This window comes from Brevibacterium sp. ACRRH, assembly GCF_022346365.1.
GTDB classification, from domain to species: domain Bacteria; phylum Actinomycetota; class Actinomycetes; order Actinomycetales; family Brevibacteriaceae; genus Brevibacterium; species Brevibacterium paucivorans.
In genome coordinates, this window is record NZ_JAKRMN010000002.1 from 173,015 (window position 1) to 229,903 (window position 56,889).

Genomic DNA, 56,889 nt, shown 5'->3' on the forward strand with positions numbered 1-56,889 from the left:
ACCAAAGAACGCATTTCCGGAACCCGGATCAGCCACGCGGCCAGCATGAACACCGCCAACATGACGCAACCGATGACAGCGCACACAATGAACGCGCGTCCACGCCCAGCCCACATGGTGTCTGGGAGGAACCACATCATAGCGAACCCAACCGCGCCACTGACCACACCAGCGAGTCCAAATCGAATATGCGCAAATAGGGTAGGTGCAATCGGAAGTGACGGTAGACGTTTGCGTAAGCACCACACGGCCAGAGCCAGGGCGAAAATGTATCCCACGGACATGGACGCACCAATTCCAGCGACGATGTACTGCTTGGGGAGGAAAGCCGATGCGATCACTCCAGCCGATTGGACAATCATCTGGGGGACCTGAATCCAAAACGGTGTCCGAGCATCTTCATACGCATAGAAAACACGTTGCGTGAGGTACATCCCGCTAAACGGAATGAGCCCAATAATCATGGCGATGACAATGAGCCCCACCGCTTGTGCCTGCGTCTGGTTTGCACCGGCCATGACCATGGACATGGGGGCCGCCAGCACAATAAACGCCACGGTGAAGAACGTGTTGACAAACCCTACAACCCGTACACCCTGGGTATACGTATCAACCAGCTTCTCGTCGTTGTGGTCAGCTGCCGACTGCGACAAATCAGTAAACAGGGCGGTAGAAAGTGATACCGCGACCAGCGAGTGCGGAAGCATGAAAGTAATGTAAGCCGCCGTGTACGCCGCCAAGGAGGGGGTCACCTCGGTGCCGGTGGACGACGCGGTAGACGCAACCTGCGAGGTCACAATGAAGCCCAACTGACCCACCAGCACGGCGGCGAACGTCCATCCGGCTACCTTGCCAGCGGTACCCAAACCCACACCTCGGAACCCGAAAGTAGGAGTGTACTTAAAGCCGATCCTCTTCAACGGCCAAATGAGAATGAGCGCCTGGGCCACAACGCCCAGGGTTCCGGTTCCGGCAATCACCCAAATTTTGGTGGCATCCCACGTCCCCACCGCGTGTTGCCCCATGTCGCCGGGGCCAAACAAGAAAATGAACAATCCCAGGCCCGCAATGGACACCACGTTGTTAAGAACGGGAGCCCACATGTACGGCCCAAAGTTCTCCTTTGCGTTGAGCACTTGACCCAACATGGTGTACAGACCAAAGAAGAAGATCTTGGGCAGAGAAATGTAGGCAAAGGCGACCGCCAGTGCGATCTTGTCGGCATCCCACGTGGGGCTGGCGTATATGCGCACAAGAAGAGGCGCCGCCAGAGTAGCGATCGCGGTGAAACCGGCCAGAAGCAGAATCGACAGGGTGAGCAGGCGATTAATGTAGTCGGCCCCACCGTCAGCCTGCTTCGACGCGCGGACAATCTGCGGCACCAAAACCGCGTTGAGAATACCGCCAGCCAGCAACATGTACAGGTTGTTGGGCACCTTGTTGGCGACGTCGAAAGCGTCAGCGGCACCACCAATTGCCAACCCGATCGCGGCGGTGAGGAGAACAGTCTTCACCAGACCCAGAACGCGCGAAACCAGCGTACCCGCGGTCATGAGCGCTGAGGATTTCGCAAGCGATGACATCGATGCCACGGACTGCCCTTTCGACTGTCAGAAAAACGTGAGTAAAAACTACAGCTACTGTTCGGCGCGGGCCAGAGCAGCCTCGAGCTGACTCTTTGGAATCTTGGGGCGACCGCGACGCACAGAGAAGAACAATGCAACCACAAAAACGACCGACAGCGAAATACCAATGGCCGCTATACCGATGTTTTCCCAGTCAACTCGCACCTGGACTTGCAGGGGAGACGAGTCACGCACGGTGTAGCCGTCGGTCGCGACGATATGGATCGTGGTGTTGAGGTTTGCGTTTGCGATTCCCGTGACAGGCACTTCGACACGAGCTCGTTGCCCGGACGGAATGTCAACCAGGGGAGAGTCACCCACCTTCAGCTGCGGGGACGCGGAACTGATGCGCACACGCAACCGGGCTGAGTGTCGGGTGGTGTTGTGAATCGTGACGGGGATAGTGGTCTTCTCGCCCGTGACCAAAAGGACGTTCGACCCGCGTTCAATGCTGAGCCCCGACATGATGGAGTCTGCCGACTTCGTGAAGTTCTTGGCACACGTCTTCACACTGGGTTGGGTTCGCCACGACACGGAGGCACACGTCAGTGCCGACCGGTTGAACTCCTGTCGCACGTCTTCGCGTTCCGTGAACAATGACGAGAATTCACTCAAGTGTGCCCCCGGTTCCTTGAGGTCGTTGAGTGCGGTGCTGATGTTGGGCGGCACGTTGCCGTCTTCGAGTGGAAGGCGGGTGCCGGGTTCAGCTTTCAGGGTGTCGTCAAATGACTGTGGCTTGACCCACGGCAGGGACGACAGCGTGCGAACCTGGTCGGTCCACGTTTTCTGGGCGCCACCTCGGGGGAGTGCTACAACCAGAGACCGCTGGTCAAACGGGCGCTCATTGGTGACGAGTGCGCTTTTGGCTGTGAGTTCAGCGACGCGGGTGGCTCGGGTGGAATCGGGGGTGACAAAACTTTCGCCCAAGCTCGCCGAGGTGGCAACGGTTGTCATGTCCGGCTTGCGTTCTCGTGGAACGGGTGTGAGTGGGACGGTTGCGCTGTCGCGTTTCCAGAGGTGTTGGACGGCGTTGACGGATCCACCGTCGCGGGTGGGGAGCTGAGCGTCGCTGAGCATGACGTTGGTGACGCCGTCGTTGGCGAACTGGGCCAGACCTTGCATGCTGGCGCTCCCCGTCCCGGCCCAGGCCCAGGAGTCGAGGGCGTTGGGGAAGTGGTCTTTCACGACGGAGCGTGAGCGCAGGGCTTCCTTTTGGTAGTTGTCTAAGCCCTGTTGTTGCAGGCCAACCAGATCGGCGTCGGCCCAGGGGAGGGCTATGACCTGTGAAGATTCGGCTTCTTTCTTCAGCTCGTCCCACCAGGTAGAGATGCTACTGGGCGGTTCTTCCGGGTCCTGTGGTTCCGCGGTTTGTTCCGGTTGTTCGACCTGTGGCGGGTTGAGGACCCGGTCGACCGATTCGATCACCCTGGGGTCGATCGCCAGCGTGGTGTCTGGGTAGGCACGGGCGGTGTCGAGTGCGGTTTTGAGTGGTCCGCTTTCTGTGGCCCCGGCGAGTTCGTCTTGGCTGATGAGCCCGTCCTCGCTGTACCCGGTCATGGTGATGGGCACCAGCATGTTGATGCGCGTGGGGTCGATTTTGGGGTGGGGGTACCACGTCGTGAATGTGGTCCGAGGTTTCGCAACTGTGTCGTCTTCGCTGTCGCCGTTCAAGGTGACTGCCAGCCCGCGAACGCCCCACGAGGTCAAGGGGCTCCCTTTTCGCAGTCCCATTTCGGTTGGTTTGAGTTCGAAGGTGAACGAGGTGGTGGTGCCCGCCCGCAGTTCTTTGGGGAGTTTTTGGGCGGTGGCGATTTGGCGGGTCCCGGTGATCTTTCCTTCTTGCCACGTACGTGCCGAGTCCACGCTTGGGAGTGAGTTGCGGGTCATACGCAAGCTCAGCCGGGGGTCCTTGATGTTGGCTTTCGCTTCGATCTTGCCGGCAAGTTTAAAGGTGCCGTTTTCGTCCATCCAGGGGGTGACATCGGTGATGTGGATGGTCGCCGAGGTGGTTGCTGCCTCTTCGCTGCTAGTGGGCTTTGGGGTGGGGGTGTTGGGTTGCGCTATGGCCCCGGTGGAAGGCGTGACGATGAGCAGTAAGGCTAGAAGCAGTGAGCCTAGCGTGGTCAGGATTTTCATGACAGGTCGAAACGCGGAAGAACGTGGCGGGCTGCGATGACGATGCGTCGTTCGTTAGCGAATGACAAGCGTTGGGGCAGTTCGTCGAATGGCACCCATGCGGCGGCAACAGCTTCTTGGTCGGGGTCGTTTTCAATGGTGAGTTCGCCACCGATTGCGCGGAGCAGAAAATGGTGGACGACCTTGTGTACACGGAAACCTGCCGCGGAAAACCAGTAGTCCACACTGCCTAAGGGCGCTAAAACTTTTCCCACGATTCCGGTCTCTTCTGCGACTTCGCGCATTGCTGCTTGGGCGGGTGTTTCTTCACCCTCCAAGTGTCCCTTAGGTAGGCACCATTCAAGGCGACCGGCACGGTTAATTCGCGCAATAACTGCGACTTCAAGCGCTGGAGAGTTGAGGTTGACCACGATTCCACCAGCGGAGGTTTCCTCCACTGTGCGTGAAAGGGCCGGGAAACGGCCCGGTCGTGGACGTGGTCTGCTCATGCTTCCACCCTACGTTGCTAGTTTGAAGATTCCCTAGGCGTGTAATCTTTCATGGGACGCAGGAAGAAAGGAACCTCGTGTTTGCTGCGGAAGCGCATGTCCGGCTCATGGATGTACTGGACTCACTCGATCCAATTGTGGGCGAGCTTGGTAACCGTTTTGACCAGGCAGGTTTTGAGCTTGCTTTAGTGGGTGGTTCGGTACGCGATGCGTTGCTGGGGCGGGAGATCCCAGATTTAGATTTCACCACTGACGCCCGGCCCGATGACATTGAGAAGATCATTGCACCGTGGGCCGATACCTACTGGGACATTGGCCGGAAGTTCGGCACGATTGGCATGATGAAGCGGGGTTATCAGGTAGAGATCACCACGTATCGTGCCGATTCTTACGACCCGCAATCCCGTAAACCCACAGTGGCATTTGGCGACAATCTGGACGACGATTTGGTGCGCAGGGATTTCACGATCGGCGCCATGGCGGTGCGCCTGCCGAGCCGCACATTCGTGGACCCGTACAACGGACTGAGCGCGCTAGAGAGTCGCACAATCACTACCCCTGGGAGTGCTACGACCAGTTTTACTGATGACCCGTTGCGCATGATGCGGGCGGCGCGGTTTGTGTCACAGTTGGGTTTTTCATTGGCGCCCGAGGTGCGTGCGGCTATGTCCGATATGGCAGACCGCATTGCGATCGTTTCAGCTGAACGCGTGCGCGATGAGTTGACCAAACTCATTGTGGGTGCTGAACCGTGGGCTGGAATCGACGCCCTTGTGAATACAGGTTTGGCTGACCATATTCTTCCCGAGGTGTCTGGATTGCGTTTGGAGCGTGATGAACACCACCGCCACAAGGATGTGTATCAGCACAGCCTCACGGTGTTACGTCAAGCGGTTCAGCTTGAAACAGAGTACGCAAAGCGTGCGATGCAAAACGCTGAAGGTGACGTGGGTGAGTCGGTAGCTGAGCAGGCTCAAGACACTGCGAAGAAAGCCACCGTGGATCCGGAGTTCACGGCTCCTGACTTCATTGTTCGCTTTGCAGCGCTCATGCACGATGTGGGGAAGCCTGCAACCCGGAAGTTTGCACCTGGGGGAGCGGTGACGTTCTACCATCACGATGTGGTGGGCGCTAAGCTCACACGCTCCCGCATGAAGGCCCTGAACTTCGATAAGGAAACCACCACCAAGGTGGCTCGCCTGGTTGAACTTCACTTGCGGTTCTACGGTTATGGCGACGCCGGCTGGACCGACTCAGCCGTACGACGTTACGTCACCGATGCGGGTGACCTACTTACTCGGTTACACATTCTTACCCGGTCGGATGTCACGACGCGCAACCGTCGCAAGGCTGAACGTTTGGCCTTCGCTTATGACGATCTTGAGCGTCGAATCGAAGCGCTCGCACAGAAGGAAGCGATTGGTGCGATTCGCCCAGATCTCAACGGTCAGCAAATCATGGAGATCCTGGGGATCACTCCGGGGCCAGTCGTTGGTCGTGCATATAAGCACATGCTCGAGATTCGGATGGAACACGGGCCACTGTCGTATGACGAAGCTCGGGTTCAGCTTCTCAACTGGTGGGAAACTGTAAAACCGGATTCAAAGGCGGAGCGGAAACCGTAAGGTATATTGTGCGTTAGAGCACATTCGTCATAGGAGAGCCGGATGAACCCACAAACAGAGCAGTTTCGTGAGGCACGTGACCTGCTGATCAACCTTCGTGAAGACTACGACGCCGCGTGTGAACAGTTCAGCTGGCCACGCTTTGAGAACTTCAACTTTGCTCTGGACTGGTTTGACCAGATTGCGCAAGGCAACGACAACCCTGCTCTGTGGATCGTGGAAGAAGACGGGGCAGAAGGAAAGTGGAGCTACCAAGAACTTTCTGAACGATCCAACAAACTGGCGAACTACCTGCGCAGCTGCGGGGTTAAGCGTGGCGACCACATCATGGTCATGCTCACTAACCAGGTGGAACTGTGGGAAACCATGCTCGCAGGCATCAAACTGGGTGCGGTCATCATGCCCACCACCACACAGCTGGGACCTATTGACCTGTCAGACCGCGCAGAACGCGGAGAGGCTCAGTTCGTCGTTGCCAACGAACAGGACTGCGCCAAGTTCGACGACGTCGAACACCCACTCGTACGCATTGTGGTAGGAGCCGAACCTGCACGCGAAGGTGACTTCGCATACGCGAACTATGTGGACGCGCCAACCCAGTTCGACCCCCAAGGTCAGAGCAAAGCCGACGATCTGATGTTGCTGTACTTCACCTCGGGAACCACATCGAAAGCCAAGATGGTGGCACACACCCACGTGTCCTACCCGGTGGGGCACCTTTCCACCATGTACTGGATGGGACTGGAACCCGGCGATGTTCACCTCAACGTGGCCTCTCCCGGATGGGCCAAGCACGCGTGGAGCAACATTTTCACCCCATGGATCGCGGAAGCGTGTGTATTCCTCTACAACTACTCGCGCTTTGACGCCTCCAAGCTCATGAGCGTCATGGAGCGGGTGGGAGTGACCTCGTTCTGTGCGCCTCCCACCGTATGGCGCATGCTCATCCAGGCCGATCTGCGCGAACTGAAGACCCCGCCCACCAAGGCCTTGGGTGCCGGTGAACCGCTCAACCCGGAAGTTATCCAGCGCGTTCAAGACCACTGGAACGTCACTATTCGCGACGGTTTCGGTCAGACGGAAACGACTCTGCAGATCGGTAACTCCCCAGGTCAGCACATGAAACCCGGATCCATGGGACGCCAGTTGCCTGGCTTCAATGTGGTTCTGCGTGACCCTGCCACAGGCGAACTGGGCGACGAAGGTGAAATCTGCTTGACCCTCGACCCTCGCCCAGTGGGCCTCACGCAGGGTTACTGGAACAACGAAGCCAAGACCGCTGAGGCGTTTGCTGACGGTGTCTACCACACCGGTGACGTCGCAGCCAGGGACGCCGACGGCTACATTACCTACGTGGGCCGCGCAGATGACGTGTTCAAGGCGTCGGACTACCGCCTGTCACCGTTCGAACTCGAAAGCGTTCTCATTGAACACGAATACGTGGTCGAAGCGGCGGTTGTTCCTTCGCCTGACCCAGTTCGACTCGCTGTGCCTAAGGCGTATGTGGTTTTGGCACCCGGAATTGAACCTGGTCCAGAAACGGCAAAGGAAATCCTGCGCTTCTGCCGCGCGGAACTGGCGCCATACAAGCGCATCCGCCGCATCGAGTTCACAGAACTCCCCAAGACCATTTCTGGAAAGATCCGTCGTGTTGAACTGCGCACACGCGAACAGCAGTTGCACCCAGACTTCGGTGACCCCACCGTGACGGGACAGGAATACGCGGACACCGACTTCCCTGAACTCAAGGGCTAGCTCGCTTTTCAATGTAAGGTGACACACACCTCGGCCGGGGTCACTTAATCACCAAACGGTCCACTCACATGCGACAATGTGAGTGGACCGCTTGTGTTTTACCGGGTCCCAGATATGCTCCAAGGCTTATACATACTTAAACCAAGTAAACTCTCAACTTTGAATGCCAGAGTAGTGGGGCTAAACGCAATGACCGTTGTGGTGAAGGGAGACGCGTGGGGACGCGGACGCGAAAAGATCAAACCAAGAGCCTACTGAACTACCCACGTGCAGGGCACACGGGATTCGCTAAGTGGATCCCGTCAGTGCGCTTGGTGGGACTAGGTATTTTGACCGGGTTTGTTCTGATCATTGGCCTTTTCACCGTTGGTTATTTGAGCACGTCAATTCCTGAGCCCAACGCCGCGGCTGCAGGGCAGACGTCGACCGTGTACTACGACGACGGTAAAACCGTGATCGGTACCTTCAAAGTTGAAGACCGGAAGAGCGTAGACATTCAGGACATTTCACCCACCATGCAACAGGCCGCGATTGCCGCAGAAGATCAGTCGTTTTATGAAAACCGCGGTATCAGTGTCAAGGGTCTGTCTCGTGCCGCCGTGGGTGTCATCACCGACAACTACGCCGGTGGTGGTTCCACAATCACACAGCAGTACGTCAAGAACTACTACTTGACCAACGAGAAAACGCTTACGCGTAAGCTCAAAGAAATGTTCATCGCGATCAAGATCGACCAAGAGAAGTCAAAAGACCAGATCATGGCCGATTACCTCAACACCATCTTCCTGGGACGTAAGTCCTACGGAATTGAAGTCGCGGCACACAACTACTTTGACACCTCGGCGAAAGAACTCACGGTAGAACAGTCAGCCTTGCTGGCGGCGATGATCCAGCAGCCCAGCCTGGCTGACCCATCCGAAAATCCGGAACGGTACGAAAACCGTTTCCGGTACGTGCTGAACAACATGGCTGAAAACGGCTACATCACCAAGGAAGACGCGAAGAACGCGCAAATGCCCGAGGTGAAAAAGCCACGGTCTGACAATGAACTTTTGGGGCAGGCTGGCTACATGATGGACGCCGTTCGGTCCGAACTGAAGAACCAGGGGATGACCGACGACCAAATTGACCGTGGTGGAATGAAGATCACGTCCACGTTCAACCGCGACCGGATGCGTGACGCTCAGGACGCGATCGACACGCTACCCAAGATGAAAAAGGGTATGCACGCAGGTTTGACGTCGATTGACCCTGCAACTGGTGAGGTCAAAGCCTTTTACGGTGGGCCCAAGTACTTTGAGCGGATGCAGAACAACTCCACGCAGGACACCGCACAGGCGGGGTCCACGTTTAAGCCGTTTGCGCTGGTAGCGGGGTTGGAAGCTGGCTACCGCCTAAATGACTCGTTCCGCGGATCGCCCGTCACCTTCCCCAACAACGGTCACCCGTGGACGCCAGAGAACTACGGTGGTGCGTCCTATGGTTCGGTGACGTTGCTCAAGGCGACACAGAGCTCCATCAACACGGCGTACGCGCAGCTCAACATCAATGTTGGACCGGATAAGACCCGCGATGTCGCTGTTCGTGCGGGCTTGCCCAAAGACAAGTACGGGCTCGAAGACAACGCCTCGAACGTGCTGGGTACTGCGAGCCCAACGACCCTGCTGATGGCTTCGGCTTACTCAACCTTCGCAGCTGAAGGTGTCTACCGGTCACCTCACTTTGTGCGCGAAGCCGTCGATTCGAGCGGTGAATCGCTGTATAAACCCGACACCAAGGGTGAACGCAAGTTCGAACAAGACATCATGGCTGAAACCACGTACGCCTTGTCGCAGGTGGTTCAGAGTGGGTCGGGATCGTACGCGCAAAACCTGGGACGCCCAGCGGCCGGTAAGACGGGTACGTCCTCGGATGCGTATTCCGCATGGTTCGTGGGGTACACCCCAGAACTGGCGACTGCCGTGTCGCTGTTCCGTGAAGACGAAAAAGGACGTCCGCAGAAGATCGGTTCCTACGGTGGACGCGGTGAAGTGACAGGTGGGTCGTTCCCCATCCAAGTGTGGACGCGTTACATGAGCGACGCTTTGGAGGGGCAGCCCAAGAGCAAGTTCCCTAAGCGACCTGATCTGCCTGACAAGGATCGACCAAAGAACAAGTCTGGTGTGTCTAAGTCTTCGTCTAATAGCGGTTCGTCTGGATCCTCTGGTTCTTCCAACAAGAAGCGTTACAGCAAGAAAGACAAGAAGGACGACGAGGGCAAGAAGGACGAGGAAAAGAAGTCTGAAGAAGACCAGAAGGAATCAGACGATTCGGATGACTCCGGCGATTCCGGAGACTCGGGTGACAAGGGTAAGGACTCGGGTAGCGAGTCGGGCGACTTTGGTGGGTCCGAAGATAGCGGTTCCGAAAAGAAGAAGTCGGGTGGAGACAAGTCGAGTGGCGAAAAAGGTAACACTCCGCCTAAGAAAAAGGAACCTAAGAAGTCAAAATCCAAGAGTAGCTCCAGTAGTAAATCGAAGTCCTCGAAATCTTCAACTTCCTCGGAGTAGAAGTAACGAGTGAAGGCGACATCCATGTACTCACCTGCTGAACTTGCGGGCATACCGCGAGGAAAATTCGTAGGTCCGGCGGACCGCCGCTACTCGATCACGAATGCGGTTACGTTGCTGGCGTTGTTGTTCCTCAACGTAATTGCGGGTGTTTTTAAACAGGCACCGTGCTTTGGCAACGGATACGAACTTCCCGGTGCGGTGTTTCGAGTGTGTCAGTCGCCGTTGGCTACAGCCCTGGGCGCACCCGGCATCCCCAACACGGATGCCACTAAACAGTTGATCGCAACAAGTGTGTTCACCGATTACTTTGTGCGCGCGTTTGGATCAGACGGTGGTGCCACTATAGCGATGATGCTGGTCGTGGGGGTGAACGCAGTGGCGTGGATTGTCACGGGGTGTTTGTTGTTTCGGGTTTTTGCGGTTGTGGGGCGCCAATGGCTGGTGTTCGTTTTTGCCTCGCCGATGATTGCGCTGACGCTTGGCCAGTCATTCGACCCAGTGGGAATTACGTTCATTGTTGGTGCGTGGTTTCTTTTGTTGGAGCGGCGCGGTGAGTCTCCTGTGAATGGGGCTCCTGTGATGGCTGGGATCGCTGTTGTGGTGGCGATCCTCGTGCAACCGTTCGCTTTGTTTGTGGGGGCCGCACTTGTCTCGTGGCTTTTGTGGGCTGGGCGAAAGAGCGATGCGATGAGCCTCGCTGGCGTGGCGACCATTCTTTTGGGTCTTTTGGTGATGCTCGACGCCGCACTCACCGAGCGGATTCGGCAGGCTTTTTCGACTGCTGTCACGTGGGGTTCGGTGGGCTCTTTGGTGGGCTCACGGATTGATCACAGCGTGCTTGTGGTGCTGTCGCTTGTGGCGTGGGTAGTTGCCGTGGCGCTGACGGTGGTGTTGTTGCGGAAGGACCGTGCGGGGCGGCCGTCGTTTGCGTTGCTCGTCAGTGTGTTGGTGGGGTGGGCGCTATTGTTGCTTCCGTCGTCGCCAACCAGTTTGGCGCTGTGGGCCCTGCCGTTCTTTGCGTTGATTGTCCCGCAGGTGTGGGCGCACCTGGCGTGGAATCTGGCCGAGGTGGCCCTCCTCATTGCGGTGAACCTCAACGTTGCGTTCCATATGGAAAAGGCCACGGGTCTGAGTGACGCGTGGTTGGCGTTTTTGACTATCGTGCGGCTAGGGCTCGTGGGGCTCATGGTGTCGTACGTGTGCAGTGAACGTGGGGACCGCGTTCGCATTTTCGTGGACTCCGAGCCCGCGACCTCTGTGAAGCCGAAAGTAGGCTCCTAGGTGACCACCACCTCGGCGGTTGCCCTATATTCACTAGCCAACTAGAATTGTCAGGTCTGTGTGCTCTTGGCAATTGAGAGCCCGCATACACGCATTTACCCTCCTGCCATGGACCGACCATGGCCGTAAAGACCAAAGGAGGTGGGTTACACGTGCGTAAATATGAGCTGATGCTCATTCTGGACTCGGAACTCGACGAGCGTTCCGTAGAATCCACTGTTGAAAAGCTGCTCCACGTCATCCCCGCAGAAGGCGGAACCGTGGACAACGTAGACATCTGGGGACGTCGTCGCTTCGCGTACGAAATCCAGAAGAAGTCGGAAGGCTACTACGTGGTTATCGACTTCACTGCAACCCCAGACACCACGAAGGAACTTGACCGCCAGCTTGGCATCAACGAAACCGTGGTACGTACCAAGATTGTTCGCCCGGACGCTAAGTAAAACTAGCTCGCACACATCCGCTTAATCTCACTATCGTTTGATAAAACGAGCGTAGATTAAACGAAAACGTCTTCTCAAAGGAGTGCCCATGGCTGGCGACACCGTCATCACCGTTGTAGGAAACCTGACCGCTGACCCTGAACTGCGATTCACCCCCAACGGTGCGGCAGTAGCCAACTTCACCGTGGCATCAACTCCACGCACCTTTGACCGCGCCTCGGGCGAGTTCAAAGACGGGGAAACCCTCTTCTTGCGCTGCTCAGTGTGGCGCGAATTCGCCGAAAACGTGGCTGGGTCACTGTCCCGCGGCACCCGCGTGGTGGTACAAGGACGACTCAAGTCGCGCACATTCGACACGAAAGAGGGAGACCGACGCACCGTCTTCGAACTCGACGTCGACGAAATGGGTCCGAGCCTTCGATACGCAACCGCGAACGTGTCACGCAACGAACGTAGCGGTGGATACGGAGGCGGAAACCAGGGCGGACCCGGTGGCGCAGGCGGTCAAGGTAACCAGGGTGGCTCTGGCTGGAACAACTCCGGCGGGGCCGGTGGCTATGACGGCCAGAGGCAGTCCGGCGGAGGCTGGAACAACTCAGCAAGTGGCGGCGGAAACCAGGACAACGACCCGTGGCAGTCATCACGGCCACAGGGCAACCAAGGCGGATGGGGCAACCCCACGAACGAAGAACCACCGTTCTAACAAACTTTTCAACAGGAGATAAAAATGGCAAAGCCGGAAATCCGGAAGCCGATCAAGAAGAAGGCAAACCCGCTCAAGCCGGGCGAAGCTGCTTCGATCGACTACAAAGACACAGCAACTCTGCGCAAGTTCATTTCTGACCGCGGAAAGATCCGTGCGCGTCGCGTCACTGGTGTATCCGTCCAGGAACAGCGCCTGATCGCCAAGGCAGTTAAGAACGCTCGCGAAATGGCACTTCTGCCCTACACGAGCTCAAACCGCTGAGGTAGAAGGGAAGAACATTGCCTACTCGTAAAGTCATTCTTAACCAGGAAGTTGATGGACTGGGTGCAGCTGGTGACGTCGTCGACGTCAAGGCTGGTTACGCACGCAACCTGCTGATTCCTCGCGGCTGGGCTTCACCATGGACCGCAGGCGCAGAAAAGCAGGTTGAAACACTGCGTAAAGCGCGTCAAGCCCGTCAGATCGCTGACCGCGAAGCCGCTGTGGAACTCAAGAACAAGCTCGAGTCCACTGTTGCGCGCATCGAAATGAAGGCCGGAAAGGGCGGACGCCTCTTTGGTGCCGTCACCCCCGTCCTCGTTGCAGACGCACTCAAAGAATCCACCGGTCACGAATTTGACCGCCGTCAGGTAGCCTTGACCGGCCACGTCAAGACCTCCGGATCCTACGTTGCAACCGTGCGCGTACACGACGAAATCACCGCGAACGCAAAGTTCGACGTGATCGGTAAGGCCTAACGAGCCAACCTACCCACATACGGGAAACGCTTCGGGCGCCACAGCAGTTGCTGTGGCGCCCGAAGCGTTTCCAAAGTCGGCTGCCACCTCGGCGACACTTCAATGACGGCCGGGTGACACCTCGGCGAATTACAGCCCCAAAAATTCCTTCACCTTGGCCACCACTGAGTCGAAACTGTGCAACGACGTCACTCGAATCACCGTCCACCCCAACAGGCCTAGTTGGTAGTACCGTTCAGTGTCCTGCAGGACCTGGTGAGTGAGCTCAAAGTGGTGGCGACCTTCGTATTCGATCGCGAGTTTTGCAAACGAGAAGGCTAAGTCCGGGTGGACGAACCGGCCAAACTTTTCGATCCACACCGGGGGCGCCACCTCCGGCTCCGGTACGCCAGCCCGCACCAATGCCAGCCGTAGCCGAGTTTCCTGTGGTGACGCGACCCTTTCGCGCGCCAACGCACACGCCTGTTTGAGCGTGGACAAGGAGGGGCCTCGGGGGAGAGAGTTGATGAGCGTTTGAAGTTCAGCACGCGTCATTTCAGCTGGCCTGCGCCATGGACCCAGGACTGCATCAAGAACCGCAACCATGTTTTCCACAGGCTCCTGCCGTGCAATGATGCTGAGAATCCCGCCGAGGTCGTGAACCCGCAGGCCTGCTTTCTCCACTGACGCTGTGTTGGAGACGCGGAAAGTATTGACGCCAGGACGTTTGATGACGCCTGCGTGTTGAGGTACCGCGATATCGAGCTGTGGCCGAGGTTGAACCGGGAGCCCACGCAAATATGCGGCGCTATTCCCTGTGACCATCGCATATGGAATACCGGCCGTTACGGTTCTGAGCTGGGTAAATAGCGTCCACCAAAGTGGGTCTTGGGCAGCCCACTGCGGAACGGTGACGGTTTGTGTGTGCCGTTTAGACGTGTAAACGCCACGCAATTTGTGCCCGTGCAGGGTCACTGGTTTGAGGTCTGACTGTTTCAAGCCAAGTGTTTGGGCGTCAGAGAGCTTCAGGGGAAGCGCAAGTTCGCGTTGCCTGCTGGTGTGGTGTTCCATGCACTGAAGCTAGCGCTATCCGGGGCTGGTTACTAGGGGTTGCATTCGTTCTGTGGATAACTCGTTTAGCTACAGTCCAAATTCTCGACTGTAGCTAAACGGCCGGATTTTTGGTGTTTTTAGGGGAAAACCCGTGAATTTGGGTGTCTTTAGCTACAGTCGAGTTCAGATCAGGCCCTGGACTGTAGCTAAACGCATAGAATCCCCACCCACTTCAACCCCAGACGCACCCCATGCCCGCACCAAACCCACCCCAAGGACTAGAGTTGGGGGAGTGGACGCGGAACACATGAACCAGAACACCCCACCGTCGCTGGCTACTCCGCCGGGGGAGACACCCGAAGACGAACAAGCCAGACGCGCGGCGCTATCCCGCATGCGCGCGGTCGCAACGGGGCTGCTCATCTTGGCAGCCTTAATCTTCATCACCGTTCACCTGTTCACTGACCAGACCGGTGTGTGGGGGTTCGTGTCCAGGGCGTCTGAAGCGGCGATGATCGGTGGCTTGGCCGACTGGTTCGCCGTCACCGCGCTGTTCAGGCACCCCCTTGGTGTTCCCATCCCGCACACCGCGATCATCCCGCGTAAGAAGGACGTGCTGGGTGAGTCCATGTCGACGTTTGTGGCCATGAACTTCTTGCGCGCAGAAACCGTTGCCCCCAAGATCCGTTCAGCGCAGGTGACGAAGCGTGTGGGCGCGTGGTTGTCGGTCAAACGCAACCAGGACATTGTGGTGGAGCGGGCCGGCCAGGGCATTAACTACGTGCTGGCAAGGGTCCATGATTCTGCAATCGCGTCGCTCACCCGCAACCTTCTGGTGCCTAAACTCATCGCTACGCACAAGTCGCCTGTGGTGGGGCGGCTGCTGACCGAGATCGTGCGGGACGGCGCGCACCACCGGCTGGTGGATTTGGTGGTGTACGAAGCCCACGTGTGGCTGGAGCGTAACCCGCAGGTCATTGAACAGATTGTGGGCGATCGCTCCCCGGAGTGGATGCCCAAGTTCGTCAACCGTACGGTCGCCTCCCGCCTTCAGACCGAGGTGTTGGGCTGGGTTGCTGACGTTCGTGACGACCGCTACCACCAGGCACGGCAGGCCCTGGATCGGTGGTTGCTTGAGTTGTCGCGTGACCTGGGTGAGGATACGTCAATCGCCCAGCGCGCCGAGGTCGTTTTTGATGATCTGTTAGCTCAGGATGGCGTGGTTGAGTCTGTGTTGGACATCTGGACGTCTCTCAAGCGTTTGCTGTACGCGGCTGTTGAAGACAGCGATGGTGAAGTGAAGATTCGCGTTCGCCAGCTACTTGCTGAAACCGCAGACCGCATGCAGAACGACACTGAGTTTGCCACCATGCTGGACCAAAAGCTAGCGACCACGGCTGGGGATCTCACGGAGTCGTTCGGTCCTGAGCTCGCGTCAGTGATTTCGGACACGATCGCAAGCTGGGACGCTAAGGATGCTGCAAACAAGATCGAGCTCTACGTGGGTAAGGACTTGCAGTACATCCGCATTAACGGAACCGTTGTGGGGGCGTTGGTGGGTCTGCTCATTCACGCGATTACGGTGCTGGTGCCCGGGCTGTAAGGCGACGCCCCACCCAACCCATAAAATCCCCAGCGCAGGATTCCCGGATCCAGCCATGGAGGTTTTCCCCACCTCATCCTGACGGTCATCTTCGTAGTGGTGTTCTGGGTCTCGTACAACGATAGAAGCATGAATACTTCATCGGTTATCACTGCTTCTGAACTCGGAAAATCCTACGGTAATACTCACGCTTTGCGCGGTGTCAGTCTGGACGTTCGCGAAGGTGAATCACTTGCCATCATGGGGCCGTCTGGTTCCGGTAAAACTACGTTGCTTCACGCCCTGGCCGGCATGATCTCGACTGACCATGGTCGCGTCCAGTTGGGTGCGACTGCCCACACACAACAGACCGACATCACCGCTCTCAACGAATCTGGTCGCACCCGTTTGCGTCGCGAGGTGTTTGGGTTTGTGTTCCAGCAGGGTCTGTTGTTGCCCGAACTCACTGCAGTCGAAAACGTGGCCATGGCCGCCATGCTCAAAGGCGCCCCGCGTCCGCAAGCCATGGCAATGGCCGGTGACTGGCTCAACCGCCTGGGTCTTGCGGAACACAGTTCCAAACTGATCGGTCAGCTCTCCGGCGGGCAGGCGCAACGTGTTGCGATTGCTCGCGCTCAGGTCACTGATCCTGCTCTGGTTTTCGCGGATGAACCTACCGGTGCGCTGGACTCGCAAACCGGCGCCGAGGTCTTGCATACTCTCCTTTCTACGACCACCGGCCGTGGCCGCACCTTGATTATGGTGACGCACGACGAAAATGTTGCTGCCACGTGTACGCGAACCGTGCGCCTACGCGACGGACAGATTGTCTCGGACACCGCCCCACCCACCGGCGCAGCTGTCTCTCACAGCGGGCCAGCTGCCACCTCGGCGCAGGTGCCCCATCAACCACAGAACCACCCGGCCCCTACCACCTTTTACTCGGCTCACCAGAGCTTTTAACCAGGGGCGGCCATGAAATTGCAGAACTCCTACGCAGAGCCCGACTACCAGTACGGAGACCACGTGTACTCGCAGACAACTTCAGTGACGCAACCGGCCCCCGGGCAGCAGGCAGGCCCAGCTGGGGCTACCCGGGAACCGGCCCACGCACCAACACCCCCGGCCCACGCCCAGGCAAACTCGCCAAACCAACCAACCCCAACCCGCAACTCACCTTTCGCGCTCACAGCCCGAGTCCTCCCGGCCCTGTTCTCACTCCGCAGGTTCACACACACCCCAACGGTGTTGATGATGCTGGCGTTTGCGGCGACCTCGGCGTTGTTGCTGACAGTGGCCGCTGGAACTTTCGCGATTTTTGCGTGGGACACCTCCGACGAAGTTGTCTTAAGCTACCGCATGTTGGCCGCGTTGGCCACGACACTGCTGGTGGTGCCGGCGTTCACTCTGGGTCAGTCGGCAGCGACCTTGGCCACGCGCAGGCAGGACGAGCAGCTGTCAACGCTGGCGCTTCTAGGTGCCCCGAGGTCGACCATCGTGGCCGCGGCTCTCACCGAACCGTTGGTGGCAGCGGCTGTGGGAGCGTTGGCCGGAGTTGTGGGCTACTTTGCGCTCGCCCTTCCGGTCAGCCTGGTGCAGTTGCGTGGCGAACCATTGGGGTACGGCAATATGATCTTGCCGTGGTGGATGATCCTGGCAACCGTTGTGGCTCTGGTTGGCGTGAGCACTGTGGCTGCCCTGATGGGACTGCGAAAAGTGGTTGTCTCACCGCTGGGTGTGCGCACTAAGGCGCTGTCGTCGTCGTTCCCGTGGGGTCGAATTGTTGCCTGTTTTGTGCTCCTGGTGTGTGTTGCAGTTGGAATGGCTTTGTCGCAGATGGCGAGCGGTATGGCCATCGTGTTGACCGGGTTCTTTGGCATGGTTCTTACTGGTCTGCTAGTGGTCGACGTTCTGGGCGTCCTGGTGGTTCGCCTGGTGGCACGTATCCGCCGAGGTAGTAAGAAGGTCCACGTGATGGTCGCCTCGCGTTTGGTCAGTGCGAAGCCTAAGTCATACTGGCGGCGGGTTTCCGGTCTAGCTTTAACCTCGTTCATCGCCACGTTCTGCGGAACTGGGGTTGCGTTGACGCAGGCAGTTAAAACCTCTGACGGTGTCGAACTGTCCCCTGAAGACATCCTGTTGACGACAGATACATTTACGGGGATTCTTCTCACCTTAGGAATCTCGTTCGTGTTCATCACGGTGTCTGCGGTGATCAATCAGGCGGCCGATATTTATGACCGTGCAAGCACGTTCCAGGAACTCAACGCGGCTGGAATGGATGACGGAACCATCCGGAAAATTTCGGTGGCATCGGTGATGTTGCCGGTTGTGTGGATAAGTGCGATCTCCGCTGGCCTGGGTTTGCTCTTGGTACTTCCATTTGCTGGGGCAGCAGTAGTTTTGTCGCCACTTTCGTTCCTCACAATCATCAGCATGGTGCTTGTTGGAGCTCTTGTGGTACGCGCCGGCTTGGCCATTACGAACCCACTTATTGCGAAAGTTATTGCCCGTTCCTGACCTTCCCGCGGTCGGCTACGATGAGTAGGCAATCGGGAGAAAGGTGAGGGCGTGGGTTCGCAACAAGGTAACGAATGGTCCGGAGATAACTGGCAACGAGCTGAGTCGGGTGTACGCACTCCGCCTCAAGATTTGGATGCTGAAACCAGTGTTTTGGGCTCCATGATGTTGTCCAAGGACGCTATCGCTGACGTGGTTGAACACCTGCGTGGCGAAGATTTCTACAAGCCGGCCCACGAAACGATCTACGACGTGATCCTGGACCTGTACGCGTCTGGTGAACCAGCTGACGCGGTCACCGTATCGAACGCTTTGTCGAAGTCCGGTGACCTAGCTCGGATCGGAGGGGCAGCGTACCTTCACACACTGATCCAGTCGGTTCCCACCTCGGCGAACGCCATTTTCTACGCCGAGATTGTGCGGGAACTTGCCCTTCTACGCCGCTTGGTGACAGCGGGAACCCGAATCGTACAGATGGGCTACGACGCACAGGGCGACACCGACGACCTCATCAACCGCGCACAGTCCGAGGTCTACCAGGTCACCGAACGGCGAACCACGGAGGACTACGTGCGTCTGTCGGAAGCACTGCAGCCCACGATCGAAGAGATTGAGCGCTCTGGTTCGCACGACGGCGACACCGCTGGGGTGCCCACCGGATTTTATGAGTTCGACGAACTGACCAACGGTCTGCACCCCGGCCAGATGATCGTGATCGCTGCGCGTCCTGGTGTGGGTAAATCCACCTTGGCTTTGGACTTTGCGCGGTCGGCAGCGATTCACCACGAACAGACCACGGTGGTTTTCTCACTGGAAATGGGACGGATTGAGCTGACAACGCGTTTGTTGTCGGCGGAATCCGGTATCCCCTTGCAGAAGTTGCGCCAGGGGAAACTGGACGACGAACGCGACTGGACCACACTGGCCAACACCATGGGCAAGATCAACGACGCACCGTTGTTCATTGATGATTCGCCCAACATGGCGCTGACTGAGATTCGTGCAAAGTGCCGTCGCCTCAAGCAACAGCACGATTTGAAGATGGTCGTCATTGACTACTTGCAGCTGATGACGTCCGGTAAGCGAGTCGAGTCGCGTCAGCAGGAAGTTTCCGAGTTTTCGCGCTCGCTCAAACTGTTGGCGAAAGAACTGGAAGTGCCCGTGATCGCGCTGTCGCAGCTGAACCGTTCGTCCGAACAGCGTAATGACAAGCGCCCCATGGTTTCGGACCTGCGTGAATCGGGTTCGATCGAACAGGACGCGGACATGGTGCTGCTGATTCACCGTGAAGACATGTACGACAAGGAGTCGCCGCACGCCGGTGAGGCTATCATCATGGTGGCAAAGCACCGTAACGGACCCACAGGTGAAATCACTGTGGCATTCCAAGGTGCGCGCTCGCGGTTCGCGAATATGCCCAGGTAGGGAAGGCCGGTCTCAACCCAGCCTCACGGTCACAGTTCGCGAGACAACCTGTGTACCAGCATGTCTAGAGCAACCAGGTTGTGGCCACCGTCGGGAATGATGAGATCGGCGTTACGCTTTGAGGTTTCAACATAGAGTTCGTGCATGGGCTTCACAGTCTCCAAGTACTGCTTCTCTACCGACTCAATTGACCGGCCACGCTCCAACACATCACGCTTGATCCGTCGCAAAATACGCACATCAGCATCGGCGTCCACAAACAGTTTAATATCCAAAAGGGAACACAAACGCGGTTCGTGTAACAGCAAAATCCCTTCAACCAGAATCACACTTTCAGGCTGAATATCCACGGTGTCATCTGTGCGGTTGTGAATGCTGAAGTCGTACACCGGCCCCTGCACCGGACGCATCGCCTTGAGGTCCTCAATGTGCGCAGCCATGAGATCGATGTCGAATGCCTCGGGTGAGTCGTAATTGACGCGCGTGCGCTCCTCAAACGTCAAGTGATCCTGGCGCTTGTAATAGTTGTCCTGATAGATCACTGTGGTGCGCCCAGAAAACTTTTCCGCCAGAGCCTGCGTCAGCGTGGTCTTCCCACTGCCGGTTCCACCAGCAATTCCAATGACAATAGGCACACCCGCTCCTCACCCTGCAAAAGCATTTAACTGCAACCAATCTACTGCACTACACTTAATGCGCCACGCGAAAGCATTGCCGGCTCCGGTCGCCTCACAGTGAACCGCCACGCCACAGCCCGCTCACCCGCCTTCAACACCCAAAGGAACACATGGATCTTCCCAGCGCGCAGCTTGTTCTTCTTCTCGCTGACCTCGTTGGCGTGTTCTTTTTCGCTCTGTCCGGAGCGGTCACCGCAGCACGCCAAAACTACGACATCACGGGAAGTTTCATGCTGTGTCTGCTGGTCAGCCTGGGCGGCGGAATTACACGTGACCTCATGCTCAACGAAGTGCCCGCGTCACTCCAGCAACCCATCTACTTGCTGCCACCGGCAATCGCTACGGTCCTCGTGTACCTGATCGGCACACCCGCTCTGCGCACCCGCCGATCCATCATCTTCTTCGACGCATGCGGATTGGGCCTCTTCGCGGTGTCCGGCACCATTATTGCGCTTACTCACGACCTCCACCTGGTCTCGGCAGTGTTCTTAGGAATTGTCACCGGAACTGGTGGCGGACTATTGCGCGACGTCGTCGCCAACCAAAATCCCGCCCTGTTCAACGCCTCCGACCTGTACCTCACACCTGCGTTTATCGGTGCCCTGCTCACCGCGATCCTGTACTCCAACGGAATCTGGTCGTACTGGATCATGTTCGGCATGATCGTTCTGGTTGTCACCGTGCGCCTTCTGGCCATCTACTTCCGCTGGCAACTGCCGTCCACCGTTCGTGGCTGGACGTATCCCAGGTTGACTGAAAAAGCCCGCCGCCTGCGTGATTTGGCGCGCTTAAGGCGCGCAACCAACCCTGCCCGAGGTCGTTCCAGTCAGCAGTATCTCCCACCTCGGCGGGATAAGAGTGACAGTGGCCCCGACCCCGCTGGTCCAACAGACCCGTCCAACCCAGACCAACCACCCCAGTGACGTAGTCTTGTTATATGAGCAGGTCACTTCGCACACTCACCGATGAAGACATCCGTGTGCTCGTCAGCAACAACTTTGGCCTCGACGTCCATTTGGAACGCTTCCTGTCTGGCGAAACTGCGATCAATGCTCGCGTCACATCTCAAAACACAGCCTATGTTTTTAAGGCCGAATACCCGTCGCGCACCATGACCCCCGAATACGCCGATTGGCTGAGCACTGTCCACCAGGCTGCATATGAATCGGGCGTTCCGGTGGCTCAGCAACTGCCGGCCACACACCCCTTTCAAGCGAGCTCGGGACAGTCGTCCGGGTGCGTTTCGGTCGCGCACGTCAACGACGAACCGGTGGTTGTGCGCCTTCAGAGCTTCCTCGACGGAACTGAAGCGGCCACGGCACAGCTCACCGATGACTACCCCACCCAGGTGGGAACCCTCGCCGGCCACGTGGCAACCGCCCTGGCACGTGTGCCCGCGGCCCCCGACATGATCCTGCACCCGTGGGCGTTCGAATCCACCGGCGTGAACGCCAAGTTCGCGTCCGAACGACTCCAAACCTGGGAGGCCTCCGGGCACGTTCCCGCCGATATCGGCACGTCGCTCACCCGCGTGCTCGCATTCTCACGCCACGTGGCTCACGACTTTGAAACCACCGTCAAACCGATACTGAACGACTTCCCGCAACAGGTCCTCCACCAAGACATTAACGACCAGAATGTGCTGGTCAGCGACGGAAAAATCACCGGGTTGCTGGACTTTGGGGACTGCCGGGTTGCCGCTCGGATGGCCGAGGTGGCAATCGCCTCCTCCTACGTCCTCACGGTGCGTGGGAGCGGGAGCGGGGAACCACCTCGGGACGTTATTTCCCGCGTAGCGACCGCCTACCAAGATGCCACCCAGGGCACCGATCAGTACTTGTCCAGCACGGAGCTTGACGCTCTAGAAACAGCGGCGATCGCCCGCCTATGCCTGGGTGCGTGTACGTGGGCTGCCCGCGTGCTGACCACCCGGCCTCAAGAACCTGCACACGCATACGGTCAGAAGCGTTTGGACCGCACGTGGCCCGTCATCGAACAACTGGCGCAGTAAAACACCCGGACCAGTGATCAGAGAGGAACAGCATGAATCAGCACAGTCGCCGTCAAGTTTTTAAAGCAACAGGTGGCGTCGCCGCAACCGTTGCGGTCGCCGGTGGGCTTTCGGCGTGCGTCAACGACTCCTCGAAGACCGAGGATGCTGAACCGGAAACCGTTGCGAAAGATAAAGTGCCGGTAGGTTCAGGTGTTGTTGCCGGAAGCTACGTGGTGGTTCAGCCAACCAAAGGTGACTTCAAGGCATACACTGCGGTGTGCCCGCACCAGGGCTGCCTGGTGCGCACGGTCACCGAAGAAGAAATCGTCTGCCCGTGCCACTCCTCCGGCTTCTCAACCCAAGACGGGGCCAAACTGTATGGTCCGGCGAATGACGGGTTGAAAAAAGCTAAAGTCGCTGACAACGGCGACTCTTTACAAGTGGGGCCGCTGGAAGGCTAAGCCTGCATTGCGCTAGAGCCGCCCCGCTTAGAACAGTACCGGTGCGAACCAGAACAGAACGGCAAGCACTAGAAGAACCACAGCGGTGATGACCGTGCCAACGCCTTGGCGGCTTCGCACTTTCACGCCGTCGCTTTGAAGCGATGCCACCAACTGCGCGTTGTCTTCTTTTGACGGCCACAGTTGCACCACACGGAACGCGATGAATCCCAGCAACAGAAGAGCCACGATCCACGCAATACCCAGTACTCCGTCAAAGATAAAGAACAAGCGAACCAGCACGAAGTACGTAACTGCCCCGGCAGCCACCGTCATGAGCCCACCTCGTGTGAGGTGTTTGCGGGCTTTGGGTGTGCGTTCACCTCGTGTGGGGCGAACCTGCCAGGCGTGCGTTCCTAGGGTCATCAGCAGAAGGAGAACACCGACAAAGGGAATGAGAAATTGAATCATTTCGTGTTCTCCGCATCGAACAAGTAGTCAATGACATCGTCAGAGTTGGTAGCGGTGTTGTTGAGAACGACCACGCCGTCGCCGTTTGCGTTGAATCCGGCAAATGACGTGTATCCGCCGGTTGCTCCGTTGTGCGAAATCACCGTGGCACCATCCTTTTCTGTTGTGCGCCATGCCAGACCCAGTTTCTTTGTATCGTTTTCAGCGCGAACCTTGGTGGGTTCAGCTGACGACCCCGGCGCTTTCCCGTCCCTGACAGCAATGAGCCATGTGCTTAAGTCCCGAGTCGTTGACCGGATGGAACCCGCAGGAGCGTTCGCGTGCAAGGTCCACGCTCCTGCTGGAAGACCTTTTGCGGTGTACCCCGTAGGGTGGCCGTCGGGTAGGTCGTCTGGCGTAGTGGGAACCGTTGTCTGGTCCATGCCCAGTGGTTCGAGCAGTCGTTCACGCACCAAAGTGGAGTAGTCCTTGCCGGCTTTTTTCGCAACCGCCTGCCCCAGAAGTGCGTACCCGGTGTTTGAGTACGCAATCTCACCCGGGGTGACATCAAGATCAGCCAAGATTTCAAGGAACTGCGGTAGATCAGCAGTGTACGGATCTTTCCGCGTGAGGTTGCTACTCATGTTGACGCCTGCAATGCGGGGGAGTCCCGAGGTGTGCGTCGCCAACTGCTCCATGGTCACCTCCCCTGCGGAGGTCCCCTTCAGTTCGTCGAAAACGTTGTCAACTCGGGTATCCGCGCTGAGTTCTTGACGTTCAATCGCGTCCGCAAGAAGGTGTGCCGTGAACGTTTTCGTGATCGAACCGATCTCAAACACGGTGTTTTGGTCGGCTCCCCAACCGGCAAATGACGGTTCGCCAGACGGGGGAATGATCGCTACCGCGGCTTCACGTCGGTACCCGTGTGACAAGTATGGTCCGGTGGTGTCGAGCACGTGCTGATCGCCGGTTCCGTGGTGTGGAAAACCGAACGACCACGGCACGCAGATCGCAGCAACGGCGACAACGACGCACGCCACGACTCCAGCTATGAGTGTTCTTTTCATGAGTGCTCCCTTGGGTGGTTGAGGTGATTCCTGTTATTCCTGGGCGGCCAGAATGATGGTGAGAAAGGGAATGACTTTGGATGCTGGGACCTCCCACTGGCCACGCTTCACAGACCGGATCCATCCTGTTGCGTTGAGCTGGCTCAAGTGGTGGTATACCTGCCCTGACGTGCCTACTTGTTCAAGTTCTGCCAGTTTCGCCGAGGTGGTTGTCCCGTTGATGATTGCCAAAAGCAGGGTGAGGCGGATGGGGTGGGCGATGGCCTCGAGAGCGGGCGATACCGCGAAGGCATCTGTGTTCTTAAGGTGTTCGGAAAAGCGTCCGTACTGCCACATGACTGGACCGCCCTCAGTTTCTGCCGTTCCGGCGAACATGACAGCAGGCTGGTCGTAGCGTTGAGCCAGTTCGTTGAGCGCCCACAAATCTTGCGCGTAAGAGTCAGCCGGGAGCTTGGGCTGTGTGACTCCAGCGTCATGTGAGTCTTCCCGTGCGTCATTGCCCCCGCCACTCAGCTGCTCTTCAACGTCACGTAAACGCGCATCGAGTTGGGACAGTTGCTGGGTGATTTCTTGGCGCAGTGTCTGAAGTTCGTCGTATGAACTGCTCATACACTAATAATACATAATTCCGTAATTACGTAAATAGCCCAATTCCCAGTCCGATAACGAATCCCACCAGCGTGGCGATACACGAAGCCGGCCGGATCATCGACAGCCTGCGCCGGAAGCGGTTGCGCACGCTAAAAACTTCGTTGGGGTCGGGGCCCAAATCGTTTGAGGTAGCGCGAGTATCAAACACCACGCGGGCTGGTGCTTGCGGGTCAATACGCACCGGAATAGTGGCGCCGGAACGCAATTTCAATGCGTCAACCGCTGACAGTTTCCACACCAGCTCCGACCTATAGACCCGGCTTGAGCTACTTGCGACGTCCAGGGAGACAGTCAAAGTCTTAAATGACCCGTTCGATGTCGAGTTCAGGTAGCGAATACGCGCAAGTCCCGGCGTGCCCTCCTGCTCGAGCGCGTTCGCGGTGCTCATACTGATCGCAATTCGCGAAGCCGGCATGGTTCCAATCACCAGGAGAACCCCGCCCATCAGACCAATGAGCAGTGGCCACATGAGCGTGAGAGCTGATGAGTACTGCGGATGCCCCACGTTGAACAGAACGTGGACGGCCCATCCGATGACCGCGCCTAAACCGTAACCCACGCACAACCACAGCGCCGACCGGCCCAATGGCAGGTTTCGGCTGAAGTCTGTCGAAGAATTTGCGTGCACAGTTATCACTCGTCACATGGTGGATTCGACGAAAGTTTAGTGACGCCACACGACCGGACCGCAAACCTGAGGGGTCGCTCCGGTGAACTTCAGTGGGCCCTACACTAGTGGGGTGACCCAAACGTCAGAAAAAGAAGTTCAGCTTGCCACCGCCCCGTGGATGATCGCCCGAGGTGTTTTGGGCGTTATCTTTGCAATCGTCGCCGCGTTCGTGCCTCGTGAACAGTTAGGTTCCGTTGCTCAGCTGGCCCTCCGTGTCGACTTTGTCGACTATCTGCTCATGGGCTACATCGGGCTGAATGCGCTCTTTTTGGTGGGCCAGGGTTCCGCCACGAAACCGCTACGCACTCACCTGTGGGGTCAAGCCGTCATTGCGATCCCGGCCCTGGTTTTCCTTATGTTCGCCAGCTACCCTGGTCAACTCCGCGCAGCCGTTATGGGGTGGGCACTCCTGCACGCGGCACTTGAACTGTGGATGTACAAAGACATGCGCGGAACGGCGTCAGCGTCGGACTACCTGTACTCCGGAATCGCACACGCGCTCTTGGGAATTCTGCTACTGTTCGGCAACAATTTCGGAGCCCTCACCATCATTGGTTTCACCTCGGCGGCTGTCCTTATCGCAGGTGTCCTGTACATTCTGGGGGGACTCACGCGACGCAAACAGGGCCACAAAGACTCTTAACCGCCAACTAGCGTGGCCCTACTCGGGGAGAAAACCACCTCGGCCTGGGCGCCCCCTTCAGGAGCGTTCCGGAACTCCATGCGCATACCCAACAGCTTCGCCTGGCCCTGCGCAATCACCAGGCCCAAGCCCATACCTCCACCGCCGGAGGACACAAAACGGGTGGGCCCCTTGGCGATGATGTCCGCCGGATAGCCCGGGCCGCTGTCGGTCACAACCACTGAATGTGGCGTGGTTTCGATCCGGATGGGGTCGGCCCCGTGCTTGATCGAATTGGCGATCAGATTAGACACGATGCGTTCAAAGCGACGCGGATCTGTAGTGATCTGCGGGGACGGATCTGCATACACTTCCTGGATCTCGTGATCCACAATGAGCCCCGACGACCGCAGATTCAGGAGCAAGGACTTGAGCATGTGGTTGATGTTCACCGTCTCGAAATCCGGCGTGGTGCTCCCGGAGTCCAGGCGCGACACCTCCAGAAGATCCTCAACGAGGGTCTGCAGACGCTCAGTCCGCTCACGCACCAACTCAGCCGGACGAGAATCCTCCTCCAAAAGATTCGCCGCATTCACCAGACCCGTCAAAGGCGTGCGCATTTCGTGCGCCAAGTCTGCCGTAAACCGCTGTTCAGAATCGAGTCGTTCAGCAAGGCGCTCGACCGCGGTATCAACAGCTTCTGCAAACGCGGTCACCTCATCGTTGCCGTGTTCGACCACATCAGAAATGCGGACCGTGGTGTCACCTGAAGCGATCCGACGTGCGGCCTGTGCCCCCAGCGTCAGGCGGCGACTAATCTGACCTGCAACAACAAACCCAATTCCACCAATCACCACAGCTGAGACCAGCATGGAAATCAGGATCGCGCGGTCGATGTCGCCAACCAACTCACGCGACTCCGCCGTCGTTGTCCGCACCGAAATGACCGCCGTGTGCGAACCCACCTTGATGGGAGCGGCAGCCCACACGACCTCGGTGTTATCAATTTCTGACCGCATGGTCACGGACTGACCATTGAGAGCAGCTTCCTTGGCCGCCTGTGGCAACGCCGGGTCATCGATTGCTGCGTTGAGCGTGAGAACACCGGTTTCAGAGTAGATCGATGAGGCTTCGCGCAACTGGCTGGAAATGTTGTCGCGCATGCGGTTGTCTTCGGCGCGCGCGGCAGCTTGACGCACAATAAGACCGCACGTGAGCACCGCGATGACCACACTCGTGACAATCACGATCAGGATCTTGAACCTGAGTGAGGCAGGGCGAAGTCGCATGGGTTACGCGCAGAACCTGTAGCCGAAACCGCGCACGGTTTCGATCATGGCGGCACCGATCTTCTTGCGGAGTCGCTGGATATGCACGTCCACCACGCGGGAGTCGCCACCCCATTCGTAGCCCCACACGGTGTATGCGATCTTTTCGCGCGAAGACACGTGCCCCACTTCTTCGGTCAGCAACATGAGGATCCGGAGTTCGGTGGGTGTTAAGTGGATTTCTTCACCGTTGACGTAGACCATGCAACGAGCGGTGTCCAAAACCAATGTGCCTAGCCGGTTCTCTACACGGATTTCCGTAGACGACTGCTGGCGCGGCGTGGGGTTGGTGTGCCCCGGCGTGGGTCCTAAGACTTCCGGGATACCCTGCGTGTCCAGTGACACGGAGCTCTCTTCTTCCGGGTCCTCCGACTGTGGAGAAAAACCCATCTGCGCGCTTTCCGCGGTAATGAAGCGTCGCACCACCGTGCGAATGCGAGCGTTGAGCACCTGCATGTCGAACGGTTTGGTCAGATAGTCGTCGGCGCCTGCTTCCAGCGCCTGAACAATGTCGATGGGCTCTGAGCGCGCAGAGATGACAATAATAGGTACGTTGGAACGTTCCCGGATAGCGCGAGTGATGGATGCACCGTTCATGGTGGGCAACATCAGATCCAGCAAAACAACGTCGGCGCCCTGCGACGCAATGAATTCGTATCCGTCACGCCCGTCCTCAAAGCCAGTGACGGTGTACCCAAAGCGTTCGAGAGCGAGTTGCGTGGTCTCACGAATCACCTCGTCGTCTTCGACAAGAACAATGTGCACACGCGCCCCCTTTCACAAGCTTTACCTAATACTAGTCCAGCTGAGTCTAGTTGAGTTGGCGTCAAGTTTTAATCAAGCCGGCTGATACGCTGGCCCGCTTCAAACTTTCCGTCGTGGTAGCGGAACACGCGTACGGCCCATCCAGAAGGGCAACACGGTTCGTCATTGGGTTTGAACACTGACTCTTGTGCAACCAGCGTGCCACCCCGCCCGGGTGTCACGGTGAGTTCGTTGCCCACCAAGATGAGCTCGATATTGGGTTGCCCTTCGCGTTCTCCAATCACCACAGTGGCAAAAGACTTTCGGTCAGCCGGTGTGTTGATTTTGGCCATTTGAAACTTGTCGCCAAGAACAACCAGCGCAGGGTCCATTTCCATACATGATTCACACGCCAGCACAATGTCGTGAATCTCATCAAAGCCCTTCACGTTGCTCACCGACGGGTTTTGTAGGAGTTCGTCGCGGATTTGGGTGGCGCTGAAGGGTTGGTCGCGGGGTCCCGCTTCCGAGGTGGGAGGGGCTTCTGGTGCGTTGTCGACGTGCTCTTTTTCGACACGCAGGCTGGTATCGGGTCCGCACGCCGTGAGTGAACCAGCCAGTCCCAGCGTGCAAACAAGGGTGACGAGAGTTCGATAAGAAGAGCGGAAAGACGCCTTGAAGTGCGTGGGAATATACGGCGTCGATACCATGTTCTCAGTGTAGTGACGAAACATGTCAAGAGAAAATGGTGAAGGTATGACTTCCGCGCACAAGCGTCCGGTCGCAGCTCCGTACAAACATGCAGTGATTTTTGGAGTGATTTGCGCTTGGGTTGTTTTGATCGTGACGATCGTTTCGATGGGCGCGTGGAAATCGTCTCAGGCACTGTTGCTCGCCGTGGGCTTCTCCGCCGGAACTTTCGTTGTGGTCACGCTGATCGCTATGGGTCTCAACGCGGTGGTCGCCAAGCAGCACCATGAGAGTGACACGCAAGACGGCCCTGTGCTGCACTAGAGACCCGCGCTTCAGCAACGATGAGTGGCACACATGTGAAGCACACAAGTTAAAAGGAGTAAGCGTTATGCCATCCACAACTTTTTCAGTTTCCGGAATGACCTGCGAGCACTGCGTTCGTGCGGTGAAACAAGAAGTCGGTGAGATCAGTGGCGTCACGCAGGTAGAGGTTGAGCTGGACACCCCATCGACCGTGACCGTGCAGTCGACGGAACCCATCAGCCAACAGGATCTTGTAGCGGCTATCAACGAGGCCGGTTACGAGGTCGTCTAAATGTCTGGCACGCGTACACGCGACGTCGAACTCGACATCACAGGAATGACGTGTTCGTCGTGTGCCAACCGCATTGAGAAGAAACTCAATAAACTCGACGGGGTTCAGGCCACCGTCAACCTGCCTTTGAACTCCACTTTGGTGGAAGTCGATCCAGACGTTCCCAACGACCTGCTCCTCGCGACTGTCGAAAAAGCCGGATATTCGGCCACGGTTCACAACCCAGTCGATCCAGTCCCGGACAACCCTGACCCCCGAGGGTTCAGGCCTCGGTTACTCGTGGGCTTCATTCTGGGTATCCCCGTGGTCGTCATTTCGATGTTCGTCCACTTCCCTGGCTGGCAGTGGGTGGTTCTTGCGCTCGCCCTGCCCATCATTACGTGGGGCGGTTGGCCATACTATGTGGCTGCGTATAAAGCCGCCCGAGGTGGTTTAGGGACCATGGATACGCTCATCACCTTGGGTGTATGGGCAGCCTGCGGATATTCGTTCTACCGGCTTATCCGGGCAGTGAGCACCCAGGGTTTTGCGATTTCACCCCACGAATATGTGTGGTTTGAATCGGCTGTCGCTATCATCGTGTTCATCACGCTGGGACGCCTCATTGAAGAAGGCGCGAAGAACCGCGCCACGCGCGCGCTCAAAGAGATGCTTGAGCTGGGAGCGAGCTCCGCGAACGTGATTCGTGACGGCCGTGAATGGAAAGTCCCGGTCGAAAAACTCAGCGTGGGTGACGAGTTCCGCGTGCGTCCAGGCGAAACGATTGCCACTGACGGTGAAGTGATCAGTGGCGAATCCGCAGTCGACGAATCCGCCCTGACAGGTGAGCCCACTCCGGTTGACGTAGGTCCGGGATCCACCGTCACCGGTGCAACAATCAACACCACTGGATCCATGGTTGTGCGTGCAACCCGCGTGGGAGAGGACACTGCCTTTGCCCACATTGCCAAGCTGGTATCCCGCGCTCAAACCAGCAAACCAGCCATGCAACGGTTGGCCGACAAAATCTCCGGAATTTTCGTCCCCGTCGTCATCGTCTTTGCGCTCCTCACGCTCATGGTGTGGGGCGTCAAGGGAGACTGGACCGGTGGCCTCTACGCCATGATCGCCGTCCTGGTCGTTGCGTGCCCGTGTGCTCTGGGACTGGCAACCCCCATTGCTGTCGTGACCGTTTCTCAGCTGGGATCTGAAAACGGAATTGTGGTCTCTGGGCCAGAGGTTATGGAGCACGCACGCAAAGTGACCACCGTTGTGCTCGACAAAACTGGCACGCTCACACGGGGACACATGCAGGTCGTCAGCCACGACCTCGGCGAGCGTGAGCTCACCCTTGCCGCGAACGCTGAACGCAACAGCGAACACCCCATTGCGCGTGCGCTGGCCGAAGCCAGCACGGAAGAACTCGACGTCACCGACTTCACCAGTATCCCGGGTGGGGGAGTGCGCGCCACGGTGGACGGGCACTCCGTTTTGGTGGCCCGCCCGCAACTTGTGAGCGAAGAAACCGGCGCGCAGATTCCGCCAAGCGACACCACGCGAGTGGCAGTTGCTATCGACGGGAAATACGCGGGTGCTGTCGACGTGGCCGACACCATCAAAGACAGTTCAGCCCACGCGATTGCCAGCCTGCATAAGTTGGGGCTGAAAACCGTGATGCTCACTGGCGACGCCCCCGGACCCGCCAACGCCGTTGCCAACGAACTGGGCATTGACACGGTGATCGCGGACGTTCGGCCTGAGCACAAGCTCGACCACATTGATCAGCTACAAAAGTCTGGTGAGCACGTGGCCATGGTGGGCGACGGAGTCAACGACGCAGCCGCGTTAGCCCAGGCCAACCTGGGGGTAGCCATGGGCGAGGGGACAGACGCAGCGATTGCCGCCTCGGACGTCACCCTCACCCGCTCAGACCCCGCCGCCATTCCCGCCGCGATCCGCCTAGCCCGCATGGGCGTTGCACTCATCAAAGTCAACCTGTTCTGGGCTTTTAGCTATAACCTGGTCATGATCCCATTCGCGATGTTCGGAAAACTCGACCCCATGCTCGCGGGTCAAGCGATGGCGATGAGCTCGATTCTGGTGGTTCTTATGTCCCTTGTTTCTGTGGTTCCGATGTCACGCGTGCTCGCAAAAACCATGCAGGGGAACGCGTGAGCACCACGCAAAAAACGGGCTGGTTGCCCATGGGTGTCGCTGGGCGAATCCTGGTGGCGTCGTCCGTTTTGCTTCTGGGGATCGTGATTGTCATCTCCACGGTGCTGTACATCTTCTTTTCGGACCGGCATGCGCATGAGGAAGAAGAGCGCGTGATTGCCACCGCCGAGGCCGTTGCCACTACCTCTGATCTGCACAGTTTGGGACGTGCCCGGCTTTCGGGAACCTTGTCGGAATTCAAACGACTCAACGAGCTCGATCTGCTGGTGTCTGTTCCGCTTGATGAACTTGAAAGCGGCAAACTCAGTGTCAGCGACCCCACAGATGTCGTGGGGGATAAAAAGGTACATCGGATAGGAACCCAGTCACCAACCGGTGAGAATCTAGATGACCTGCCCAATTTTTCCCCGAGTGTCCTCAAACGAGTGGAAGACGGACACACTGCCACCGTGTATCTGGCCAATGAACGCGGAGGAACCCTGTACACACTTGTGCCGGTCAAACCCACTCCGCCCGGATATAAGCGTGCGGTAATTGTTGCCGGAATTGACAGGTCAACGGTCCGGGCGAGTTTTCAACCGGTTGGAAACCTGCTGATTGCCAGTGGCGCGTTCACGTTCGTACTGGGAACGGCGGCGATTTGGTTGACGTCACGTGGGCTCAAGCGCGTCACCGGCGACTATGGGACCACGGAGTTGGCGCGCCTGATTGCGTATTACAGGTCCGTGCTAGAAGCAGTGAACGACGGGTTGCTACTCGTTGACAGAAACGAGGGGATCGTTCTGTATAACGACCCTGCTCGCGAACTGTTAGGACTACCGGAAACCGAAACGTCTGTTCAGTTTGACCAGTTGCCCGTGCCAGAAACGTTGCGAAGCTTGATTGCCTCAGGCAGGTTTGTGCGCGATGAAATTCACTACACCTCAAACCGGGTGCTCCTGGTCAATCAGCAGCCGGCACGAGAGCACATGCAAGAAGAACTCGACGTTGACACGTGGGTGGTCACGGTTCGTGACCACACCGAACTACGAAAACTTACCGGTGAGCTGGTGTCCATTCGATCGTTCTCAGACTCATTGCGCTCGCAGACGCACGAATTTGCCAACCGGATGCATATCATTGCGTCCCTCATCGAGACGGGAAGCCCGGAAGAAGCACTTGAGTTCGCTACCCAAGCTGTCGCTCACACCTCGACCGCACCGGAAGATCTGCTGGGCGGGTTTAAGCAGCCTGTTCTTGCAGCGCTTGTGTACACCAAGCTCGCTCAGGCCAAAGAAGACAACATTGACCTCCACGTCGACGCGTCCAATCTGGAAAGCCGAATCCCCGGTGATGAACGCGACTTGGTCACGGTCATTGGCAACTTGCTCGACAACGCTTTCGACGCGGTAAGTCGGCCCGATATTCCAGCCGAACGCAAGCAGGTGGAACTTACCATGTCAGGGTCTTCCGCCTCGGGATACATTGTGACCGTACGCGACGACGGACCCGGAATCCCGGACGAGGCCGTGGACCAAGTTTTTGAACGTGGCTGGTCAACCAAGCACCATGGCGTTGAACACGATACGGGGCAGGGGACCAAAAGCGACGGATCGCGTGGAGTGGGTCTCGACATTGTGGTCCAGGCCGTCAAACGGCTGGGTGGTGCAATCGACGTAGACGGAGGACTTGGTGACGAAGCAGAGCACGGTGAACTACGCGGAGCGGAGTTCTCAGTATGGTTACCGAGCGAGTCAGATGTGTCCGGTTGATGATCAGATGTGTCGCCCTTGGCACACAAAATTGCACACTTAACTACTACCGTTGGCTATAGTTCGAAACAAGAACAACTGGTCGTGCAGAGTGTAGGAACTAATGTCGCGTAGTAGTGAACAGAAGTTTGGCGTACTCGTCGTTGAAGACGAAGCTATCGCTGGACGTGCGCACGCGAACTATGTAAGTCGACTAGATGACTTCTATGTCGTGGGTATTGCGAAGAACGCCAGCCAGGCGCTGGCTGTCATGCTGGGCCAGGTTCCCACAATCGACGCGAAAGCAATCGACTTGATTCTCCTGGACATGAACCTGGGTGACGGCCATGGAATCCAGCTGTTGCGAGCATTCCGCACACACCGCGTCAACGTCGATGCGATTGCAGTGACCGCATCACGTGAAGTCAACGTGGTTCATAACGCGAAGAGCCTGGGCGTATTCCAGTACATCGTCAAACCGTTCACGTTCCCGGTTTTCCAGGCCAAACTGGAAGCCTATGTTGCGTACCGACGCTCACTGGAAGACTCACCAGAAGAAGCGTCACAACAAGACATTGACGCCCTCATGTCCTCATTTACAAGCAAGCCCAAGGCCCGGCTGGCCAAGAAGGTTCCCGCTGATATCCAGCACGCCGTCCTCGCTGCGATGAAGGGTGGGCGGGCATATTCTGCCGCCGAGGCGGGCGGTCTTATGGGGGTATCTCGCGTGACCGCTCGCAGGTACTTAGAAGCGATGGCCGACGCCGAAATTCTGAAACGGCAGCCCCGGTACGGCTCCGCCGGCCGGCCGGTATTGGAATACACCCTGCCGGACGACGAAGAGTAAACCAGGCGGATTATCCGGGGCACCGCCTCGGGAGTTTCCGACACCCCCGGGTGGTATCCGAAAGGTGACGGTTACGCGCGCCAGTCGGCGACCTCGGCGCGGGCAAGGTCAGCAGCAACACCCGTGTACGTTGCAGGCGTCAACTGGACTAGCGCTTCTTCAAGGTGCGCCGGAAGGCCCAGGTCTGTGACGAACTCACGCATTTGTTCCGGTGTAATGCGGTGACCGCGGGTGAGCTCCTTGAGCTTTTCGTACGGGTTGTCCATGCCGGGGACACCCTGGAGGTATGCTGCGCGCATGACTGACTGGATGGGCTCAGCCAAGACTTCCCAGTTGGAGTCGAGGTCGGCGTCGAGCGCGTCAGTGTTGATTGCGAGGCGACCCAAGCCCTTGACCAGGTTGTTCAAGGCCAGCACCGAGTGCCCAAACGCTACACCGATGTTGCGCTGAGTGGTGGAGTCGGTGAGGTCGCGCTGCAACCGGCTGGTGACAAGCGTGGATCCCAGCGAGTCAAGAAGCGCGCAGCTGAGCTCCAGGTTCGCTTCCGCGTTTTCAAAACGAATGGGGTTGACCTTGTGTGGCATCGTGGACGAACCAGTGGCCCCTTCGACGGGAATCTGGATGAAGTAGTTCATCGAAATGTACGTCCACATGTCCGTGGCCAGGTTATGCGCGATCCGGTTGAAACGTGCCAGGTCAGCGTAGAGCTCCGCTTGGAAGTCGTGGGATTCGATCTGGGTGGTCAACGGGTTGAAGGTCAGGCCCAGTTTCTCGACAAACGTCTGCGCAATGTGTGGCCAGTCAACGCCGGGAGCGGCCACCGTGTGCGCCGCGTAGGTGCCTGTAGCCCCGTTGATCTTGCCCAAGTACTCAGTGTTTTCGATGCGACGGTACTGGCGGGCCAGGCGGTGAACAAACACGGCGAACTCTTTACCCATCGTGGACGGGGTTGCCGGCTGACCGTGAGTGTGGCTGAGCATGGGAGTGTCAGCCAGGTCTTCAGCCATTTGGGCCAGCGTGTCGATCAGGGTGCGAGCGCGTGGGAGCCACACGTCTTCGATAGCGCCTTTGAGGCCCACGGCGTAGGACAAGTTGTTGATGTCTTCTGATGTGCAGCAGAAGTGGACGAGTTCACTCAGGTCGTCGGCGCCGATCTGCGACAGCGATTCCTTGATGAGGTATTCGACGGCTTTGACGTCGTGTACCGTGACCGCTTCAAAGGTCGCCAACTGCGAAATTGTTGTGTGGTCGAACGTTTCGACGAGTCCGCGCAACTGGCGTTTTTCGTCGTCGTGGAGTGTGCGGACACCTTCGAACACGTTGGATTCGAGCAAGTGAATGAACCACTCAACTTCGACGTGAATTCGGTTGCGGTTCAGTGCTGCTTCTGACAGGTAGTCAACGAGTGGGGCGGCGTCGCCACGGTAACGGCCATCGAGTGGGCCCAGAGCGATTGCGGGTTCGAGATCTGCAAGTGTCACACGAGTCATACCGCCATTGTTTCATGGCTCTTGAGTAGCCAGTCGCGTGTGGATTGTGCGGTGTTGCGGTGGCGCGTTCCTGTGGAGTGGGCAGGAGAGCGTCGGGATTGGTGCGGTGATGTGGGGTTTTGTTCCGCCGAGGTCGTTCCTGGGCGAGCGTGTGGGTGGCACACGGGCTGTGGATGGGTGGGGGGTTTTCCACAAGCGGTGATTGTGCGGTGGTGCTCTTGGGCGTGCAGGCGGATTCTGTTTTGTATGGATACTTCATTTGAAACTGCGATCAAGGAATGGATGTACATCGCAGATACTTTGCGTACACACGCGCATCAGACCAGCAGCCTTCAAGGGGTCGCGTGGCACTCGATCTCAGCTGACGCGTTTAAACGTGACGTGGAGGCGCGGGCCACGGATTTTCACAGGGCGGCGAACCTTGCGGAAAACGTGAGTCATGCGCTTGCGGTTCACGGACAAGCCGTTGAAACGGTGTCGAAGGTGGTGCTGGGCAGATGATCGTGGGGATCAATACAGATGTTTTGGAAGACTTTCCAGATGAATTGACGCAGTGCTGGCCGGAGTCGATGCGACCCCAGAACCCTGAAAGTGACGGCCCGCGCGAGTACCACCATGACGTGGTCTACGGTTTTTTGGCTGTCATGAACGCAGCGGAGATCGTCGCTCACGTGCGGTTCACAGGTGAGTACGACTTCAGGTGTTGCGGGTATATATCCGGTTCGTCATGTGTGGCGCTCATGCAATACGCCGGTGGTGACTGTCCCGAATGTGTGGAGAAACGTCGTTTGGTGTTGGGCGATGCGATTCAGGCTGAGCACTTTCCCGACCTGTGTTCTGCAATCGTCCCGTCTAAGGGACATATGAACGTCACGGGTCTGATCCGTCCTGGGCCGGCGGTTCTGGAACGAGCCGGACAGAAGATCCCGTGGTCCGATACCCCTTTAGTAGCGAATGGTGAGGCACAAGCTCTGGAATTTTTAGTTGAAGCTGCGGTGCGTGCTCACATGCGCAACGTGGGAATGTACGTCGACACCGTGAACCATGCGAGTGCGTGATGAGCGGCGGAGCACGAGGTGTCAGCGCTCACCTCGATGACATGGAGAGAAAAGCGGACGAACTGGAGCGTTTGGCGCGTGAGTTCGCGCTTGTAGGGACGCGCTCGCTGGTGTCTCAGGGGGACCTTGAACTGGGGGTTAGTGTCATTGCGTCTGCTCCTACGTGGTTTGAAGTGCGTAAGAGCATGAGCGAATTTACGGTGTTCGTGGGGGCGAGCGCTACACGGCTAGAAGCGACCGCAGTTGCGCTGCGAGCCAGTGTCATGGCGTACCGCCAAGCCCAGAGTGCCAGCGAACGCATCATTGATGACGCCTTGACTGCCGTGGGGAATATCGCGGGACATGTGGCGAGAACAGCTCTTTTTATGCTCACCCCATTCGCGGCAGTAGCGTATGTTCCTGTTCTCGCACTTGACCTTCAAATGAATGTAGCTCGCAGAGTCGTGCGCGCCGAGGGCCCTGACTTCGTGTTGACGCGGGCGATTGGTCAGTCCGCCTTTGCTCTGGCAAAACGCGGTATGCAGAATCTCACACAACAGGCGTTTACGCACCCTGAAGTGAGCCGTCCTGTCATTGAATATGTGATTCCCGGATTCGTGGGAGGGTTTCTGGGACTTCCGCCCGGCGTCCAAAACGTGTTCCGCACACCGCATTCGTCCGAACAAGTCACCACAATGATGGTGAACACGGGATACACGGTGGGCGTGTTTGACTCCAGCGTCACGGTAACCAAGGTCGAGCAGTCGCTCGCGAGGCAGGATCACCCCACAGACTTGAGTGAACTCTATGCGCGTCAACGCTCAGTGCATTCTGGCCGTGACAATGGCCGAGTCCGAGTCGACAAGGTCCGTGGTGCTGATGGTGTTGAACGTGTGGTGGTGTACGTTCCGGCGACAACGGACTGGTCGGTTGGAAGCGGAAACGGAACCGATATGCAAACAAACCTCGAAACCATCGCGGGCAAGGATTCCGCCATGCGGAAGGTCGTTCGCCAAGCACTTGAAGACGCTGGTGTAGACGGTTCAACCGAGATCATGCTGGTGGGGTACTCCCAGGGTGGGATCGTCGCCATGTCACTGGCGGATGACGCTGAGTTCGCTTCAAAATACAACGTCACCACAGTTGTGACCGTGGGGTCCCCAGTTTCGGATTACAGGGTTCCCGACAGTGTGGAAGTGCTGTCGATCGAACACGACCACGACCTGGTTCCCCAACTCGATGGGCGGAAGAACCCCGACCAGCACAACTGGACAACCGTGACCACTTCGCCCCACCTCGGGACCGGCCAGCAAGCCCAAGACGCACACAGCGGTGACGTTTATGCGGAGGCCATTGCGGGGATCGAAAACGACCCAGATGTGCAGGCGTTCAAACGCAAGCGAGGTGAATTTTTTGCGGGGACTGTAACAGAGTCACACCAATATGAAGGAACCCGTCCGTAGAGTGGTGTGAAACACAACTTTCCGTTAGATTATGTATCACCTTATGAAATAGCTCACTTTGGACTTGCGCGCCACAAGCTGCATAGTCCACCACGTTTGGCTGACTTAACCCAAGACCCAGCCCTGACGCTAAGGAGAAGGCATGACATCGACGTCTAATCCAACAATGGGTGTGGACGATGTAGTCCAGATGTTGACGCCCGACGGAACTCGCGTACCCAACAGCGATTTCGACGCATACGCTCACGAACTCACCGTTGACGACCTCAAAGGTTTCTACCGTGACATGGTATTGATCCGTCGCGTTGACGCCGAAGGCAACGCCCTCCAACGCCAAGGCCAGCTGGGCTTGTGGGCGCCACTATTGGGTCAGGAAGCCGCGCAGATCGGACTGGGACGCGCACTGCGCCCACAAGACTACGTCTTCCCCACCTACCGCGAACACGGTGTCGCATGGTGCCGAGGTGTCGAACCAGAAACGCTGTTGGGAATCTTCCGCGGACAGAACCACTCCGGCTGGGACCCCAAGGACAATAACTTCAACGTGTACACGATCGTGATCGGTTCACAGGTCATGCACGCGACCGGTTACGCCATGGGTGTGCAAATGGACGGCGCAGTTGGAACCGGTGACATGGACCGCGACACCATCGCCGTGGCCTGCTGTGGTGACGGTGCCACCAGTCAGGGTGACGTCTCTGAAGCGCTGACCTTCGCGGGTGCTTTCCGGTCGCCAGTCCTCTTCTATGTCCAGAACAACCAGTGGGCCATCTCCGAACCCAACACGGTGCAGACCTCGGTCCCTCTTTACACCCGTGGTCAGGGATTTGGTGTGCCAGGTGTGCGCGTGGACGGAAACGACATCCTGGCTGTGTACTCCGTGTGCCGCGCATACGCCGACCGCATCCGTTCAGGACAGGGCCCCATGCTCATCGAGGCATACACGTACCGCATGGGCGCACACACCACAGCCGACGACCCAACCAAGTACCGCGACTCCGCCGAGGTCGACGCATGGAAGCCCAAGGACCCAATCCTGCGTGTGCGTAAGTACCTGGAAAACACCAACGACGTAGACGCAGCATTCTTCACTGCAATCGATGACGAAGCTGATGCCTTGGCAGAACGCATCCGAAGCGCGTGCGTCAACATGGAACCGCCACCGGTTGACGAAATCTTCGACTCGGTTTTTGTGGAACCACACCCGATGATCGAAGAAGAGCAGCGCGAATACAAGGAATACCTGGCCTCGTTTGAAGACGTAGAAGGGGACAACTAACGATGACAACAATGCCCCTTTCAAAAGGCATTACCGCCGGTCTGCGCAAGGCCATGGAAGACGACCCCAAGGTTGTGCTGATCGGTGAAGACATTGGAAAGCTCGGGGGAGTTTTCCGTGTGACTGAAGGTCTGCAAAAAGACTTTGGTGAGCACCGCGTCATTGACGCTCCACTGGCTGAATCCGGGATCGTGGGTTCGGCAATCGGGATGGCCAAGCGTGGCTTCCGCCCGGTAGTAGAAATCCAGTTCGACGCGTTCATCTTCCCTGCGTACGACCAGATCGTCACCCAGTTGGCAAAGATGCACGCCCGCACCCGTGGCGCAGAAAACCTGCCTGTCGTAATTCGCGTGCCCTACGGCGGTGGAATCGGATCCCCCGAACACCACTCGGAAAGCCCAGAAGCTGTTTTTGCACACCACGCAGGACTCAAAATCATGAGCCCGTCCAACGCGCACGACGCTTTCTGGATGATCCAAGAAGCGATCCACAGCCCCGATCCGGTCATGTACTTCGAACCCAAGCGCCGTTACTGGTTGCGTGGCGATGTGGACGAAGCAAACCGTGGTCTGGACCCATACAGCGCGCAGATTGTGCGCCCAGGAAACGACCTCACTCTGGTCACCTACGGTCCACTTGTGCCCACCGCAATGGACGTGGCCACAGCAGCGGAAGAAGAAGGTAAAACACTCGAAGTCATTGACCTTCGTGGTCTCAACCCCATCGACTTCTCAGTGATCGAAGACTCCGTCAAGCGCACCGGACGCCTGGTTGTCGCCCATGAAGCACCTGTGTTCCTGGGGCTGGGGTCAGAAATTGCCGCCCGCATCACCGAACGATGCTTCTACAACCTGGAAGCACCCGTCATCCGCGTGGGTGGATTCCACACTCCATACCCGGGCTCCAAACTCGAAGAACACTACCTCCCTGACCTCGACCGCATCCTGGATGGCGTGGACCGCGCCCTCGCATACTGAGAGGACTACATGTCTAACGAATTTAACCTTCCCGACGTCGGAGAAGGGCTCACTGAAGCTGACATCGTTTCGTGGAAAGTAGCCCCCGGCGACACCGTGACCGTCAACCAAATCCTGGTCGAAATCGAAACCGCTAAATCGCTTGTCGAACTCCCCAGCCCACAGGCCGGCACCATTGAAGCGATCCTGGTGGAAGAAGGCGAAACCGTGGAAGTGGGCACGCCCATCATCCGCTTCGGTGGAGCCCAGGGAGCAGCAACCCCCGACACCGCCAAGGACGTCGACCAAACCCAGTCCGCGGGCGATGAGGAAAGTGGCCCCAACCTCGTGGGGTACGGAACCAAAGCCAGCTCTACGAAGCGTCGCCCACGCAAGGGAGGTGCAGCGCCAGCTGCGGACACCTCGGCGGCACAAGCAACCCCGGCGCCAGCACCGGAGGCACCCGCAGCCACCCCAAGCGCGTCCGCGGAGACCCGCACCTCAACACCGGACAAGCCGCTGGCCAAACCGCCGGTGCGCAAACTGGCAAAGGACCGGGGAATCGACCTGGGCGACGTCACGCCAACTGGACCCAACGGCCAGATCACTCGCGATGACGTGCTTAACCATGGAACCACCTCGGCGCAGGGAGCCACGGAAAGCCCAGCCCAGGCGGCTACCCCGGTTGGAAGCGGTGCTTTGGACGGCACGGAAGAACGCATCCCGTTCAAGGGAGTCGTCAAGTTCATGGCCCAGGCCATGGTCGACTCCGCGTTCACCGCTCCGCACGTCACCGAATTTGTGGACGTGGACGTCACCGAAACCATGAACCTGGTGCGGAAGTTCAAGGCCAACGAAACTCTGGGTGAAGGCGTCAAGGTTTCGCCACTGCTCATCCTGTCCAAGGCTGTGTGCTGGGCTGTTGCGCGCAACCCGCGGATCAACTCGGCTCTTGACGGTGACTCGATCGTCGTGAAGAAGTACGTGAACCTGGGCATTGCGGCAGCCACGCCACGCGGACTCATCGTGCCAAACATCAAGAACGCGCACGCCATGGGACTGAGCCAGCTGGCTACCGAACTGGGCGAGCTCACCCGCACCGCGCGGGCTGGGAAGACCACGCCGGCGGCTCAGGCGGGTGGAACCATCTCGATCACCAACATTGGGGTGTTCGGAATCGATACCGGAACTCCTATTATCAACCCGGGCGAAGCAGCGATCCTGGCCTTTGGCCAGGTCCGCAAGCGCCCATGGGTCGTGGGCGACGACATCGTGCCACGCGAAATCACCACGCTGGCAGTCTCCGCCGACCACCGAGTTGTCGACGGCGAAGTGATTTCGAAGTTCTTGGCCGACGTAGCTCGCGTCATGGAAGACCCCACGCTTCTGATGGTGTAAGAGTGCGCCAAAGTTGCTCTTGCTAGGGCGACTCTGCTAACTACGTGTGTGAGCCGCGGGATTGATTCCCGTGGCCCACATGTGTTTGTTCGTTTTTAGCCGGCAGCGTCTATGTGTGTCTGTGTGGCCGGCAGGCGTCTATTCGCGCAGTTTGGTGGAGCCGTCTGGGCCCTTCGTGTGGCTGAGACGCTTAGCAAAGCAGTTATCGCGGTCGAGCTTGAACTCTTCGCACTGTTCCAACGCCGGTTCGGGGGAGTCGTACCCGGTGGGAATGACCGTCACCCAGAAATCCTTGACTCGGAACGACGACCATTTTTCACTTTTCAGCATGGCGACTTTGCCGTACTGCTTTTCGTTGTCGCGGTACTCTTGCAGAATTTTTGCGTAGTTCCACTCGTCGTCACCGGTGCCCTCACCGGGGCGTTTGGCGGACAACTGTATGACCCACTTCTCTTCAAGCTTGCTCAGCTCAGCTTCGCTATCAGCGACAATTGTTTCGAGCTCGCTCTTGGCTCGTTCGTTGGGGGACTCGCTTTCTTGGGAAGAGCTTGCTGAGTCGTTTGGCTCTGTTGTGGGGGCCGACCGAGGTGCTGTGGGCTCCACACCTTTGTTTGGGCCCAGGAGCACGAAACCCACCGTGACAACAAGCGCGACGATCGCAAGTATTGCGATGCCAGTGAGCCACTTAAAGGTCTTAGATCGCCGAGGCGGTTGTTGCTGATTGCCCGGCTCCGGCTGGCCGTGTGATGGCCCCTGCTGCTGCTTCTGCGGGTGTGGGGCGGGTTGTTGCTGTGAGTTCTGGGACGGTTGTGCGACCCGCCTGTGCTGAGCAGGTTGGGCCTGTTGATCCGAGTTCGCGGTTTGCTTTTCGAGGTACTCGTAGTAGGACGAGTTGTCGAACCGATTGCTGACTGCTGGACGGATCCGAGGCCGTGAGCCGTCACCGTTGTGCATGCTTTCAACTTTTGCACGCCCTGGTGCAATGAGCAACTACCGGCCAGTAATACGCGTGTGTCGCAGGCGAACCCCGTTCCAACGAAGCCCACCCGTGGCGTGTTGAGTTGTCATGTGCCAACTTGCGGGGTATGTGGCTTTCCACTTATTATGAATGACTGTTGTGTTGACCAATGGTCAACTGTGCTCACACGGCGAACAACGAGCTCGGCCCTCTCTCACAGGCCATCAGCTTTTCCCCGCTGGTGTGACATCTGTTTTAAGCGAGCCATCCAACTTGCTTAAACACGGCCCTCACCGGGCATACACATCACCGCAAGAAACCATAGTCATGCTTTCGCGTGAAGGATTCGGCCCGGTGAACCTGATGTCTAATTAGTGAACTGGAGGAGAGACATGGCAGCTGTCTGCCAGGTAACCGGGACCACCCCCGGTTTTGGACACAATGTGTCCCACTCGAACCGCCGCACCAAGCGCCGGTTTGATCCGAACATTCAGAAGAAGAAGTACTACGTACCGTCCCTGCGTCGCAACGTCACCTTGACCGTGTCCGCACGCGGAATCAAAATCATCGACCGCCGCGGAATTGACGCGGTTGTCACTGAACTCTTGGCCAAGGGAGTGAAGCTCTAATGGCAAAAGCACAGGACGTACGCCCAATTATTAAGCTCAAGTCAACCGCTGGCACGGGTTACACCTACGTGACGCGCAAGAACCGTCGCAACACGCCCGACCGTCTCGTCATCAAGAAGTACGACCCAGTGGTCCGCAAGCACGTCGATTTCCGAGAGGAGCGCTAATTCATGGCTAAGAAGTCAAAGATCGCTCGTAATAAGCAGCGCCTCGAAATCGTCGAGCGCTACGCGGAGCGTCGCGCTGAACTGAAGCGTCAGCTCGTCAGCCCCGACTCCACAGACGAACAGCGCGAAGAAGCACGCCTGGGTCTCCAGAAGCTTCCTCGCGATGCCTCACCAGTGCGTTTGCGCAACCGCGACCAGGTAGACGGTCGTCCACGCGGTTACCTGCGTAAGTTCGGTCTCAGCCGTGTTCGCTTCCGCGAGATGGCACACCGAGGCGAACTCCCTGGTGTTACTAAGTCGAGCTGGTAGTCTGAACTCCGTTACTATCGGAGAAGCCGATTAACCGTCCTATAAGAGGAGAACACTTACATGGCTAAGAACCGCAGCGAACTCGTAGCTGAAGTAGCAGAAAAGACTGGCCTCACCCAGAAGCAGGTTTCTGACGTCCTCGACGGCGTTTTCGACTCGTTCGCAGACGTTGTTTCCAAGGGTGAAAAGCTCACCGTTCCTGGCTGGCTCTCCGTTGAGCGCACCGAACGTGCAGCTCGCAAGGGTCGTAACCCACAGACCGGTGAAGAAATCCAGATCGCAGCTGGCTACTCCGTTAAGCTGTCGGCTGGCTCCAAGCTCAAGGCTGCTGCTGGCAAGCCCTGATATGTAAACCTCCACGGTTTTGTGTTGAGTTGCTCCCCGCCTCTTGGTGGGGAGCAACTTTTGTTTCCCGCCGAGGTGGTTGCTGGGTGCCAAAACTGGGCGCGGTATCCTGGTATGCATGCGAGTATCTGCTATTCAGCTCGGTTATTCGGACAGTGAAAGCCTCGAGGATCGCGTTGAGCGTGCTACCCACATGGTGGAATCTCAACGTGAAGCTGATCTGATCGTTCTTCCAGAACTGTGGGCGCCCACAGGTTTCGACTACACCAAGTGGGGTAAGGCAGCTCAAGCAGTAGACGGCCCTGTGATCGAACGGATCGCCCACGCTGCGCGCTCAGTGGGCGCATATGTACACGCCGGATCCATCATCGAAGCAAGCCCCCACGCGCTGGACCGGCTCAAAGACGCCAACTATGACGTCAAAGCCCTCCCAGTGCTTGCTGACGACGAACGCGGACTGTGGAACACCTCTGTCCTTATCAACCCTGACGGGCAGATCCAGGCGACCTACCGCAAGATCCACCGGTTCGGGTTCGGGTCCGGGGAGCCTAAACTCTTACAACCCGGAACCGAAATCGTGATTCCCACGCTCAACATCGACGGCCGGGAAACCAAGTTCGCACTTGCCACGTGCTACGACCTGCGGTTCCCAGAACTGTTCCGCCAAATGGTCGCACAGGGCGCAGAAGGCCTCATCATCCCGGCTGCATGGCCGGCACCCCGCGTGCGCGAATGGTCTGCACTCTTGCTCGCCCGATCCATTGAAAACCTGTTCCCCATCGTCGCGGTCAACACCGCCGGATACCACGGTGGCACGCAGATGGGTGGGCATTCGGTGATTCTCGACGCTGCTGGCCTACCGTTGGCAGAAGCAGGCGAAGCGCAGACCATCATCACTGCGACCATTGACCTCGACGCGACCGAGGCCCGCCGCGAACGATTCCCCGCGCTGGACGACCGTCGCCTCAACTACACGCTCAACTAACGACCACCTCTGACTCAACGACAACACTCACTGAATGACAACACTGACCACCCGGACTGACACGAAAACCACCGCGACCGCCTCGGGAAAGGGCGCACGCACATGGGTCATGCCCATTTACGTGGTATTTGGTTTGCTGGGTGGGGCTGCTGCGATGGTCCTCACCGGGGCGTGGGCACCCACCCTCATCGGTGATGCCGGACCACTAGCCAGGCTTGGTTTGCCGGTTGCTAAATTCGTCTTTAACTCAGCGATGACCCTCACTGTGGCAAGCCTCATCATGGCCTCCATGGTGTTTCCTCGCACAGATTCTGTGCCACGAGATCGCAAGAAAAGTGCGACACGTGAAGAAGACCTCGACCTGGCATGGCTGGGGTCTGTGCAGATCGCGCAGGTGGCATCCGTTGTGTGGACTGTGGCCGGTGTTGCGGTGTTGGTGCTGGCCTATGTCTCAACCGCCGGCGGACAAGCGTATGCTGGCAACTTTTCTGCACAGTTGGGCCAGTACGTGAGCCAGGTGGATTCGGGGCGGCTGTGGCTCACGATTGTCCTCGCCTCAGCTGTCACTTCCACGGTGATTTTCGCGGTGCGGAGTTTTGCCGGTATTGCATGGGCCACCGCTTTTTCGCTTTTCCCCCTCATCCCATTGGCACTCATGGGTCACACGGTTGGAGCGTCCGGGCACACGCAGGCTGTCAACAGTCTGGGCCTGCACCTTTTGGCCGTCATCATGTGGGTGGGTGGAATCCTGGTGTTGGCGCTCTTGGCGCCTCGCCTGATTCACCGGGCCGATCTGCGCAACATCGTGGAACGTTACTCGCAGCTGGCCCTGGCCGCGGTTCTGGTGGTGGGCTTTTCGGGTTTCATGAACGCAATTCTGCGCGTGAAATCCTTGAGCGACTGGCAAACACCTTATGGCATGCTCATCATCGCCAAAACCGTCGCCACCATCGCAGTCGCTGTGATTGGTCTGTGGCACAGGAAGTTTGTGATCGGGCGTTTGGGTGAGTCGCTCAACACGCGAGCTCAGCTTCGTGCGAAGCGTGGTGCTCAACCCACCGCTGACCAGGTGTCGGCACGGGTCGAGTTCTGGCGACTTCTCCTGGTTGAAACGGCGCTCCTGGCAGCAACGTTGGGGGCTGGGATCGCACTGGCTCGATCGCAACCACCCATTCCCCAGGAAGCACCTCCAGCTCCCACGCCGGCGGAAATTCTGTCCTATGAGTCTCTTCCCCCGGAACCCACGTTCTCCAACTACTTCACCCAGTGGCTGTGGGACCCGCTGTGGCTGGTCGTCGCGGTAGGCGCCTCGTACCTGTACATTCGCGGCTATCTGGCGATTCGTAAGAAGGGCGGCGAATGGCCCGTTATGCGAGTGATCTGGTGGATTACCGGTATGGCGCTGTTGGTGTACGTGACGTGCGGTGGTCCCGTAGTGTACGGTCGCGTGCTGTTCTCTGGACACATGATCCAGCACATGCTTTTGGTCATGGTGGTTCCCCTGCCCATGGTTCTGGGCGCGCCAATCACGCTCCTCATGCGGGCGGCCCCTACTCGGCAAGATGGGTCCCGAGGTTTCCGCGAGTGGATCTTGCTTCTCATCCACTCCCGCTATTTGAGGTTTTGGGCCCACCCGATTGTCGCGTCAATCAACTTTGCGGGTTCCCTGGTGGTGTTTTACTGGGGTGGTCTCATGTGGCCAGCACTTAAAACACACGTGGGCCACGAGATTATGATCATTCACTTCTTAGCAGCCGGGTACTTGTTCTCTGCTGCCCTTGTGGGTATTGACCCAGGAACTAAGCGTTATCCACCAGCGATTTCGTTCCTCATTTTGCTCATCACTATGGCGTTCCACGCGTTCTTCGGTATCTCGATTATGGGTGCTACAACACTCATCGAAGGCGATTGGTTTGGAAACATTGGACAAGAATGGATTGCAGCGATAGACGATCAGCAGCTTGGTGGCGGTATCGCTTGGGGAATCGGTGAGATCCCAACGTTGCTCATGGCAATTATTGCTGCGATCCACTGGAACCAGCAGTCCGAACGTGAAGCGAAGCGCCGAGACAGGTCGGAAGACCGCACAGGCGACTCGGAACTTCGCGCCTACAACGAAATGCTCGAACGTTTGAATAAGGCGCAGAAGAGGTAACCCTCTGCGCACATAAGCACACTGGCTCTGCGAATTAGTAGTGCGTGAAGTTGCTGACATCACATGGCTTGTGGGGTTAGCTTTATGTACAACATCTATATACATGTGCGTGTGCACAATGACGTGATGGAGTTTCAATGAGCACGCATACTCAAAAGACGGCCGATACGAGCACGCTTTCGCGCGTTGTTGCGGCATCCATGGCAGGTACCGTCGTCGAATGGTACGAATTCTTTTTGTACGCCTCGGCCGCAACCTTGGTGTTTAACAAGATTCTGTTCCCACCAGCCGACGACCCGCTCACACCTATTCTTCTCGCGTTTGCAACCTACGCAGTCGGCTTCATCGCCCGCCCTATCGGCGGAATAGTGTTTGGTCACTTTGGCGATAAGCACGGACGTAAAAAACTGCTTCAACTGTCGATCATCTTGGTGGGTGTTTCGACATTCCTGATGGGTTGCTTGCCAACTTACGCAGCGCTCGGTGCGATCGCTCCGATCCTTTTGGTTCTCTTGCGCTTTGTTCAGGGTTTTGCCGTGGGTGGCGAATGGGGCGGAGCCGTTCTCCTTGTCGCCGAGCACTCGCCTAAAGAGAGTCGCGGGTTCTGGTCCTCATGGCCACAGTCGGGAGTGCCCCTGGGTAACCTGCTGGCAACGGCTGTTCTGTTTGTACTCACGGCAGTTCTGCCTGAAGAACAGTTCATCTCATGGGGTTGGCGCATTGGTTTCTGGCTCTCCGCCGTTATTGTGCTGATCGGTTGGTACATTCGCACCCGAGTGTCGGACGCCCCGATCTTCCAAGAAGCCCAAAAAGAAATCCACCACGAAGACAAGTCCTACGGTTTCTTCGAAGTGTTTAAGCGCTACCCTCGCGGAGTGTTCTGCGCTATGGGCCTGCGTTTGGTGGAGAACATTCACTACTACCTGGTGGTGACCTTCTCGATTACATACCTGAGCACTCAGGTGGGCATCAAGTCGCACGAGATTCTGGGCTTGCTCCTGGGCGCCCACGCGATCCACGCAGTGTGTGTTCCGTTCGTGGGACGCCTAGCTGTATGAGGCCAGGACGTTGTTGACGCGAATTGGCACGAGCGTGGCCGGCGGCTGACCGTCCGCGGCACCGTGCGGGCGGTGGTAGTTGTAGTGCAGGTTCCAGCGCTCGAGGGCGTTGGCGCGTTCGTCTTCTGAGGTCCATGTCCGTGCATAGAGGAACTCTTCGGCAAGGATCCGGTTGTACCGCTCGATCTTTCCGTTGTGGCGGGGCGTGTAGGGCGTGATCCGTTGGTGCCGCGACCCGGCCAGTGCATCGGCGAACGCTGAGGCGCGGTAACAGGATCCGTTGTCGGTCACGATCCGTTCGATGTGCGTGATGCCATGAGCCGCGAACCATGCCCGCGCTCGCGCGAGGAACGCAACGGCCGTCGCGGCCTGCTCGTTCGGCAAAGCCTCGGTGTACGCGAGGCGTGAGTAGCCGTCAATCGCTGAGTGGAGGTAGACGTAGCCGGCTCGCGTGCCGCGGGTTTTCGTCCGCGCGACGGCGCGAGCTTCCGGGCTGTCCTTGCCATGAGCCCGCCATCCGCCGCCATCGGGGATTCGGACGACCTTCTTGACGTCCAGGTGAACCATGTGGCCGGGGCACCGAGCGACAATCTTCCTCGCTTCGCGGTTACTTTCCCCGGTCGGGTCGATGAAGCGGCGCCGGTTGAGCTGCAGGTCGGTGAGGATGCGACTCACCGTGCGCCGACTGATCTGAATGCCGACCTGTTCGAGCTCGAACGTGATCCGAGCCGCTGACCACTTGTGCTCGCGCCGCATGCGTTCGACTTCGCGAACAACGACGTTGGGGGTGGCTGTCGGGGATTGCTTAGGCGTCGATGAGCGGTCGAGCAGACCGACCTCACCGAACTCACGATGGCGATGGACCCACTTTGACGCGGTAGCGCGGGAGATTCCCATCTCAGCTGCCACGTGAGCGATCGGCCGGGTCTTGCAACGCTCGACCAGCCGCCGACGTCCCTCGACTGACAGTGGCGAGTTGCGGTGAGTCATGCACGTCCTTCGAAGAATGTTCCAGTCGAGTCGCTGAGTCCCGGACCAAGCCCCCCATTCAGCCGTCGGCTACTGACCCTCGTGGTCGCCGCCTGACACGCCGAGCCCGACGTTCGTGGTGTCGCAGCAGGCCTCCGGCGATTCGGAACTGGCTCGACGCCGCCTATGGGCGGCGCCAAGGGCGAGTACTACGAGGAGGGAGATGACCGCGAGCGCCGCGATCGGCGCCGTGTGAGCCTGAACCCAGCCGGACAGGGTCGTTGAGAGCCTGGCGACACCGCCGGCACGGCCGGTCGCGACGAGGTTGTTGTCGGCGGTGGCGGCGGGCCACCAGTACCACGCGAGGTAGACGCCGGTGAGCAGCAAGACGGCGCCGGTGATCCGGGGGCCATAACTCCCGAGGCGTGCGACGTGGCGGGTTAGGCCGGTACCCGCGGCGGTGGTCGCGAGTGCGAGCAGCAGCAGGATGCTGGCTGAGCCGGCGGCGTAGACACCGAAGACCAGCAGCAGCCCCGCGTAGCTGGCGGTGGCCTGTGCCTGGGCGATGACAGCAAGGATCACTCCGAAGGTGCACGACAGGGAGGCGAGGGCGTAGCCGATCCCGAAGACCAGCATCCGGGCGGTTGGCGGAGGCCTTCGGTTGCTCGGCCGGTGATCCGGGGCAACCGCACGGAGATCGAACGGCCGGCCAGCATCCACAGGCCGAGGAGCACCAGTAGGACGCCTACGGCGAGACCGAGTTTGGGCGCTGCCTGGATCAGGCCCCGAGCCCCGGCGCTCACCAGCAGGCCCGCAGCTGCGAGGGTGCCGGCGAACCCGATCGCCAGTGCGATTCCGGACCGCAGGGCCCTCAGCAGCCGCACCGGGACGGGCGAGGCGTCAGCGTCGCCGAGGGTCTGGCTGATCCAGGCCGGCAGCAGCGCGAACCCGCATGGGTTGACCGGCGCCACCATGCCGGCGGCGAAGGCGAGGCTGAGCAATCCGCCCATGGATCAGGCTCCGGCCTTGACGAGTTCGGCGGTGATCGTCTTCGCGTCGGGCTCGGTGGCACGGAAGGTCACCTTGCCGTCGCCGTCGATGACGATGAGGGTGGACAGGGCGGCAACGTCGAATCGCTGGGACAAGGCGGCACCCTCGTCTATGGCGGCCGGGACGTGTTCGGCGTCGACGTACTCCATGAATCCCTCGATGGTCTCCTTGGACTCGCCGGGGTCCATGTCGACGGCGAGGAAGCTCGCCCCAGCACCCGACTTCTCGGCAGCGGTGGCGGCCTCGCCGAGGGAGCGGACGCCTTCAACGCATTCGCCGCAGCCGACGGAGAAGAAGAACACCGCGGTCGGCTTCCCGCTGGCGGGCAGGCTGACCATCTGGCCGTCGATGCTAGTAACCGCCGCTGGCGTGCCCGCATCTGCGGCTGGTGTGGCGTCGGTGTTTCCGCAGGCGGTCAGAGCCAGGGAGCCTGCAAGCAGGAGGCCGGCGACCGAGAGGGTCGCGCGGCGGGTGCGGGTAAGCGTCATCGGTTCTGGTCGTCCTTCGTGTCGCTGGGGTGGGTGGAGTTCACAGGCGGGCAACAGCCATGCCTGGCGTTGTTGCCGCCGCTGCGGCGCCGCGTGGTCGCGAGGACCGCGAGCACCAGGACGGCGATGCCGGTGCCGATCACCCAGGGGTTGCCGAGGAACCCGCCGACACTGGCCAGCAGACCACCGGCGAGGAGCAAGGGAAGTAGGGCGCAGCAGGCGACCATGAGCAGCGCGGCCCCGGCTCCGAGGAGCAGGCCGCTGCCTCCCGGTTGGTCGTCGTGGTTGGACTTCATCGGAGTGGAGTTCCCTTCGGTGTTCTTGGTCAGCAGCGGCAGTGGCCGTCGTCGGCCACTGCCGCGTTGGCCTGGAACTGGTTGAGGAAGCCGGTCGTGAGGTCGGTACCGATCCGATAGGCAACGGCCACGGGCACGACCTCGGCGCGGGGGTGCTCGGCCAGCCAGCCCGCGGCGTCCTCATCGGAGGTGAAGTAGTGGACCTGGTTGCAGAAGGAGGACCGGATCGAGGTGATCTGGTCGGGGTTGACCAGCGACACCACCGCGGTGGCGGGTTCGACGCTGGTGACGCCGGCGACGGGGTCGATGGTGACCCGGATCGGCTCGCCGCTGGTCGGGGAGACCGACTCCACGCTCGCCGCGCGCTCGAGCAGGGTCGGAAAGATCAGGGTGTCCAGGCGCACCAGGTGTAGAGCTCCTCACCGGCCACGGTGAACCGGTGAGGGGTGGGGCGCAGGGTGAGGCCCTGGCCGATGATGCGGCCCTGGTCGTCGTACTCGGTGTCCGGCACCGCGGCCAGACCCGTGCGTACGGCGTCGACCGGACGGCCGGCGGCCGCGGCGAACTGCTCGACGGTGACCGGGCCGCCCTCGACGATCAGCCGCAGCAGCGGGATCAATAGGACGGCGTCAAGGCCGGTCTCTTCGGTGTTGTTGAGTCGTTCGGGCAGTTGCGTCGTGAGCTCCGACATGGCGGTACCTTCTTCATGAGTCGGGTGGAGGCTGTCGGCTGCGGGTCACGCGCAGCAGGACAGCTTGGAGATGTCGGTGGTGAAGGCCTTGGCGGCGATCCGGATGCCTTCGGTCATGGTCAGGTAGGGCGCCCATGCGTCGGCGACCTCGGTGACGGTCTTGCCGAGGATGTGGACACCGGCGGCGGCGAGCTCGCCGGCGTCTTTGGCGACGGCGGTGAGGCCGAGGATCTCGCCGGTCTCAGCGTTGGCGACGATCTTGATGAAGCCGCGGGTGTCGCGGTTGACCAGCGCCCGGGGCACGTAGTCCAGCGGCAGGACGCGGCAGTCGCAGCGGATCCCGGCAGCGAGCACCTGGGCCTCGGTCATCCCGACCGCGCCGATCGCCGGACTGGTGAAGGTCACCCGCGGCAGCCGGCTGTGGTCCACCGACCGCTCAGCGCCAGCGAACGTGTTCTCAGCGACCATGTTGCCGTGGTGGGCGGCGACGTAGACGAACTCGGGGTGCCCGGTCACGTCGCCGGCTGCCCAGATCCGGGGGTTGGAGGACTGCAGTTGGTCGGTGACCACGATCTCGCCCGTGTCGCCGGTCTTCACCTCCACCGCATCGAGGTTCAGCCCATCGGTGACCGGTCGGCGGCCGAGGGCGACGAGGACCTGTTCGGCGTGGAATTCCTGCTCGCCGCCGGAGATGTCAGCGGTGACAACAACCTGGCCCCTGACGTCGTCACGGGCAACGTGGGTCGGGACCGCACGGCGGACCACGCGGATGCCCTCGTCGGCGAAGACCTCCTGCAGCGCCTTGGATACCTCCGGCTCCTCCTTCGACGCCAGCCGGGAACGAACCAGCAGGGTGACCTTCGACCCGAGCCGGGCGAACAGTTGGGCCTGCTCCAAGGCGACGTAGCCGCCGCCGAGCACCAGCAGCGAGTCGGGAACCTTGGTCAACTCCATCGCCGTGGTCGAGGTCAGGTAGCCGGCCTCCTCAAGACCGTCGATCGGTGGGGCCCATGCGCTGGCGCCGGTGGCGACCAGGTAGTGATCAGCGTCGATCGTCTCGACCGCACCGTCAGTCGCGGTGACCTCAAGAACGGGCGCTTCTGGCGTGCCGGCGAACGCAGCGTCGCCGTGGCGGATCTGCCAGCCGTAGGCGTCGGCGACGTCGACGTACTTCTCACCCCGAAGTTCCTCGACGAGGTCCTGCTTGCTGCTGATCAGCGCGGGCATGTCCACGTCGTCCGCTGTGGTGGCGATCCCCGGGAAACGGTTGCCCGCCTCGGCAGCGGTCTGGCGGGCTTCAGCGGCGGCGATGAGCGCCTTCGACGGCACGCAGCCGGTGTTCACGCACGTGCCGCCGAAAGTGCCGCGCTCGATCATCACCACCGACTTGCCGAGCGTGGTCGCGCGGATGGCGGCGGCGAACGCGGCGCCACCCGATCCGATGATCGCAAGGTCGTACCTGGACTGCATCCCGATTCCTCCCCTGAGTCTTGAGAATTGCTCTTGATGCAGCCACAATGGACCTTCCAGTACGGGGGAAGGTCAAGTGCGACCTGTGACACATCGGAGACCCAGATGAGGATCGGCGAACTCGCCGAGGCGGCCGGCACCACCGCCAAGACCCTGCGGTTCTACGAGGAGCAGGGCCTGCTTCCCGCGGCCGAGCGCACCGCGTCGGGATACCGCGACTACGATCCGGAAGCAGCGACTCGGATCGACTTCATCCACCGCGGCCAGGCTGCCGGACTTACCCTCGCGCAGATCAAACAGATCCTCGACATCCGCGATGGAGGCGAGATTCCCTGCGGCCACGTCCGGGACCTCCTAGACGTTCGTCTGAAGGACATTGAGCGCCAGATCTCGGATCTCGTCTCCCTCCGCGACAACGTTGCCGCCCTCCGCGACGCAGCCGCAGAACCCGAACCCGAGACCTGCAACGCCGACGAGGTCTGCAGGTACCTGTAGCCAATCCGAGATGACGCGCGCAGAGGCGGAGCCTCCTGCCGCGACCTTCCTACGTGACCACAACGTTATGGCCAGCAACAGTTGTTGCTGGCCAGGATGTTGTTGATGCTTCTTGGGAACTGCGGCGCAGACGGGTAAGCTGAGCCGTATGTCGAGCCCTGAATCGGACACTCAGGGGCTTTCGGTCACGCCGTCAGCCCCTCACCTCAGCTGAGCCCCTAGCTCTGCCGCCCAGTACTGCACGCAGCACGACATTCGGGTGTTTCTTCGGGCGCTGACCGTGGTGACGAGACGTTCTCTTGTTCGTACTCTCGCTTCGGAGCTATCTCGATGCCTTTCTCTCTCTATCTTCTTGCCCTGGTGGTCTTCGCCATGGGTACTTCCGAGTTCATGCTCGCTGGCCTCGTGCCCGACATCTCCACTCACTTCGGCGTTTCCTTGGGGACTGCTGGCCTTCTGACCTCGGCATTCGCCGCAGGGATGATGATCGGCGCACCTGCGATGGCCGCGCTCACTCGTCGCCTCCCCGTGAACGGGACACTCCTGGGTTGCGTGATCGTGTTCGCGCTGTCCCATGTCGTAGGCGCACTCACGCCGGACTTCACTGTTCTGTTCGTCACGCGCGTGATCGCCGCGATCGTCAATGCGGGCTTTTTGGCGGTCGCGCTGGGAGCGGCGACGCAACTCGTGGCACCGGACGCCAAAGGTCGGGCCGTGGCGGTTCTGCTGGCGGGTACCACCGTCGCCACCGTCGCCGGTGTCCCCGCGGGCGCTCTGCTTGGTACGGCACTCGGTTGGCAGTCGACGTTCTGGGCGATCGCTTTTCTCTGCGTCCCCGCTGCGATCGGCATCGCCGCGGGCTTCACCACTCGAACTGACAGCTCATCAAGGGAGGATCCGTCCTCGACGTCGCTGCGGGTGGAGCTGGCGCAGCTTGCCTCCCCGCGCCTCGTCTTGACGATGCTGCTCGCTGCCCTGGTGAATGCCGGGACCTTTGCCACACTGACCTTCCTCGCGCCGATCGTTACGGAGACCGCCAGTCTGAGCCAGTGGTGGGTGTCGGTGGCGCTTGTGCTCTTCGGCGTCGGCTCCTTCATCGGTGTCACCGTTGCGGGACGGCTCTCGGATGCCCGACCTCGAATCGTCATCGTGGGCGGTGGAAGTGTTCTTGTGCTCGGGTGGCTCGCTTTGGCGATATTCGCGACGAACCCCGTTGCCCTGCTCGGTCTCGTTTTCGCTCAGGGAGTGTTGGGCTTCGCTGTCGGGAGCACGCTGATCACGCGAGTGCTCTATGCGGCGGCGGGTGCGCCCACCATGGCCGGGTCATACGCGACAGCGGCGCTCAACGTGGGCGCAGCCGTCGGTCCCGTACTTGCCGCTGCCGCACTCAGCGTTACGCCGGGCGCGCTCGGGCCGGTTTGGGTGGCCGTCTTCGCGACCGCAACGGCATTGCTGCTCGCAGTTCCGCTTCTTCGACTGATTGCACCTGTCGAGAGCGAAGCGGTCAAGTGACGCACCCAGACTCACCCTTGACGGTCGAAGGTTGTCCCCGGCTCATCGCGCGTTGTCGGACTTGACCTCTCGCGCATGTCGCCGCCGAGATGGGCATCTCTCGAGCCACCGCATCCAAACGGGTTGGACGCTACCGTTGATTCGGTGAACTCGGCTTGCACGACCGTGCGTCTGCACCTATCCGCCAGCCAACGGCAACGCGGAACGAACTCGTGATGATTATCGAAACCATGCGACGTCACCACAAGTGGTCGGCTTCACATGGTGCACATCGACGTGAATGAAGAGCGGACACATCCCGAACGGCGGTGCCGATTCCTGCTAGAATTCCTCCCATGAGTTGGCAGCAGCGATTTTCCAGCCCCCGGCCGGGTAACGGCCGCGGGGTTCTCGACGTGCGCCTATAGCTCACTGGGTCTCCGCAGGCGCGGCCGGGGGTGTTCTCCTCGTTCATCAGCCCACGATCCTGTTGGAGACTCTCATGGCTTATGCCGATTACTTGACCCCTGAACAACTCTGCCGCGCCCTCGACCTCCGGGATCTCACCGATCCCGCCCAGGGCGAGCATGCCATCCAAGCTCTTCTGAGTGCCGTCGTCGCAAGCCTCGAATACACCTGGGGCAGCACGATCCGGTACGTGCGCAGCTCTCCCATCGTCTCAATCACCGCGAACTACGACCGCCTCGGTTACGCCCGAGGCGACGTTACCCGCGCCCGCCGCTACACCCGATACATCAGCCCGACGGCCATGTTGCGCAGCCACATGAGTGCGGAGCTCCCCACCGCGCTGGAAGCCTACGCCGGCTGCGGAGATGTCGATGAGCTGATCGTCGCGCCGGGGCTCGTGTATCGACGCGACGCCGTCGACCGCAGCCACGTAGGAGAACCTCACCAGGTCGACCTCTGGCGCATCCGCAGCACACCAGACACCAGAGACGAGGACATGCTCGACATGATCGAAGAACTGGTCGATGCCGTTCTCCCAGGAGCCGAGTGGAGGATCACCGAAGCCGACCACCCCTACACCGTGGGCGGGCGTCAGATTGATGTTCGACATGACGGTGAATGGCTCGAACTCGCCGAGTGCGGACGCATTCACCCAGAGGTGCTGCGCGGCTCAG

58 protein-coding genes and 2 pseudogenes (2 of these 60 only partly in view) are annotated in these 56,889 nt (G+C 59.1%); 38 read left to right on the forward strand and 22 right to left on the reverse strand.

Annotated features, from left to right (window positions below; genetic code table 11):
* The 3 genes in view from murJ to MHX53_RS03005 are tightly spaced (at most 54 nt apart) and all read right to left on the reverse strand, a layout consistent with a single transcriptional unit that may run on beyond the window.
* Positions 1-1,583 carry the 5' portion of a murein biosynthesis integral membrane protein MurJ gene (murJ, locus tag MHX53_RS02995; protein WP_239271306.1) on the reverse strand. It extends 31 nt beyond the left edge of the window, so the window shows 1,583 of its 1,614 coding nt (coding positions 1-1,583); it begins with the start codon at positions 1,581-1,583; its stop codon lies off the left edge, out of view.
* A 54-nt stretch (positions 1,584-1,637) separates the two neighbouring features.
* Positions 1,638-3,761, reverse strand: a complete 2,124-nt coding sequence (locus MHX53_RS03000; RefSeq protein ID WP_239271238.1) for a DUF6049 family protein — start codon at positions 3,759-3,761, stop codon at positions 1,638-1,640.
* The gene (locus tag MHX53_RS03005) at positions 3,758-4,249 is read right to left on the reverse strand and encodes an NUDIX hydrolase (RefSeq protein WP_239271239.1); all 492 of its coding nucleotides are present in this window, start codon (positions 4,247-4,249) and stop codon (positions 3,758-3,760) included. Before MHX53_RS03005 ends, MHX53_RS03000 begins: the two co-directional genes overlap by 4 nt.
* 107 nt (positions 4,250-4,356) lie before the next feature.
* Between MHX53_RS03005 and MHX53_RS03010 the strand changes: the two genes are divergently transcribed.
* The 8 genes from MHX53_RS03010 (at position 4,357) to rplI (ending at position 13,348) form a co-directional block, all read left to right on the forward strand.
* Positions 4,357-5,874: a CCA tRNA nucleotidyltransferase gene (locus MHX53_RS03010; protein WP_239271307.1), complete on the forward strand. Its 1,518-nt coding sequence runs from the start codon at positions 4,357-4,359 to the stop codon at positions 5,872-5,874.
* Between the two features lie 42 nt (positions 5,875-5,916).
* Entirely contained in the window at positions 5,917-7,629 is a 1,713-nt protein-coding gene (locus MHX53_RS03015; protein ID WP_239271240.1) for an AMP-binding protein, read from the forward strand.
* A 215-nt stretch (positions 7,630-7,844) separates the two neighbouring features.
* A complete protein-coding gene (locus tag MHX53_RS03020; protein WP_239271241.1) occupies positions 7,845-10,178 on the forward strand; it encodes a transglycosylase domain-containing protein in 2,334 nt (777 codons plus the stop codon).
* A 24-nt stretch (positions 10,179-10,202) separates the two neighbouring features.
* Positions 10,203-11,462, forward strand: a complete 1,260-nt coding sequence (locus MHX53_RS03025; protein ID WP_239271242.1) for a hypothetical protein — start codon at positions 10,203-10,205, stop codon at positions 11,460-11,462.
* 152 nt (positions 11,463-11,614) lie between these two features.
* Entirely contained in the window at positions 11,615-11,905 is a 291-nt protein-coding gene (rpsF, locus tag MHX53_RS03030; protein WP_102239448.1) for a 30S ribosomal protein S6, read from the forward strand.
* Positions 11,906-11,993: 88 nt separating this feature from the next.
* A complete protein-coding gene (locus MHX53_RS03035; RefSeq protein WP_239271243.1) occupies positions 11,994-12,608 on the forward strand; it encodes a single-stranded DNA-binding protein in 615 nt (204 codons plus the stop codon).
* A 24-nt stretch (positions 12,609-12,632) separates the two neighbouring features.
* Positions 12,633-12,872, forward strand: a complete 240-nt coding sequence (gene rpsR, locus MHX53_RS03040; RefSeq protein ID WP_040347790.1) for a 30S ribosomal protein S18 — start codon at positions 12,633-12,635, stop codon at positions 12,870-12,872.
* Positions 12,873-12,889: 17 nt separating this feature from the next.
* A complete protein-coding gene (gene rplI, locus MHX53_RS03045) occupies positions 12,890-13,348 on the forward strand; it encodes a 50S ribosomal protein L9 (protein WP_204515199.1) in 459 nt (152 codons plus the stop codon).
* Between the two features lie 129 nt (positions 13,349-13,477).
* Here the strand turns inward: rplI and MHX53_RS03050 are convergent, their stop codons facing one another.
* Positions 13,478-14,398 (reverse strand): endonuclease domain-containing protein, encoded by a 921-nt coding sequence (locus MHX53_RS03050; RefSeq protein ID WP_239271244.1) that lies wholly within the window; start codon positions 14,396-14,398, stop codon positions 13,478-13,480.
* 274 nt (positions 14,399-14,672) lie between these two features.
* On the opposite strand from MHX53_RS03050, the gene MHX53_RS03055 reads away from it, so the two are divergent.
* The 4 genes from MHX53_RS03055 to dnaB all read left to right on the forward strand — a co-directional run bounded on the left by MHX53_RS03055 (position 14,673) and on the right by dnaB (position 19,907).
* The gene (locus MHX53_RS03055) at positions 14,673-15,983 is read left to right on the forward strand and encodes a DUF445 domain-containing protein (RefSeq protein ID WP_239271245.1); all 1,311 of its coding nucleotides are present in this window, start codon (positions 14,673-14,675) and stop codon (positions 15,981-15,983) included.
* A 129-nt stretch (positions 15,984-16,112) separates the two neighbouring features.
* Positions 16,113-16,925, forward strand: a complete 813-nt coding sequence (locus tag MHX53_RS03060) for an ABC transporter ATP-binding protein (protein WP_239271246.1) — start codon at positions 16,113-16,115, stop codon at positions 16,923-16,925.
* A 12-nt stretch (positions 16,926-16,937) separates the two neighbouring features.
* Positions 16,938-18,482, forward strand: a complete 1,545-nt coding sequence (locus MHX53_RS03065) for an FtsX-like permease family protein (protein WP_239271247.1) — start codon at positions 16,938-16,940, stop codon at positions 18,480-18,482.
* Between the two features lie 51 nt (positions 18,483-18,533).
* Entirely contained in the window at positions 18,534-19,907 is a 1,374-nt protein-coding gene (gene dnaB, locus MHX53_RS03070; protein WP_343212348.1) for a replicative DNA helicase, read from the forward strand.
* A 29-nt stretch (positions 19,908-19,936) separates the two neighbouring features.
* On the opposite strand, the gene udk is transcribed toward dnaB, so the two are convergent.
* Positions 19,937-20,542: a uridine kinase gene (gene udk, locus MHX53_RS03075; RefSeq protein ID WP_239271248.1), complete on the reverse strand. Its 606-nt coding sequence runs from the start codon at positions 20,540-20,542 to the stop codon at positions 19,937-19,939.
* Between the two features lie 152 nt (positions 20,543-20,694).
* Between udk and MHX53_RS03080 the strand changes: the two genes are divergently transcribed.
* From MHX53_RS03080 to MHX53_RS03090, 3 genes are read left to right on the forward strand one after another with little or no spacing between them, the layout of a single operon-like run.
* Positions 20,695-21,507 (forward strand): trimeric intracellular cation channel family protein, encoded by an 813-nt coding sequence (locus MHX53_RS03080; protein ID WP_239271249.1) that lies wholly within the window; start codon positions 20,695-20,697, stop codon positions 21,505-21,507.
* A gap of 14 nt (positions 21,508-21,521) precedes the next feature.
* Positions 21,522-22,595, forward strand: coding sequence for a phosphotransferase (locus MHX53_RS03085; RefSeq protein WP_239271250.1), 1,074 nt, complete (start codon positions 21,522-21,524; stop codon positions 22,593-22,595).
* Positions 22,596-22,627: 32 nt separating this feature from the next.
* Positions 22,628-23,038 (forward strand): Rieske (2Fe-2S) protein, encoded by a 411-nt coding sequence (locus MHX53_RS03090; RefSeq protein WP_102239459.1) that lies wholly within the window; start codon positions 22,628-22,630, stop codon positions 23,036-23,038.
* Positions 23,039-23,065: 27 nt separating this feature from the next.
* Here the strand turns inward: MHX53_RS03090 and MHX53_RS03095 are convergent, their stop codons facing one another.
* The 4 genes from MHX53_RS03095 to MHX53_RS03110 are packed head-to-tail and all read right to left on the reverse strand — an operon-like array spanning position 23,066 to position 25,813.
* Positions 23,066-23,488, reverse strand: coding sequence for a hypothetical protein (locus tag MHX53_RS03095; protein ID WP_102239460.1), 423 nt, complete (start codon positions 23,486-23,488; stop codon positions 23,066-23,068).
* The gene (locus MHX53_RS03100) at positions 23,485-24,534 is read right to left on the reverse strand and encodes a serine hydrolase domain-containing protein (protein WP_239271251.1); all 1,050 of its coding nucleotides are present in this window, start codon (positions 24,532-24,534) and stop codon (positions 23,485-23,487) included. The genes MHX53_RS03095 and MHX53_RS03100 overlap by 4 nt, the downstream gene beginning before the upstream one ends.
* 33 nt (positions 24,535-24,567) lie before the next feature.
* Positions 24,568-25,143 (reverse strand): winged helix-turn-helix domain-containing protein, encoded by a 576-nt coding sequence (locus MHX53_RS03105; RefSeq protein WP_239271252.1) that lies wholly within the window; start codon positions 25,141-25,143, stop codon positions 24,568-24,570.
* Positions 25,144-25,168: 25 nt separating this feature from the next.
* Entirely contained in the window at positions 25,169-25,813 is a 645-nt protein-coding gene (locus MHX53_RS03110) for a hypothetical protein (RefSeq protein WP_239271253.1), read from the reverse strand.
* A 112-nt stretch (positions 25,814-25,925) separates the two neighbouring features.
* Between MHX53_RS03110 and MHX53_RS03115 the strand changes: the two genes are divergently transcribed.
* Positions 25,926-26,498, forward strand: a complete 573-nt coding sequence (locus MHX53_RS03115) for a hypothetical protein (protein WP_239271254.1) — start codon at positions 25,926-25,928, stop codon at positions 26,496-26,498.
* Here MHX53_RS03115 and MHX53_RS03120 read toward each other — a convergent pair.
* The 3 genes from MHX53_RS03120 to MHX53_RS03130 all read right to left on the reverse strand — a co-directional run bounded on the left by MHX53_RS03120 (position 26,495) and on the right by MHX53_RS03130 (position 29,259).
* On the reverse strand, positions 26,495-27,766 hold the full coding sequence (locus MHX53_RS03120; RefSeq protein WP_239271255.1) for a HAMP domain-containing sensor histidine kinase: 1,272 nt from the start codon (positions 27,764-27,766) through the stop codon (positions 26,495-26,497). The genes MHX53_RS03115 and MHX53_RS03120 overlap by 4 nt on opposite strands.
* A gap of 3 nt (positions 27,767-27,769) precedes the next feature.
* Positions 27,770-28,570 carry a response regulator transcription factor gene (locus MHX53_RS11760; protein WP_239271256.1) on the reverse strand — a complete coding sequence of 267 codons (801 nt, stop codon included), beginning with the start codon at positions 28,568-28,570 and terminating at the stop codon, positions 27,770-27,772.
* Between the two features lie 68 nt (positions 28,571-28,638).
* A complete protein-coding gene (locus MHX53_RS03130) occupies positions 28,639-29,259 on the reverse strand; it encodes a hypothetical protein (RefSeq protein ID WP_239271257.1) in 621 nt (206 codons plus the stop codon).
* Positions 29,260-29,305: 46 nt separating this feature from the next.
* On the opposite strand from MHX53_RS03130, the gene MHX53_RS03135 reads away from it, so the two are divergent.
* The 5 genes from MHX53_RS03135 (at position 29,306) to MHX53_RS03155 (ending at position 34,568) form a co-directional block, all read left to right on the forward strand.
* Positions 29,306-29,563 (forward strand): hypothetical protein, encoded by a 258-nt coding sequence (locus tag MHX53_RS03135; RefSeq protein ID WP_005882666.1) that lies wholly within the window; start codon positions 29,306-29,308, stop codon positions 29,561-29,563.
* Between the two features lie 67 nt (positions 29,564-29,630).
* A complete protein-coding gene (locus MHX53_RS03140; RefSeq protein WP_239271258.1) occupies positions 29,631-29,837 on the forward strand; it encodes a copper ion binding protein in 207 nt (68 codons plus the stop codon).
* Positions 29,838-31,991 carry a heavy metal translocating P-type ATPase gene (locus MHX53_RS03145; RefSeq protein ID WP_239271259.1) on the forward strand — a complete coding sequence of 718 codons (2,154 nt, stop codon included), beginning with the start codon at positions 29,838-29,840 and terminating at the stop codon, positions 31,989-31,991.
* Entirely contained in the window at positions 31,988-33,742 is a 1,755-nt protein-coding gene (locus MHX53_RS03150) for an ATP-binding protein (protein WP_239271260.1), read from the forward strand. Before MHX53_RS03145 ends, MHX53_RS03150 begins: the two co-directional genes overlap by 4 nt.
* Before the next feature lie 103 nt (positions 33,743-33,845).
* Entirely contained in the window at positions 33,846-34,568 is a 723-nt protein-coding gene (locus MHX53_RS03155; RefSeq protein ID WP_239271261.1) for a response regulator, read from the forward strand.
* A 71-nt stretch (positions 34,569-34,639) separates the two neighbouring features.
* Here MHX53_RS03155 and purB read toward each other — a convergent pair whose 3' ends face one another.
* Positions 34,640-36,058, reverse strand: coding sequence for an adenylosuccinate lyase (purB, locus tag MHX53_RS03160; RefSeq protein ID WP_239271262.1), 1,419 nt, complete (start codon positions 36,056-36,058; stop codon positions 34,640-34,642).
* A gap of 246 nt (positions 36,059-36,304) precedes the next feature.
* On the opposite strand from purB, the gene MHX53_RS03165 reads away from it, so the two are divergent.
* The 6 genes from MHX53_RS03165 (at position 36,305) to MHX53_RS03190 (ending at position 42,191) form a co-directional block, all read left to right on the forward strand.
* Complete coding sequence (locus MHX53_RS03165; protein ID WP_239271263.1) at positions 36,305-36,559, forward strand: hypothetical protein; 255 nt, start codon at positions 36,305-36,307, stop codon at positions 36,557-36,559.
* On the forward strand, positions 36,556-37,116 hold the full coding sequence (locus MHX53_RS03170; protein ID WP_239271264.1) for a hypothetical protein: 561 nt from the start codon (positions 36,556-36,558) through the stop codon (positions 37,114-37,116). The genes MHX53_RS03165 and MHX53_RS03170 overlap by 4 nt, the downstream gene beginning before the upstream one ends.
* A complete protein-coding gene (locus tag MHX53_RS03175; RefSeq protein ID WP_239271265.1) occupies positions 37,116-38,558 on the forward strand; it encodes a hypothetical protein in 1,443 nt (480 codons plus the stop codon). Before MHX53_RS03170 ends, MHX53_RS03175 begins: the two co-directional genes overlap by 1 nt.
* Before the next feature lie 142 nt (positions 38,559-38,700).
* Positions 38,701-39,837: a pyruvate dehydrogenase (acetyl-transferring) E1 component subunit alpha gene (gene pdhA / locus MHX53_RS03180; protein WP_239271266.1), complete on the forward strand. Its 1,137-nt coding sequence runs from the start codon at positions 38,701-38,703 to the stop codon at positions 39,835-39,837.
* 2 nt (positions 39,838-39,839) lie between these two features.
* Positions 39,840-40,814, forward strand: coding sequence for an alpha-ketoacid dehydrogenase subunit beta (locus MHX53_RS03185; protein ID WP_239271267.1), 975 nt, complete (start codon positions 39,840-39,842; stop codon positions 40,812-40,814).
* A 9-nt stretch (positions 40,815-40,823) separates the two neighbouring features.
* Complete coding sequence (locus MHX53_RS03190; RefSeq protein ID WP_239271268.1) at positions 40,824-42,191, forward strand: dihydrolipoamide acetyltransferase family protein; 1,368 nt, start codon at positions 40,824-40,826, stop codon at positions 42,189-42,191.
* A gap of 138 nt (positions 42,192-42,329) precedes the next feature.
* Here the strand turns inward: MHX53_RS03190 and MHX53_RS03195 are convergent, their stop codons facing one another.
* A complete protein-coding gene (locus tag MHX53_RS03195) occupies positions 42,330-43,145 on the reverse strand; it encodes a hypothetical protein (protein ID WP_239271269.1) in 816 nt (271 codons plus the stop codon).
* 396 nt (positions 43,146-43,541) lie between these two features.
* Here MHX53_RS03195 and rpmB point away from each other — a divergent pair, with 396 nt between their 5' ends.
* The 7 genes and pseudogenes from rpmB to MHX53_RS03230 all read left to right on the forward strand — a co-directional run.
* A complete protein-coding gene (rpmB, locus tag MHX53_RS03200; protein ID WP_102239481.1) occupies positions 43,542-43,778 on the forward strand; it encodes a 50S ribosomal protein L28 in 237 nt (78 codons plus the stop codon).
* The gene (gene rpmG, locus MHX53_RS03205; RefSeq protein WP_005882695.1) at positions 43,778-43,945 is read left to right on the forward strand and encodes a 50S ribosomal protein L33; all 168 of its coding nucleotides are present in this window, start codon (positions 43,778-43,780) and stop codon (positions 43,943-43,945) included. The genes rpmB and rpmG overlap by 1 nt, the downstream gene beginning before the upstream one ends.
* A 3-nt stretch (positions 43,946-43,948) precedes the next feature.
* Entirely contained in the window at positions 43,949-44,254 is a 306-nt protein-coding gene (gene rpsN, locus MHX53_RS03210; RefSeq protein WP_102239482.1) for a 30S ribosomal protein S14, read from the forward strand.
* Positions 44,255-44,314: 60 nt separating this feature from the next.
* Positions 44,315-44,599: an HU family DNA-binding protein gene (locus tag MHX53_RS03215; RefSeq protein WP_005882699.1), complete on the forward strand. Its 285-nt coding sequence runs from the start codon at positions 44,315-44,317 to the stop codon at positions 44,597-44,599.
* 118 nt (positions 44,600-44,717) lie between these two features.
* Complete coding sequence (locus tag MHX53_RS03220) at positions 44,718-45,584, forward strand: nitrilase-related carbon-nitrogen hydrolase (protein WP_040347848.1); 867 nt, start codon at positions 44,718-44,720, stop codon at positions 45,582-45,584.
* Positions 45,585-45,618: 34 nt separating this feature from the next.
* On the forward strand, positions 45,619-47,739 hold the full coding sequence (locus MHX53_RS03225; protein ID WP_005882703.1) for a cytochrome c oxidase assembly protein: 2,121 nt from the start codon (positions 45,619-45,621) through the stop codon (positions 47,737-47,739).
* Positions 47,740-47,876: 137 nt separating this feature from the next.
* A pseudogene (locus MHX53_RS03230) lies at positions 47,877-48,791 on the forward strand (MFS transporter); the annotation flags it as partial.
* Here the strand turns inward: MHX53_RS03230 and MHX53_RS03235 are convergent.
* The 8 genes from MHX53_RS03235 to merA all read right to left on the reverse strand — a co-directional run bounded on the left by MHX53_RS03235 (position 48,786) and on the right by merA (position 53,761).
* Positions 48,786-49,787 carry an IS481 family transposase gene (locus MHX53_RS03235; RefSeq protein ID WP_005882707.1) on the reverse strand — a complete coding sequence of 334 codons (1,002 nt, stop codon included), beginning with the start codon at positions 49,785-49,787 and terminating at the stop codon, positions 48,786-48,788. The pseudogene MHX53_RS03230 and the gene MHX53_RS03235 sit on opposite strands and share 6 nt — an antisense overlap.
* Positions 49,788-49,856: 69 nt before the next feature.
* Positions 49,857-50,348 carry a cytochrome C biosynthesis protein gene (locus MHX53_RS03240; protein WP_239271270.1) on the reverse strand — a complete coding sequence of 164 codons (492 nt, stop codon included), beginning with the start codon at positions 50,346-50,348 and terminating at the stop codon, positions 49,857-49,859.
* The gene (locus MHX53_RS03245) at positions 50,345-50,776 is read right to left on the reverse strand and encodes a cytochrome c biogenesis protein CcdA (protein WP_005882711.1); all 432 of its coding nucleotides are present in this window, start codon (positions 50,774-50,776) and stop codon (positions 50,345-50,347) included. The genes MHX53_RS03240 and MHX53_RS03245 overlap by 4 nt, the downstream gene beginning before the upstream one ends.
* 3 nt (positions 50,777-50,779) lie before the next feature.
* Complete coding sequence (locus tag MHX53_RS03250) at positions 50,780-51,304, reverse strand: TlpA disulfide reductase family protein (RefSeq protein WP_005882713.1); 525 nt, start codon at positions 51,302-51,304, stop codon at positions 50,780-50,782.
* Entirely contained in the window at positions 51,301-51,600 is a 300-nt protein-coding gene (locus MHX53_RS03255; RefSeq protein WP_005882715.1) for a hypothetical protein, read from the reverse strand. Before MHX53_RS03255 ends, MHX53_RS03250 begins: the two co-directional genes overlap by 4 nt.
* A 29-nt stretch (positions 51,601-51,629) precedes the next feature.
* Positions 51,630-52,004: an organomercurial lyase gene (gene merB, locus MHX53_RS03260; RefSeq protein ID WP_005882716.1), complete on the reverse strand. Its 375-nt coding sequence runs from the start codon at positions 52,002-52,004 to the stop codon at positions 51,630-51,632.
* A complete protein-coding gene (locus MHX53_RS03265) occupies positions 51,986-52,291 on the reverse strand; it encodes an organomercurial lyase (RefSeq protein WP_005882718.1) in 306 nt (101 codons plus the stop codon). The genes merB and MHX53_RS03265 overlap by 19 nt, the downstream gene beginning before the upstream one ends.
* Positions 52,292-52,336: 45 nt before the next feature.
* Positions 52,337-53,761: a mercury(II) reductase gene (merA, locus tag MHX53_RS03270; RefSeq protein WP_005882720.1), complete on the reverse strand. Its 1,425-nt coding sequence runs from the start codon at positions 53,759-53,761 to the stop codon at positions 52,337-52,339.
* Between the two features lie 105 nt (positions 53,762-53,866).
* Here merA and MHX53_RS03275 point away from each other — a divergent pair, with 105 nt between their 5' ends.
* The 4 genes and pseudogenes from MHX53_RS03275 to MHX53_RS03290 all read left to right on the forward strand — a co-directional run.
* On the forward strand, positions 53,867-54,256 hold the full coding sequence (locus MHX53_RS03275; RefSeq protein ID WP_040347802.1) for a heavy metal-responsive transcriptional regulator: 390 nt from the start codon (positions 53,867-53,869) through the stop codon (positions 54,254-54,256).
* Positions 54,257-54,586: 330 nt separating this feature from the next.
* Positions 54,587-55,768: a Cmx/CmrA family chloramphenicol efflux MFS transporter gene (locus MHX53_RS03280; protein ID WP_239271271.1), complete on the forward strand. Its 1,182-nt coding sequence runs from the start codon at positions 54,587-54,589 to the stop codon at positions 55,766-55,768.
* Positions 55,765-56,040: pseudogene (locus MHX53_RS03285) on the forward strand (leucine zipper domain-containing protein); the annotation flags it as partial. The gene MHX53_RS03280 and the pseudogene MHX53_RS03285, both read left to right, overlap by 4 nt.
* Before the next feature lie 209 nt (positions 56,041-56,249).
* Positions 56,250-56,889, forward strand: the 5' portion of a protein-coding gene (locus MHX53_RS03290; protein WP_005882727.1) for a hypothetical protein. It continues 479 nt past the right edge of the window; the window shows 640 of its 1,119 coding nt (coding positions 1-640); it begins with the start codon at positions 56,250-56,252; the stop codon falls past the right edge of the window.

Coding starts and splice junctions, on each gene's coding strand:
- MHX53_RS03000 (WP_239271238.1), bottom strand. CDS start 3,761: ATGAAAATCCTGACCACGCTAGGCTCACTGCTTCTAGCCTTACTGCTC.
- MHX53_RS03005 (WP_239271239.1), bottom strand. CDS start 4,249: ATGAGCAGACCACGTCCACGACCGGGCCGTTTCCCGGCCCTTTCACGC.
- MHX53_RS03010 (WP_239271307.1), top strand. CDS start 4,357: ATGGATGTACTGGACTCACTCGATCCAATTGTGGGCGAGCTTGGTAAC.
- MHX53_RS03015 (WP_239271240.1), top strand. CDS start 5,917: ATGAACCCACAAACAGAGCAGTTTCGTGAGGCACGTGACCTGCTGATC.
- MHX53_RS03025 (WP_239271242.1), top strand. CDS start 10,203: ATGTACTCACCTGCTGAACTTGCGGGCATACCGCGAGGAAAATTCGTA.
- MHX53_RS03035 (WP_239271243.1), top strand. CDS start 11,994: ATGGCTGGCGACACCGTCATCACCGTTGTAGGAAACCTGACCGCTGAC.
- rpsR (WP_040347790.1), top strand. CDS start 12,633: ATGGCAAAGCCGGAAATCCGGAAGCCGATCAAGAAGAAGGCAAACCCG.
- MHX53_RS03050 (WP_239271244.1), bottom strand. CDS start 14,398: ATGGAACACCACACCAGCAGGCAACGCGAACTTGCGCTTCCCCTGAAG.
- MHX53_RS03060 (WP_239271246.1), top strand. CDS start 16,113: ATGAATACTTCATCGGTTATCACTGCTTCTGAACTCGGAAAATCCTAC.
- MHX53_RS03065 (WP_239271247.1), top strand. CDS start 16,938: ATGAAATTGCAGAACTCCTACGCAGAGCCCGACTACCAGTACGGAGAC.
- MHX53_RS03080 (WP_239271249.1), top strand. CDS start 20,695: ATGGATCTTCCCAGCGCGCAGCTTGTTCTTCTTCTCGCTGACCTCGTT.
- MHX53_RS03085 (WP_239271250.1), top strand. CDS start 21,522: ATGAGCAGGTCACTTCGCACACTCACCGATGAAGACATCCGTGTGCTC.
- MHX53_RS03090 (WP_102239459.1), top strand. CDS start 22,628: ATGAATCAGCACAGTCGCCGTCAAGTTTTTAAAGCAACAGGTGGCGTC.
- MHX53_RS03095 (WP_102239460.1), bottom strand. CDS start 23,488: ATGATTCAATTTCTCATTCCCTTTGTCGGTGTTCTCCTTCTGCTGATG.
- MHX53_RS03100 (WP_239271251.1), bottom strand. CDS start 24,534: ATGAAAAGAACACTCATAGCTGGAGTCGTGGCGTGCGTCGTTGTCGCC.
- MHX53_RS03105 (WP_239271252.1), bottom strand. CDS start 25,143: ATGAGCAGTTCATACGACGAACTTCAGACACTGCGCCAAGAAATCACC.
- MHX53_RS03120 (WP_239271255.1), bottom strand. CDS start 27,766: ATGCGACTTCGCCCTGCCTCACTCAGGTTCAAGATCCTGATCGTGATT.
- MHX53_RS03130 (WP_239271257.1), bottom strand. CDS start 29,259: ATGGTATCGACGCCGTATATTCCCACGCACTTCAAGGCGTCTTTCCGC.
- MHX53_RS03135 (WP_005882666.1), top strand. CDS start 29,306: ATGACTTCCGCGCACAAGCGTCCGGTCGCAGCTCCGTACAAACATGCA.
- MHX53_RS03140 (WP_239271258.1), top strand. CDS start 29,631: ATGCCATCCACAACTTTTTCAGTTTCCGGAATGACCTGCGAGCACTGC.
- MHX53_RS03145 (WP_239271259.1), top strand. CDS start 29,838: ATGTCTGGCACGCGTACACGCGACGTCGAACTCGACATCACAGGAATG.
- MHX53_RS03155 (WP_239271261.1), top strand. CDS start 33,846: ATGTCGCGTAGTAGTGAACAGAAGTTTGGCGTACTCGTCGTTGAAGAC.
- purB (WP_239271262.1), bottom strand. CDS start 36,058: ATGACTCGTGTGACACTTGCAGATCTCGAACCCGCAATCGCTCTGGGC.
- MHX53_RS03165 (WP_239271263.1), top strand. CDS start 36,305: ATGGATACTTCATTTGAAACTGCGATCAAGGAATGGATGTACATCGCA.
- MHX53_RS03170 (WP_239271264.1), top strand. CDS start 36,556: ATGATCGTGGGGATCAATACAGATGTTTTGGAAGACTTTCCAGATGAA.
- MHX53_RS03175 (WP_239271265.1), top strand. CDS start 37,116: ATGAGCGGCGGAGCACGAGGTGTCAGCGCTCACCTCGATGACATGGAG.
- pdhA (WP_239271266.1), top strand. CDS start 38,701: ATGACATCGACGTCTAATCCAACAATGGGTGTGGACGATGTAGTCCAG.
- MHX53_RS03185 (WP_239271267.1), top strand. CDS start 39,840: ATGACAACAATGCCCCTTTCAAAAGGCATTACCGCCGGTCTGCGCAAG.
- MHX53_RS03190 (WP_239271268.1), top strand. CDS start 40,824: ATGTCTAACGAATTTAACCTTCCCGACGTCGGAGAAGGGCTCACTGAA.
- MHX53_RS03195 (WP_239271269.1), bottom strand. CDS start 43,145: ATGCACAACGGTGACGGCTCACGGCCTCGGATCCGTCCAGCAGTCAGC.
- rpmB (WP_102239481.1), top strand. CDS start 43,542: ATGGCAGCTGTCTGCCAGGTAACCGGGACCACCCCCGGTTTTGGACAC.
- rpmG (WP_005882695.1), top strand. CDS start 43,778: ATGGCAAAAGCACAGGACGTACGCCCAATTATTAAGCTCAAGTCAACC.
- rpsN (WP_102239482.1), top strand. CDS start 43,949: ATGGCTAAGAAGTCAAAGATCGCTCGTAATAAGCAGCGCCTCGAAATC.
- MHX53_RS03215 (WP_005882699.1), top strand. CDS start 44,315: ATGGCTAAGAACCGCAGCGAACTCGTAGCTGAAGTAGCAGAAAAGACT.
- MHX53_RS03220 (WP_040347848.1), top strand. CDS start 44,718: ATGCGAGTATCTGCTATTCAGCTCGGTTATTCGGACAGTGAAAGCCTC.
- MHX53_RS03225 (WP_005882703.1), top strand. CDS start 45,619: ATGACAACACTGACCACCCGGACTGACACGAAAACCACCGCGACCGCC.
- MHX53_RS03235 (WP_005882707.1), bottom strand. CDS start 49,787: ATGACTCACCGCAACTCGCCACTGTCAGTCGAGGGACGTCGGCGGCTG.
- MHX53_RS03245 (WP_005882711.1), bottom strand. CDS start 50,776: ATGGGCGGATTGCTCAGCCTCGCCTTCGCCGCCGGCATGGTGGCGCCG.
- MHX53_RS03250 (WP_005882713.1), bottom strand. CDS start 51,304: ATGACGCTTACCCGCACCCGCCGCGCGACCCTCTCGGTCGCCGGCCTC.
- MHX53_RS03255 (WP_005882715.1), bottom strand. CDS start 51,600: ATGAAGTCCAACCACGACGACCAACCGGGAGGCAGCGGCCTGCTCCTC.
- MHX53_RS03265 (WP_005882718.1), bottom strand. CDS start 52,291: ATGTCGGAGCTCACGACGCAACTGCCCGAACGACTCAACAACACCGAA.
- merA (WP_005882720.1), bottom strand. CDS start 53,761: ATGCAGTCCAGGTACGACCTTGCGATCATCGGATCGGGTGGCGCCGCG.
- MHX53_RS03275 (WP_040347802.1), top strand. CDS start 53,867: ATGAGGATCGGCGAACTCGCCGAGGCGGCCGGCACCACCGCCAAGACC.
- MHX53_RS03280 (WP_239271271.1), top strand. CDS start 54,587: ATGCCTTTCTCTCTCTATCTTCTTGCCCTGGTGGTCTTCGCCATGGGT.